The sequence below is a fragment of the Antarctobacter sp. genome (assembly GCF_048262615.1).
GTDB lineage: Bacteria > Pseudomonadota > Alphaproteobacteria > Rhodobacterales > Rhodobacteraceae > Antarctobacter.
Map to the genome: position 1 here is coordinate 55594 of NZ_JBLXFB010000014.1, position 54799 is coordinate 110392.

The 54799-nt window shown below is 64.8% G+C and carries 53 protein-coding genes and 1 other RNA gene (2 of these 54 running past the window's edge); 21 read left to right on the forward strand and 33 right to left on the reverse strand.

Translation table 11 applies throughout. The annotated features are described in order from the left end of the window. The 7 genes from pqqE to glyA all read right to left on the reverse strand — a co-directional run. Positions 1 to 232: the 5' end (the start) of a pyrroloquinoline quinone biosynthesis protein PqqE gene (pqqE, locus tag ACN0S5_RS15480; protein WP_417209629.1), read on the reverse strand. Its footprint begins 872 nt before the window's first position; the window shows 232 of its 1104 coding nt (coding positions 1–232); it begins with the start codon at positions 230 to 232; the stop codon falls past the left edge of the window. Next, positions 229 to 513, reverse strand: a complete 285-nt coding sequence (pqqD, locus tag ACN0S5_RS15485) for a pyrroloquinoline quinone biosynthesis peptide chaperone PqqD (RefSeq protein ID WP_417209630.1) — start codon at positions 511 to 513, stop codon at positions 229 to 231. The genes pqqE and pqqD overlap by 4 nt, the downstream gene beginning before the upstream one ends. Then, positions 513 to 1262, reverse strand: coding sequence for a pyrroloquinoline-quinone synthase PqqC (gene pqqC / locus ACN0S5_RS15490; RefSeq protein WP_323766777.1), 750 nt, complete (start codon positions 1260 to 1262; stop codon positions 513 to 515). The genes pqqD and pqqC overlap by 1 nt, the downstream gene beginning before the upstream one ends. Then, positions 1259 to 2155: a pyrroloquinoline quinone biosynthesis protein PqqB gene (gene pqqB, locus ACN0S5_RS15495; RefSeq protein WP_417209631.1), complete on the reverse strand. Its 897-nt coding sequence runs from the start codon at positions 2153 to 2155 to the stop codon at positions 1259 to 1261. The genes pqqC and pqqB overlap by 4 nt, the downstream gene beginning before the upstream one ends. A gap of 28 nt (positions 2156 to 2183) precedes the next feature. After that, positions 2184 to 2285 (reverse strand): pyrroloquinoline quinone precursor peptide PqqA, encoded by a 102-nt coding sequence (gene pqqA, locus ACN0S5_RS15500; protein ID WP_323766773.1) that lies wholly within the window; start codon positions 2283 to 2285, stop codon positions 2184 to 2186. Positions 2286 to 2397: 112 nt separating this feature from the next. Next, a complete protein-coding gene (locus tag ACN0S5_RS15505) occupies positions 2398 to 3081 on the reverse strand; it encodes a fumarylacetoacetate hydrolase family protein (RefSeq protein WP_417209632.1) in 684 nt (227 codons plus the stop codon). A 269-nt stretch (positions 3082 to 3350) separates the two neighbouring features. Next, positions 3351 to 4646, reverse strand: a complete 1296-nt coding sequence (gene glyA, locus ACN0S5_RS15510) for a serine hydroxymethyltransferase (protein WP_417209633.1) — start codon at positions 4644 to 4646, stop codon at positions 3351 to 3353. Positions 4647 to 4820: 174 nt separating this feature from the next. Here glyA and ACN0S5_RS15515 point away from each other — a divergent pair, with 174 nt between their 5' ends. Both ACN0S5_RS15515 and ACN0S5_RS15520 read left to right on the forward strand, forming a co-directional pair. Next, complete coding sequence (locus tag ACN0S5_RS15515; protein ID WP_417209635.1) at positions 4821 to 5582, forward strand: NAD kinase; 762 nt, start codon at positions 4821 to 4823, stop codon at positions 5580 to 5582. A gap of 83 nt (positions 5583 to 5665) precedes the next feature. Beyond that, entirely contained in the window at positions 5666 to 6517 is an 852-nt protein-coding gene (locus tag ACN0S5_RS15520; RefSeq protein WP_417209636.1) for a 2-keto-4-pentenoate hydratase, read from the forward strand. Positions 6518 to 6560: 43 nt separating this feature from the next. Here the strand turns inward: ACN0S5_RS15520 and ACN0S5_RS15525 are convergent, their stop codons facing one another. Further along, positions 6561 to 7475: a hypothetical protein gene (locus ACN0S5_RS15525; protein ID WP_417209637.1), complete on the reverse strand. Its 915-nt coding sequence runs from the start codon at positions 7473 to 7475 to the stop codon at positions 6561 to 6563. Between the two features lie 318 nt (positions 7476 to 7793). On the opposite strand from ACN0S5_RS15525, the gene prpE reads away from it, so the two are divergent. After that, a complete protein-coding gene (gene prpE, locus ACN0S5_RS15530) occupies positions 7794 to 9686 on the forward strand; it encodes a propionate-CoA ligase PrpE (RefSeq protein WP_417209638.1) in 1893 nt (630 codons plus the stop codon). Between the two features lie 274 nt (positions 9687 to 9960). On the opposite strand, the gene ACN0S5_RS15535 is transcribed toward prpE, so the two are convergent. Both ACN0S5_RS15535 and ACN0S5_RS15540 read right to left on the reverse strand, forming a co-directional pair. Further along, the gene (locus tag ACN0S5_RS15535) at positions 9961 to 10938 is read right to left on the reverse strand and encodes a hypothetical protein (RefSeq protein ID WP_417209639.1); all 978 of its coding nucleotides are present in this window, start codon (positions 10936 to 10938) and stop codon (positions 9961 to 9963) included. A 276-nt stretch (positions 10939 to 11214) separates the two neighbouring features. Continuing rightward, entirely contained in the window at positions 11215 to 13494 is a 2280-nt protein-coding gene (locus ACN0S5_RS15540; protein WP_417209640.1) for an NADP-dependent malic enzyme, read from the reverse strand. A 225-nt stretch (positions 13495 to 13719) separates the two neighbouring features. Here ACN0S5_RS15540 and ACN0S5_RS15545 point away from each other — a divergent pair, with 225 nt between their 5' ends. The 6 genes from ACN0S5_RS15545 (at position 13720) to ACN0S5_RS15570 (ending at position 19702) form a co-directional block, all read left to right on the forward strand. Further along, the gene (locus ACN0S5_RS15545) at positions 13720 to 14136 is read left to right on the forward strand and encodes a cytidine deaminase (RefSeq protein WP_417209642.1); all 417 of its coding nucleotides are present in this window, start codon (positions 13720 to 13722) and stop codon (positions 14134 to 14136) included. Next, positions 14136 to 15428: a thymidine phosphorylase gene (locus ACN0S5_RS15550; protein WP_417209643.1), complete on the forward strand. Its 1293-nt coding sequence runs from the start codon at positions 14136 to 14138 to the stop codon at positions 15426 to 15428. The genes ACN0S5_RS15545 and ACN0S5_RS15550 overlap by 1 nt, the downstream gene beginning before the upstream one ends. Continuing rightward, positions 15428 to 16630, forward strand: coding sequence for a phosphopentomutase (locus ACN0S5_RS15555; protein ID WP_417209644.1), 1203 nt, complete (start codon positions 15428 to 15430; stop codon positions 16628 to 16630). Before ACN0S5_RS15550 ends, ACN0S5_RS15555 begins: the two co-directional genes overlap by 1 nt. Next, positions 16627 to 17655 (forward strand): adenosine deaminase, encoded by a 1029-nt coding sequence (locus tag ACN0S5_RS15560; protein WP_417209645.1) that lies wholly within the window; start codon positions 16627 to 16629, stop codon positions 17653 to 17655. The genes ACN0S5_RS15555 and ACN0S5_RS15560 overlap by 4 nt, the downstream gene beginning before the upstream one ends. Next, entirely contained in the window at positions 17652 to 18284 is a 633-nt protein-coding gene (gene upp / locus ACN0S5_RS15565) for a uracil phosphoribosyltransferase (RefSeq protein ID WP_417209646.1), read from the forward strand. Before ACN0S5_RS15560 ends, upp begins: the two co-directional genes overlap by 4 nt. 185 nt (positions 18285 to 18469) lie before the next feature. Then, positions 18470 to 19702, forward strand: a complete 1233-nt coding sequence (locus ACN0S5_RS15570) for an SPOR domain-containing protein (protein ID WP_417209647.1) — start codon at positions 18470 to 18472, stop codon at positions 19700 to 19702. A 73-nt stretch (positions 19703 to 19775) separates the two neighbouring features. Here ACN0S5_RS15570 and ACN0S5_RS15575 read toward each other — a convergent pair whose 3' ends face one another. Next, positions 19776 to 20795: a hypothetical protein gene (locus ACN0S5_RS15575; protein WP_417209649.1), complete on the reverse strand. Its 1020-nt coding sequence runs from the start codon at positions 20793 to 20795 to the stop codon at positions 19776 to 19778. Between the two features lie 114 nt (positions 20796 to 20909). Further along, positions 20910 to 22538 (reverse strand): AMP-binding protein, encoded by a 1629-nt coding sequence (locus ACN0S5_RS15580; protein ID WP_417209650.1) that lies wholly within the window; start codon positions 22536 to 22538, stop codon positions 20910 to 20912. Between the two features lie 108 nt (positions 22539 to 22646). On the opposite strand from ACN0S5_RS15580, the gene ACN0S5_RS15585 reads away from it, so the two are divergent. Then, positions 22647 to 23294, forward strand: coding sequence for a sulfotransferase family 2 domain-containing protein (locus ACN0S5_RS15585; RefSeq protein WP_417209652.1), 648 nt, complete (start codon positions 22647 to 22649; stop codon positions 23292 to 23294). 108 nt (positions 23295 to 23402) lie between these two features. On the opposite strand, the gene ACN0S5_RS15590 is transcribed toward ACN0S5_RS15585, so the two are convergent. Both ACN0S5_RS15590 and ACN0S5_RS15595 read right to left on the reverse strand, forming a co-directional pair. Next, positions 23403 to 23747 (reverse strand): SH3 domain-containing protein, encoded by a 345-nt coding sequence (locus tag ACN0S5_RS15590; RefSeq protein ID WP_417209653.1) that lies wholly within the window; start codon positions 23745 to 23747, stop codon positions 23403 to 23405. A gap of 241 nt (positions 23748 to 23988) precedes the next feature. Then, positions 23989 to 24624, reverse strand: a complete 636-nt coding sequence (locus ACN0S5_RS15595) for a ribonuclease T2 family protein (RefSeq protein ID WP_417209655.1) — start codon at positions 24622 to 24624, stop codon at positions 23989 to 23991. Positions 24625 to 24782: 158 nt separating this feature from the next. Between ACN0S5_RS15595 and ACN0S5_RS15600 the strand changes: the two genes are divergently transcribed. Both ACN0S5_RS15600 and ACN0S5_RS15605 read left to right on the forward strand, forming a co-directional pair. Further along, positions 24783 to 25556 carry a DUF1013 domain-containing protein gene (locus tag ACN0S5_RS15600; RefSeq protein ID WP_417209657.1) on the forward strand — a complete coding sequence of 258 codons (774 nt, stop codon included), beginning with the start codon at positions 24783 to 24785 and terminating at the stop codon, positions 25554 to 25556. A gap of 374 nt (positions 25557 to 25930) precedes the next feature. Further along, complete coding sequence (locus tag ACN0S5_RS15605) at positions 25931 to 26398, forward strand: AAA family ATPase (protein WP_417209658.1); 468 nt, start codon at positions 25931 to 25933, stop codon at positions 26396 to 26398. Between the two features lie 67 nt (positions 26399 to 26465). Here the strand turns inward: ACN0S5_RS15605 and ACN0S5_RS15610 are convergent, their stop codons facing one another. From ACN0S5_RS15610 to ACN0S5_RS15635, 6 genes are all read right to left on the reverse strand, one after another. After that, complete coding sequence (locus ACN0S5_RS15610; protein ID WP_417209660.1) at positions 26466 to 27401, reverse strand: hypothetical protein; 936 nt, start codon at positions 27399 to 27401, stop codon at positions 26466 to 26468. A gap of 106 nt (positions 27402 to 27507) precedes the next feature. Further along, complete coding sequence (gene recR, locus ACN0S5_RS15615) at positions 27508 to 28107, reverse strand: recombination mediator RecR (RefSeq protein WP_417209661.1); 600 nt, start codon at positions 28105 to 28107, stop codon at positions 27508 to 27510. A gap of 1 nt (position 28108) precedes the next feature. Continuing rightward, complete coding sequence (locus ACN0S5_RS15620) at positions 28109 to 29176, reverse strand: TraB/GumN family protein (RefSeq protein WP_417209662.1); 1068 nt, start codon at positions 29174 to 29176, stop codon at positions 28109 to 28111. Positions 29177 to 29179: 3 nt separating this feature from the next. Continuing rightward, positions 29180 to 29524, reverse strand: a complete 345-nt coding sequence (locus ACN0S5_RS15625; RefSeq protein WP_323766707.1) for a YbaB/EbfC family nucleoid-associated protein — start codon at positions 29522 to 29524, stop codon at positions 29180 to 29182. A gap of 11 nt (positions 29525 to 29535) precedes the next feature. Further along, positions 29536 to 29946: a hypothetical protein gene (locus ACN0S5_RS15630; RefSeq protein ID WP_417209663.1), complete on the reverse strand. Its 411-nt coding sequence runs from the start codon at positions 29944 to 29946 to the stop codon at positions 29536 to 29538. Further along, complete coding sequence (locus ACN0S5_RS15635) at positions 29943 to 31682, reverse strand: DNA polymerase III subunit gamma/tau (RefSeq protein ID WP_417209664.1); 1740 nt, start codon at positions 31680 to 31682, stop codon at positions 29943 to 29945. The genes ACN0S5_RS15630 and ACN0S5_RS15635 overlap by 4 nt, the downstream gene beginning before the upstream one ends. A 134-nt stretch (positions 31683 to 31816) precedes the next feature. Here ACN0S5_RS15635 and ACN0S5_RS15640 point away from each other — a divergent pair, with 134 nt between their 5' ends. From ACN0S5_RS15640 to ACN0S5_RS15650, 3 genes are all read left to right on the forward strand, one after another. Continuing rightward, positions 31817 to 32665, forward strand: coding sequence for a neutral zinc metallopeptidase (locus tag ACN0S5_RS15640; protein WP_417209665.1), 849 nt, complete (start codon positions 31817 to 31819; stop codon positions 32663 to 32665). Between the two features lie 185 nt (positions 32666 to 32850). Further along, positions 32851 to 34389, forward strand: a complete 1539-nt coding sequence (locus tag ACN0S5_RS15645; RefSeq protein ID WP_417209666.1) for an ankyrin repeat domain-containing protein — start codon at positions 32851 to 32853, stop codon at positions 34387 to 34389. Between the two features lie 215 nt (positions 34390 to 34604). Continuing rightward, a complete protein-coding gene (locus tag ACN0S5_RS15650) occupies positions 34605 to 35162 on the forward strand; it encodes a protein phosphatase (protein WP_417209667.1) in 558 nt (185 codons plus the stop codon). A gap of 57 nt (positions 35163 to 35219) precedes the next feature. Here ACN0S5_RS15650 and ffs read toward each other — a convergent pair. Next, positions 35220 to 35319: signal recognition particle sRNA small type (gene ffs / locus ACN0S5_RS15655), an RNA gene on the reverse strand. Between the two features lie 83 nt (positions 35320 to 35402). On the opposite strand from ffs, the gene ACN0S5_RS15660 reads away from it, so the two are divergent. Further along, on the forward strand, positions 35403 to 36497 hold the full coding sequence (locus ACN0S5_RS15660; RefSeq protein WP_417209668.1) for a THUMP domain-containing class I SAM-dependent RNA methyltransferase: 1095 nt from the start codon (positions 35403 to 35405) through the stop codon (positions 36495 to 36497). A gap of 186 nt (positions 36498 to 36683) precedes the next feature. Here ACN0S5_RS15660 and ACN0S5_RS15665 read toward each other — a convergent pair whose 3' ends face one another. The 3 genes from ACN0S5_RS15665 to ACN0S5_RS15675 form a co-directional block, all read right to left on the reverse strand. Continuing rightward, positions 36684 to 37022, reverse strand: coding sequence for a hypothetical protein (locus tag ACN0S5_RS15665; protein ID WP_417209669.1), 339 nt, complete (start codon positions 37020 to 37022; stop codon positions 36684 to 36686). A 63-nt stretch (positions 37023 to 37085) separates the two neighbouring features. Then, positions 37086 to 37730, reverse strand: a complete 645-nt coding sequence (locus ACN0S5_RS15670; protein ID WP_417209670.1) for an HAD family hydrolase — start codon at positions 37728 to 37730, stop codon at positions 37086 to 37088. Between the two features lie 87 nt (positions 37731 to 37817). After that, the gene (locus tag ACN0S5_RS15675; RefSeq protein WP_417209671.1) at positions 37818 to 39794 is read right to left on the reverse strand and encodes a bifunctional 2',3'-cyclic-nucleotide 2'-phosphodiesterase/3'-nucleotidase; all 1977 of its coding nucleotides are present in this window, start codon (positions 39792 to 39794) and stop codon (positions 37818 to 37820) included. Positions 39795 to 39980: 186 nt separating this feature from the next. Between ACN0S5_RS15675 and nudC the strand changes: the two genes are divergently transcribed. The 4 genes from nudC to ACN0S5_RS15695 all read left to right on the forward strand — a co-directional run bounded on the left by nudC (position 39981) and on the right by ACN0S5_RS15695 (position 43791). After that, positions 39981 to 40946: an NAD(+) diphosphatase gene (gene nudC, locus ACN0S5_RS15680; protein ID WP_417209672.1), complete on the forward strand. Its 966-nt coding sequence runs from the start codon at positions 39981 to 39983 to the stop codon at positions 40944 to 40946. Between the two features lie 80 nt (positions 40947 to 41026). Continuing rightward, entirely contained in the window at positions 41027 to 41488 is a 462-nt protein-coding gene (locus ACN0S5_RS15685) for an SRPBCC family protein (RefSeq protein WP_417209673.1), read from the forward strand. Positions 41489 to 41575: 87 nt separating this feature from the next. Continuing rightward, positions 41576 to 42391 carry a DUF4198 domain-containing protein gene (locus ACN0S5_RS15690; RefSeq protein ID WP_417209674.1) on the forward strand — a complete coding sequence of 272 codons (816 nt, stop codon included), beginning with the start codon at positions 41576 to 41578 and terminating at the stop codon, positions 42389 to 42391. After that, positions 42388 to 43791 carry an FAD-binding oxidoreductase gene (locus tag ACN0S5_RS15695; RefSeq protein ID WP_417209675.1) on the forward strand — a complete coding sequence of 468 codons (1404 nt, stop codon included), beginning with the start codon at positions 42388 to 42390 and terminating at the stop codon, positions 43789 to 43791. The genes ACN0S5_RS15690 and ACN0S5_RS15695 overlap by 4 nt, the downstream gene beginning before the upstream one ends. 182 nt (positions 43792 to 43973) lie before the next feature. Here ACN0S5_RS15695 and iolB read toward each other — a convergent pair whose 3' ends face one another. From iolB to ACN0S5_RS15730, 7 genes are all read right to left on the reverse strand, one after another. After that, positions 43974 to 44798: a 5-deoxy-glucuronate isomerase gene (gene iolB / locus ACN0S5_RS15700; RefSeq protein WP_417209676.1), complete on the reverse strand. Its 825-nt coding sequence runs from the start codon at positions 44796 to 44798 to the stop codon at positions 43974 to 43976. A 13-nt stretch (positions 44799 to 44811) separates the two neighbouring features. Beyond that, the gene (locus tag ACN0S5_RS15705; RefSeq protein WP_417209677.1) at positions 44812 to 45978 is read right to left on the reverse strand and encodes a phytanoyl-CoA dioxygenase family protein; all 1167 of its coding nucleotides are present in this window, start codon (positions 45976 to 45978) and stop codon (positions 44812 to 44814) included. Then, positions 45975 to 46205 carry a hypothetical protein gene (locus tag ACN0S5_RS15710; RefSeq protein ID WP_417209678.1) on the reverse strand — a complete coding sequence of 77 codons (231 nt, stop codon included), beginning with the start codon at positions 46203 to 46205 and terminating at the stop codon, positions 45975 to 45977. The genes ACN0S5_RS15705 and ACN0S5_RS15710 overlap by 4 nt, the downstream gene beginning before the upstream one ends. A 4-nt stretch (positions 46206 to 46209) precedes the next feature. Beyond that, entirely contained in the window at positions 46210 to 47109 is a 900-nt protein-coding gene (gene iolE / locus ACN0S5_RS15715) for a myo-inosose-2 dehydratase (protein WP_417209679.1), read from the reverse strand. A gap of 73 nt (positions 47110 to 47182) precedes the next feature. Then, positions 47183 to 49006, reverse strand: a complete 1824-nt coding sequence (iolD, locus tag ACN0S5_RS15720; protein WP_417209680.1) for a 3D-(3,5/4)-trihydroxycyclohexane-1,2-dione acylhydrolase (decyclizing) — start codon at positions 49004 to 49006, stop codon at positions 47183 to 47185. A 3-nt stretch (positions 49007 to 49009) separates the two neighbouring features. After that, a complete protein-coding gene (locus tag ACN0S5_RS15725; RefSeq protein WP_417209681.1) occupies positions 49010 to 50908 on the reverse strand; it encodes a bifunctional 5-dehydro-2-deoxygluconokinase/5-dehydro-2-deoxyphosphogluconate aldolase in 1899 nt (632 codons plus the stop codon). A 333-nt stretch (positions 50909 to 51241) separates the two neighbouring features. Continuing rightward, positions 51242 to 52273: a LacI family DNA-binding transcriptional regulator gene (locus ACN0S5_RS15730; protein ID WP_417209682.1), complete on the reverse strand. Its 1032-nt coding sequence runs from the start codon at positions 52271 to 52273 to the stop codon at positions 51242 to 51244. 136 nt (positions 52274 to 52409) lie between these two features. On the opposite strand from ACN0S5_RS15730, the gene ACN0S5_RS15735 reads away from it, so the two are divergent. Beyond that, on the forward strand, positions 52410 to 53534 hold the full coding sequence (locus ACN0S5_RS15735) for a Gfo/Idh/MocA family protein (RefSeq protein ID WP_417209683.1): 1125 nt from the start codon (positions 52410 to 52412) through the stop codon (positions 53532 to 53534). On the opposite strand, the gene ACN0S5_RS15740 is transcribed toward ACN0S5_RS15735, so the two are convergent. Further along, complete coding sequence (locus ACN0S5_RS15740) at positions 53524 to 54417, reverse strand: hypothetical protein (RefSeq protein ID WP_417209684.1); 894 nt, start codon at positions 54415 to 54417, stop codon at positions 53524 to 53526. The genes ACN0S5_RS15735 and ACN0S5_RS15740 overlap by 11 nt on opposite strands. Positions 54418 to 54492: 75 nt before the next feature. Further along, positions 54493 to 54799, reverse strand: partial view of a MarR family winged helix-turn-helix transcriptional regulator gene (locus ACN0S5_RS15745; RefSeq protein WP_417209685.1) — the 3' portion only. The gene runs 164 nt beyond the window's last position; 307 of the gene's 471 nt are visible here — the last part of the coding sequence; its start codon lies off the right edge, out of view; the stop codon is at positions 54493 to 54495.

Genomic DNA, 54799 nt, shown 5'->3' on the forward strand with positions numbered 1-54799 from the left:
CCGCCTTTACCAGTTCTACCAGATCGCGGCGCGAGGCAGGCTCGCCGCCCGACAGGTGAAGCTGAAGCACCCCCAGATCCGCCGCCTGCCGAAAGACGTCGACCCATATATCGGTCGACAGTTCGCGCTCCTGAAGGGTCAGTTCCAGCGGGTTTGAGCAATAGGGGCACGACAGCGGGCAGCGGTGCGTCAATTCCGCAAGCATGGCGATCGGCGGGCGCGTGTCCGTCATGTGGCGGCCTCCCGCGTGTCGAGAAAGCGGCGATTGCTGAGACCGCGCAAAAAGCCGGCGCTGTCCTCGGCGATCTGGGCCTCTGGCGCGTCGTATTTGGCGGCAAGGGTGGCGGTTATCTGGCCAAAGCTGCGGGTGCCGTCGATCTCTGACAGGACCGCGTGGCCGACCGCGTCCAGAACGATGGTCCGTTCGGGGGCCAGCAGCACCCAGCATTCGCGCACCCGGTCAAAATGCAGGCGGACGCCCCGTGGCAGAACCGGAACCGCGTCGCTGTCCATCACTGCACCGCCCGCAGCGTCACGCCTTCGGTCGGCACCCAAGCGCCGGGGGGGATCCGCGCCGGGGACACATAGGCCGACCACAGCGCGTCAAGCTGCGACCACAACACATCTGTCTTGAAGATCAGCGCCTTGGCGGCCATGTCCTGCTTTTCCTGCGTGTCCGCATGGTCCAGCACCCACGACAGGCCAAAGGCCACGTCCTTGGGCGCCTCTTTGAGCCGGTTGCGGAAGTAGCTGAGCGCGCTGTCATCGGCGAAGGCGTAGTTCTTCAGCAGTCCTTCGATCCGGTTGGCATGGATCTTGGGCGCAAAGAGTTCCGTCAGCGAGGCGGCGACCGCCTCCAGCAATGTCTTTTCGCGCACAAAGCGCACATAGGCGTCGACGGCGAATTTGGTGGCGGGCAGAACGCCCTCGCAACTGGCGACATAATCGGGGTCGAGGCCCACCGCCTCTGCCAGCCGCAGCCAGCGCCGGATGCCGCCCTCATTCTCGGCGGTGCCGTCGTGATCCTCTATCCGCGAGCGCCATGCGCGGCGCAGGTCCGGGCTTTCGACGCGGGACATGAAGGCCGCGTCCTTCATCGGGATAGAGTGCTGATAGTAGTAGCGGTTGATGACCCAGGCGCGGACCTCATCAATGGTGCATGTGCCGCCGTGCAGCCGGTCATGGAAGGGGTGCAGGTCGTGATACCGCTCTGCCCCGATCTGGCGCAGCCGGGCCTCGAACGCCTGTTTGCTGTCGGTCATAGGGTTATCTCCATTCCGTCCTGTCCGATGGTCCAGCCCGCCGCCTCGGCCTGTGCCTTTTCAGAGGACCGGGGGTCCAGCACCGGATTGGTGTTGTTCATGTGGACATAGACCTTGCGCCCTGCGTCCAGCCCGGCAAAGCCCGCAATCGACCCGTCCGGGCCGCTCATCGACATGTGGCCCATCCGGGCGCCGGTCTTTGATCCCAGCCCGGCGCGGACCATTTCGTCATCGCGCCACAGCGTCCCGTCAAAGAACACGCCCGCCGCGCCCGCAAGCCGCGCCCGCAGGTCGTCGGTCAGCTTGGCGCAGCCGGGAATGTAATGCGCGACGGTGTCCCCCGATTCGAGCCGGACGCCCACGGTCTGTTCTCCGATCAGGTCGGTCTGGACCGTCTCGCCCTCCATATACAGCGGCACCTTGCCCGGCACCGGATAAAGCGTGGCGGTGAGACCGGGGGCGAGTTCAAACGGCACATCAAGCTGGATCGCGGTGCGCGGCACAACGGAGTCGCGCAGGGCGTCAAAGATCGGGTTGGCGGACAGGACGTTGTGGATGTCGCGCGTCGCGAACAGCGCAAAGGGCTGGACCTCGCGCAGGGTCAGCAGACCGGCCACATGGTCGATGTCGCCGTTGGTGACCAGAACCGACGACAGCGGCAGGTCACGCAGGCCGGTGGGGTGCAATTCGGGGGTGCGCGCCATTTGCACGCGAATGTCCGGAGAGGCGTTCAGGATCGACCAGTGCAAGCCATCGCCGCTGACCGCCAGTGAGGACTGTGTCTGCGCGGGAATCTCACCCTTGCGGGCGGCGACGCAGTTGGGGCAGCCGCAGTTCCATTGGGGCAATCCGCCCCCCGCCGCAGCACCAAGGATACGCGCGTGAATAGTCATATCAGCCTAACCACGCGCGCAAGGTTTTTCAGAACAGAACGCCGCCGGCATCTTCTTCGCCGTCGGGACCATACATGTTGATCTCCATACCGCACTCGATCTCACGCAACTTGGGCTTCGTCCAGGCCATGATGTTTCTCCTCCGTTTCAGATGACCCAAAGGTGATCTGCCGGGGTCATTCTGGCAATTCTTATATTCTAAGAAGGGTCGGGGGGCTGCGCCCCAGTGGGGTCACGTGGGGTCAGACGACCTTGACGGTCAGCGTCCCCAGACCCTCGATCGTGGCCTCCATCACGTCGCCCCGCGTGACCGCGTTCACGCCGGAGGGGGTGCCGGACAGGATGACGTCGCCGGCCCGCAGCTCAAAGTATTCCGACAGGTACGAAATCATCTCGGGGACTTTCCAGATCATCTGGTTGAGGTCGCCCTGCTGCCGCGTCTCGCCGTTGACGGCAAGGGCGATGTGGCCCTGATCGGGGTGGCCGATCCGGGATGCGGGGCGGAGCGGGCCGACCGGGCCGGAGCGTTCGAAGGCCTTTGCGATTTCCCACGGGCGGCCCGCCTTCTTGGCCTCGGCCTGAAGATCGCGGCGGGTCATGTCCAGCGAGACGGCGTAGCCCCAGACGTGATCCAGCGCCGTGTCCAGCGGGATGTTGGTGCCGCCGGATTTCAGCGCGACCAGCAATTCCACCTCATGATGGACGTCGGTGCTGTGCGGCGGATAGGGAAAGGTCCCCGACGGATCGAGGTTGTCGGGGTTTTTTTGAAAGAAAAACGGCGCTTCGCGGTTCGGATCATGACCCATCTCGACGGCATGGGCGGCAAAGTTCCGGCCGATGCAATAGACCCGACGGACAGGGAAGGTGCGGCCATCGTCGGTTGGGATGACATGCACCTGCGGGGCGGGAATGACGGTGGTGGACATTGGCTTTCTCCTGAACACGGGCCGTCCTAGACCTGTAGGTGCCGGGGGCCTTGAAATCAATCTGATGCGGGCCGGACCGCGACGGGGGGTACAGGCATTTTCCCGTTCCTGTGCGCGCATAGCGGGCGCGAGAGGCTGTCTGGACATCGGGAAACCGGGCCTTGCCGGGGCCAGCCTGTGCGCGGACATGAAAAAAACCGCCGTGGAGAGGTCCACGGCGGTTTCATTGTTGCGGGGGGACGGCGGGGTGAACCCCGCCCTACGCAGGTTCAGAGTTCGGAGTAGATCGGGAAGCGGGCGCAGAGGGCTGCGACCTCGGCCTTTACCTTGGCCTCGACCTCGGCGTTGCCGTCTTCGCCATTGGCGGCCAGACCATCGACGACCTCGATGATCCAGTCGGCGATCTGGCGGAATTCGGCCTCACCGAAACCGCGTGTGGTGCCCGCGGGCGAGCCCAAGCGGATGCCGCTGGTCACGGTCGGCTTTTCAGGGTCAAACGGCACGCCGTTCTTGTTACAGGTGATATGGGCGCGGCCCAATGCCTTTTCGGTGGCGTTGCCCTTGACGTTCTTGGGGCGCAGATCGACCAGCACCACATGGGTGTCGGTGCCGTGGGTCACGGTGTCCAGCCCGCCCTTGATCAGTTGATCGCTGAGCGCCTGCGCGTTCTTGATCACCTGCTGCTGGTAGGTCTTGAACTCTGGCCGCAGCGCCTCGCCAAAGGCGACGGCCTTGGCGGCGATAACGTGCATCAGGGGGCCGCCCTGAATGCCGGGGAAGATGGCCGAGTTGAACTTTTTCGCCAGCGCCTCATCGTTGGTGAGGATCATGCCGCCGCGCGGACCGCGCAGGGTCTTGTGCGTGGTGGTGGTGGCCACATGGGCGTGCGGGAAGGGCGAGGGGTGCTCACCCGCGGCGACCAGACCGGCGAAATGCGCCATGTCGACGTGCAGATACGCGCCGACCATATCGGCAATCTCACGCATCTTGGCAAAGTCGATCTGGCGCGGGATGGCAGAGCCACCGGCGATGATCATCTTGGGCAGATGTTCCTTGGCCAGCGCCTCGACCTGATCGTAGTCCAGCAGGTTGTCCTGTTGGCGCACGCCGTACTGGATGGCGTTGAACCACTTGCCGGACTGGTTGGGTTTGGCCCCGTGGGTCAGGTGGCCGCCAGCGTCGAGGCTCATGCCAAGGATGGTGTCACCGGGTTTCAGCAGCGCCTGAAAGACACCCTGATTGGCCTGTGAGCCGGAATTGGGCTGCACATTGGCAAAACCGCAGTCAAACAGCTGCTTGGCACGCTCAATCGCGAGGTTTTCGGCCACGTCGACGTAATCACAGCCACCGTAATACCGCCGCCCCGGATAGCCCTCGGCGTATTTGTTGGTCATGACAGAGCCTTGCGCCTCCATCACCGCCTTGGAGACGATGTTTTCGGAGGCGATCAGCTCTATCTCGTCGCGCTGGCGGCCAAGTTCGCCGGTGATCGAGGCATAGAGTTCTGGGTCGCGGGAGGAGAGCGACTCGGTAAAGAAACCGGTGTCGCGGTGGGGGGCGTTCATGGCGCTGCTCCTTGTGGAATCCTAATGGCGCGTTTCGTATCGGAAACGCTGCTGTCTTCAAAGAACCTAAAGCGACGCAGCACACTATTCCAGCGGCAGCGGCGGTCGAACACTGGTCCTGCCGGATTACATGTGCTTCCATCCGACCCGAATGCAGACGACAGGAAACCCCCGATGACCTTAAGGATCGCCTTTTGCGCCTCGCGCGCGCCGATTGCGCAGGCGGCCCTTGCCGGGTTGACCCGGCGCTATGGCGACCATGCCGAGCAGGGGGCCGAGGCGATTGTGGCGCTGGGCGGCGACGGGTTCATGCTGCACACGTTGCACCGGACGCAGGCGCTGGAGGTGCCGGTTTACGGGATGAACCGGGGCACGGTCGGGTTCCTGATGAACGAATATTCGGAACACGGGCTGGTCGAGCGGTTGCGGGCGGCCGAAGAGGCGGTGATCAACCCGCTGATGATGCGCGCCACCTGTGTGGATGGGCACGACCATCATGCGTTGGCGATCAACGAGGTGTCGCTGCATCGGTCGGGATCACAGGCGGCGCGGTTGCGGATCAGCGTCGACGGGCAGGTGCGCATGGCGGAACTGGTCTGTGACGGCGCGCTGGTGTCCACGCCCGCCGGGTCCACCGCCTACAACTATTCGGCGCATGGTCCGATCCTGCCGATTGGCGCGGATGTGCTGGCGCTTACCCCGGTTGCGGCCTTTCGCCCGCGTCGCTGGCGCGGGGCCTTGCTGCCGAAATCGGCGGAGGTGACGTTTGAGGTGCTGGAGGCCGAGAAACGCCCGGTTATGGCCGAGGCGGACGGCGAGGCGGTGCGCGACGTCCTGCGGGTGCATATCCGGTCGGAACCGGATGTAGAGCACCGGGTGCTGTTCGACCCCGGTCACGGGTTGGAGGAACGTCTGATCCGGGAACAGTTCGTGTAGCAGGCGGGGGCGGCAAGTCTTGCCGATTGCCAGACTCGGGGCGCTGCGGCAGTCTGGGCGCAGGCGACATTCGGGAGGTTTTCATGTCCAGATCTATTGCTCTGCCCGCGATGGCAGGGGTTTTTGCTGTGGCCGCCGGGATGGCCTTTGCCGACTGCGCCGACGACGCGGCCATCGCTGCCTATGTGGTCGATTACATGGCAAAGACCCCCACCGCCGCGCTGATCCCCGACGGCACGATGGAGGATGCACGCTGCACGCAGGACAAGCTGGTCGCCGCGCTGGTTCCGCTGCTGGGTCCGGTGATTGGCTACAAGGCGGGATTGACCAGCACACCCGCGCAAGAGCGGTTCGGCGCGACAGAGCCGGTGGCGGGCGTTCTGTACCGCGACATGATGCTGGCGGACGGGGCAGAGGTGTCGGCGCAGTTCGGAGCGCGGTCGCTGTTCGAGGCGGATCTGATCCTTGTCGTGGGCGATGCGGCGATCAACGATGCGACCACCGCCGAAGAGGCGATTGCCCATATCTCGGCGGTGCATCCGTTCATCGAGTTGCCGGACATCGTCTATGCCGAGGGGCAGCCGATCAACGCGGTGACGCTGACCGCTAACGGGGTTGCGGCGCGTCTGGGGGTGTTGGGAACGGCGGTGCCGGTCGGGGACGGCATGTTGGCGGCGCTGGCAGAGATGACCGTAACGGTGCGCGACGCCGAGGGCGCTGTGCTGTCGCAAGCGCCCGGCGCGGCGGTGCTGGGCAACCCGGTCAACGCCGCGCTGTGGTTGATGTCAAAGGGCTATGTGCTGAAAGAGGGCGACCTGATCTCTGTCGGGTCCATCGGGCCGTTGCTTGCCCCGCCGCAGGCCAAGGGGGCTGCCAGTGTCAGCTATGACGGATTGCCCGGAAACCCGGTGCTTTCGGTGACGTTTACGGACTGACAGTCTTGCCGGGGCCACGGATTATCGGCCCCGGCGCACCGTGTCACTGTTGCTGCGGTTTCAGTTCAAACCCGTCCAGTTCATAGCGCCGCCCGCAGGGGCCGGCGTCATCGCCGTCACCGCAGCGCGCACCCTGAAGGCTGAGGGTCAGAACGCCCGGTTGCCCGGTCAGCGCCGCGTCCTGAATGGCATCCAGAAAGACCCGGCGATAACGCCCGTCCTCTAGCCCCAGCCAGAAAGAGGTGAGGCAGCCCGCCGGGCCGCAGACCATGTCGGGGGTGCTGTCGCAGACCATCGCGCCATGGTTCACCCGCAGGTCCATCGGCGGTTTGCCGTCGATGTCGATGGCGACGTCGAAATTCTCGCCAACGGTCAACTGGCCGTCCAGCACGGTGCAGGCCTCGCGCATGTCGCCAAGGATCTTCGTGGCCGGATCGCCAAGCGTCCGCCGCTCAACCTCGCGCGCGGCGAAATCCGGTTGCGGGCAGTATTGTTCCACCGCCGAAATCGCGTTCTGGCTGCCGATGAGGGTAAAGCGATGCACCTCTGGCGCGGCGTCGCTGCTGTACCAGACATGCAGTTGCGCCCGAATTCCGGCCTTCAGACGCTGGATGCCGCGCAGGTGGGTTTCCTCCAGCGGGGCGTGAAAGCTTTCCAGCCCGCTCTGGCTGAAATCCAGCGATCCGGCCAGCTGCGAGCCGACGAAAAGCAGCGTGTCCAGCCGCGCCGCCGCCACCATTCCGGCCATGTTCTGCGAGGTCAGGCGAAAGGCCAGCGGGTCACCCTGCGTGCAGCCAAGTTCCAGGCACAGCACCTCGTCGGTCCCGTTGCAGACGCGGGCGGTGTGGACCGCCGCCCCTTCGCCGCCGATGAATTCCCAATCCGCGCGGGCGGCGCTGCTCCAGACGCAGGCGGCCAGTATGGCCAGGATCAGCGTCTTGAAGGCATTGCTTTGCATGGGGAATCTCCTTTGGACCGTTCGGGGGATGAGTCCACGTGCCCGCCGTGAGGTCAAGCCATGTGACCGATCACATCTGCGCAAGTGGCATGACCCCGGTCAGGCCTGCGGTTGGCGGCAGAGTTGCCGGAGGCCATTTGCAGTTTTGCAAATGGCGCTCTACGTCAAAGAAGACAGCAATAATCGGAGGGGTTTGCAAATCTTTGCAGAGAGATTCCGCAAATCTTCTGCGGTATTCTGTCCTGTCCGTCGGTAACAGACTTGCTTGCCAAGCAGGCCAGCGCCTAAGCCGCTGGCAGGGAAAAGAGGAGGCACTCCATGGGGTATCAAGACGTTTACGACAGCTGTCAGGCTGATCCGGAAGGGTTCTGGATGACGGCAGCCGAGGCAATCGATTGGGACCGGAAGCCTTCGAAGGCGCTCTTCGACAAAGGCGACCACATGTATGAGTGGTTTGCCGACGGGATGGTCAACACCTGCTGGAACGCCGTCGACCGCCATGTCGAAGGCGGACGGGGAGAACAGACGGCGATCATCTACGACAGCCCGATCACCCATACCAAGCGCGAGATTTCCTTTGTCGAGTTGCGCAACCGCGTCGCCAATCTGGCCGGAGCCCTGCGCGCCAAAGGTGTCGAAAAGGGCGACCGCGTCATCATCTACATGCCGATGATCCCCGAGGCGCTGGAGGCGATGCTGGCCTGTGCTCGGCTGGGCGCGGTGCATTCGGTTGTTTTCGGCGGTTTTGCCTCAAACGAACTGGCGGTGCGGATCGACGACGCCAAACCCAAGGCGATCATCGCCGCCTCCTGCGGGATGGAGCCGGGCCGCGTCATCCATTACAAGCCGCTGCTGGACGGCGCGATTGATCTGGCCACGCACAAGCCCGAGTTTTGCGTGATCTTTCAGCGTGAGCAGGAAGTGGCGAAGCTGATCCCCGGCCGCGACTATAACTGGCATGGCTTCCAGTATGGTGTAGAGCCCGCCGAATGCGTGCCGGTCGAGGGCAACCACCCGGCCTATATTCTGTATACCTCTGGCACCACCGGCCAGCCCAAAGGCGTGGTGCGCCACACCGGCGGGCATCTGGTGGCGCTGAACTGGAGCATGAAGAACCTCTACAACGTCGATCCCGGCGATGTGTTCTGGGCGGCGTCTGACGTGGGCTGGGTCGTGGGGCACAGCTATATCACCTACGCCCCGCTGGTGCATGGCAACACCACCATCGTGTTCGAGGGCAAGCCGGTGGGCACACCCGACGCGGGCACCTTCTGGCGGGTGATTCAGGAGCACAAGGTCAAGTCGTTCTTCACCGCGCCCACGGCCTTTCGTGCGGTCAAACGTGAGGACCCCAAGGGCGCGTTTGTCGGCAAATACGACCTCAGCGGGCTGAAAGCGGTCTATCTGGCGGGTGAACGGGCGGACCCGGACACCATCGTCTGGGCGCAGGACATGCTGAAGGTGCCGGTGATCGACCACTGGTGGCAGACAGAGACCGGCTGGTGCATCGCGGGCAACCCGTTGGGGATCGAGGAACTGCCGACCAAGCTGGGCAGCCCGGCCAAGCCGATGCCGGGCTATGACGTGCAGATTCTGGACGAGGCGGGCCACCCGGTTGGTCCTGATACGCTGGGGGCCATCGCGATCAAGCTGCCGCTGCCGCCGGGGACGCTGCCGACGCTGTGGCATGCCGAGGATCGCTTTCGCAAATCCTACCTCAACACCTTTCCCGGCTACTATGAGACCGGCGATGCGGGGATGAAGGACGAAGAGGGCTATCTGTACATCATGGCGCGCACCGATGATGTGATCAACGTCGCGGGGCATCGGCTGTCGACGGGGGGCATGGAAGAGGTTCTGGCGGGCCACCCGGATGTGGCGGAATGTGCGGTGATCGGCGTGACGGACCAGTTGAAAGGCCAGTTGCCGATGGGATTCCTCTGTCTGAATGCGGGCACGAACCGCCCCCATGAGGAGATCGTCAAGGAATGCGTCAAGCTTGTGCGGGAGAAAATCGGCCCGGTGGCGGCGTTCAAGCTGGCCTGCGTGGTGGATCGTCTGCCGAAAACTCGGTCGGGAAAAATCCTGCGCGCGACCATGGTGAAAATCGCCGACAGTGAGGAATTCAAGATGCCCGCGACGATTGATGATCCGGCGATTCTGGATGAGATCCGCGTGGCCTTGCAGGGGCTGGGCTACGCCAAGGGGTGAGCGTGTCCACATGTGGACAGCATTGCGCCTGTTGTAAATCAAGGGCTTACAGAGACGAATTTACTTTTCGTCAAGGAATGGCGGCCGCAAGGTCCGCCGTTTTGCCGTAAGGGGGGGCACGTCAGCGGGAGTGAGGATTGACGCGCAATGTCTGCTTCGAGTCCAAACTACCCACGACCGTGCCGAAGCTTCGCTGCGGTTGAATTCGTCCGCTCCCAGCCCGGAGCGGACGTGTAGTTTCAGAAGTTAAGCATGTCACAAAGCGCGTGTAACTTTATTGCGAACCACGAATTTTTACGTATTTTGCGATAGTTTTCACCCCTGAGTAAGCATACGTCGCTTGAGCTAAATTTATTGCTCTCCTGTCGTTGGAAATAAATACATCGCAGCGCGCAGCATTCTCAATGTGCCGACAATCACGGAATTGGGATTGAAATCTCTTTCTTCGGTTTGACTGGCCACCGCTCTTGACTTTGCGGTCGCGACCAACACCCTGAGTGAACAGAAAAAATGCTAAGCCAGTCAATGTGCCATTTTCTACGTAAACTCCATCTGGCCAGATTTTACTTGGGAACAAGCCGCGTAAGTGTTGAGCCGCATCAGAGCCGATTTCCCCAAAAATGAAATTGGCAACGTCCTCTGTCGGAAGCTCGTCAATTCGACTAAATCTCTTGTTCCATTCGCTATCGGTCTGAGGCTGTTGTGCCAAGCCTTCTTTTTTCAATGCTTTTACATCCAGAGAGAGTAAAGAGGCGAGAAGCTGTTGACGGATGGGCGCCGTGTCACACAGCCCATAGGTTTCGCGACTGAGCTCTTCTATCCAAAGATCGAGTTCAACCTCCAGTTCACGCATTAACTCTTCTGCTTCCAGTTCGCCTAGCCACCCCAAGGCGAATTGTGAGACTGTCATTAAAGAGCTCAGAAAGGTTAGACTCTTGCTGGCAAAGTCAGGTTCGCACTTAATTAAGTCACCGGCCATATTAGACTTGATGGCAAAGTGCTTTTCTAATCTCTCTGTTGGCTGGATGTAACAGGCATCAATCTCATCGAGAACCCTTATATACTTTTCTGGCCGGAAGAATGCCTGACATTCTTCCACGTGAACATCTGAGTAGACAAATGCGGCCCCACGCTCTCGAAACTGCTCTAGCACCCGTAATAAATCCTCCTTAGCAGATTCCCCCTCAAAAAGATGACCTAAAATGTTCTGATCCAAATAAACGGTAAATTTTACAGCGCCTTCCAAAATCACAAATCAACTCCTTAAGAAGGATCTCTAGCTGACCAGTTGCGATCAAAATGTGATCCCATTCGTGTAATCTATTGCACATCCCATCTTGGGTTTATGCAAGCCCGGATTTTGGCCAGACTTTGCAAAGTCCACTCCCTGCACAGAGCCGTCACTCCGCACGTTCCAGGCTGCGCGTGCAGCAAATGGCAGCAAAGTCCGCACAGCCGAACTTCAGGCGCAAACGGCCCCACCCCCTCCAAACGGCGGGCCGCAAAGCCCGCCGTTCTGCCTGCCGGCTCAGCCGTAGTGCGCCACCGGTGTGCCCGCGATGGCGGCCATGTTGAGCAACCCGCGCGCGGTGATTGAGGGGGTCACGATATGGGCGCGGTTGCCCATGCCCATCAGGATCGGGCCGACCTCCAGCCCGCCGGACTTCATCTTGAGGATATTGCGCGTGGCCGAGGCCGCGTCGGCGTGGCCGAAGATCAGCACGTTGGCCGCCCCCTGCATCCGGTTGCCGGGGAACTGGCGTTCGCGCAGATCGACGTCCAGCGCGCTGTCGACGTTCATCTCCCCCTCGTAGCAGAAGTCGCAATCGCGGGCGTCGAGGATCTGCATGGCGTCGCGCAGGCGCAGCCCGCTGTCGGATTGCTGGTTGCCGAACTGCGATTGTGAGCAGAGCGCGATCTTTGGTTCGATCCCGAACCGGCGGACGTGGCGCGCCGCGCCGATGGCGGTTTCGGCCAGTTGCTCGGCGGTGGGCTGCTGGTGGACGTGGGTGTCGGCGATGAACAGCGGCCCGTCTTCGAGGATCATCAGCGACAGCGCCGCCTGCGGGTGGTGTTTGGCGTCGCCCAGCACCTGCCGGATGTAGTTCAGGTGCCAGAGATATTCGCCGAAGGTGCCGCAGATCAGGCTGTCGGCCTCTTCGCGGTGGACCATGATTGCGCCGATGGCGGTGGTGTTGGTGCGCATGATCGCGCGGGCCAGATCCGGCGTCACACCGCGCCGGGCCATGATCTCATGGTAGCTGTTCCAGTAATCGCGGTAGCGCGGATCGTTCTCCGGGTTGACGATGTTGAAGTCCCGCTCGGGCCGGATTTCCAGCCCCATACGCTCACACCGGGTGGCGATGACCTCGGGGCGGCCAATCAGGATCGGCTGTTCGGTGGTTTCCTCAAGGATCGCCTGCGCGGCGCGCAGCACGCGCTCATCCTCACCCTCGGCAAAGACGATCTTGCGCGAGGCGGTGGCGGCGGCCTGAAACACCGGGCGCATCAGCAGTGCGGATTTGTAGACCGAGGCGTCCAGCTTTTGCTTGTAGGCCTTCAGGTCGTCCAGCGGGCGCAGGGCGACGCCGGACTCCATCGCGGCGCGGGCCACGGCGGAGGAGACGATGCCCGACAGGCGCGGGTCAAAGGGTTTGGGGATCAGGTAATCGGCCCCGAAGGTCAGTTGCTCGCCGCGATAGGCGGCGGCGGCCTCGGCGCTGGTGGTGGCGCGGGCCAGCGCGGCGATGCCCTCGACACAGGCGACCTGCATGGCGTCGTTGATCTCTGTTGCGCCCACATCCAGCGCGCCCCGGAAGATGAAGGGGAAGCAGAGCACGTTGTTGACTTGGTTCGGGAAATCGCTGCGCCCGGTGGCGATGATGGCATCCGGCGCGGCCTCGCGCGCGAGGTCCGGCATGATTTCCGGCGTCGGGTTGGCCAGCGCAAAGATGATCGGGCGCTTGGCCATGCGGCTGACCTGTTCGGGCTTCAGCACGCCGGGACCGGAGAGGCCAAGAAAGAGGTCCGCGCCGTCGATCACATCGTCCAGCGTGCGCAGGTCGGATTTCTGGGCAAAGGCGGCCTTTTGCGGGTTCATGTCCTCGGCCCGGCCCTCAAAGACCAGCCCGTGAACGTCGCACAGCCAGATGTTTTCGCGTTTGACCCCCAGTTTCAGCAGCATGTTGAGGCAGGCGATGCCAGCGGCGCCCCCGCCGGTGCTGACCACCTTGATGTCGCCCCAGTCCTTGCCCGCCACATGCAGCGCGTTGGTGGCCGCCGCGCCGACGACGATGGCGGTGCCGTGCTGGTCGTCGTGGAAAACGGGGATGTTCATCCGCTCGCGGCAGATCTTTTCGACGATGAAACAATCGGGGGCCTTGATGTCCTCAAGGTTGATGGCGCCAAAGGTGGGTTCCAGCGCGCAGACAATCTCGGCCAGCTTTTCCGGATCGGGTTCGTTCACTTCGATGTCGAAACAGTCGATGTTGGCGAATTTCTTGAACAGGACGGCCTTGCCCTCCATCACCGGCTTGGAGGCCAGCGCGCCGATGTTGCCAAGGCCCAGAACGGCGGTGCCGTTTGTCACCACGGCCACAAGGTTGCCGCGGGTGGTGTAGCGGGCGGCATTGGCCGGGTCTGCCTTGATCTCAAGGCAGGCTTCGGCGACGCCGGGGGAATAGGCGCGGCTGAGGTCGCGGCCATTGGCCAGCGGTTTGGTGGCGCGGATCTCCAGCTTACCGGGGCGCGGGTTTTCGTGGTAGAACAGGGCCGCCTGTCGCAGCGAGTCATTGGTGGTGTCGGTCATAAAGAACCCCTCCCGAAGAATTTGTTTAGTGCTAAACGACCCCGGTGTCCCACGGCAAGAGTCGCGCGTCCGATAGCAGTTTCAGGATACGATTGAAAACGAAATCCCGATGCCCGCCCCGGCGGATCGTCGCTGTTTCGCGCTAACATTCGGGCCGCTGCGCCCCTTGCATTCCGCAGGCCGCCTCCGCAACATGGGGCGCGGTCATCGAGAAAGCCCCACCCTATGTCCAATCCCCCTTCTGAAGTCGCCGAGCTTGCCGCCGCCGCCCGCGCGGTGCGCGAGAACGCCTATGTACCCTATTCGCATTTCAAGGTCGGCGCAGCCCTGCGCGCGCCCTCTGGCGCGGTTTACGTCGGCTGCAACGTGGAAAACGTCGCCTATCCCGAGGGCACCTGCGCCGAGGCGGGGGCGATTGCGGCAATGGTCGCGGCGGGCGAGACAGAGATTGTTGCCGCCTATGTCATTGCTGACAGCGCGCATCCGGTGCCGCCCTGCGGCGGCTGTCGGCAGAAATTGTTCGAATTTGCGCGCGGTGACGTGTTGGTGACGATGGCCACGGTGGATGGCGGCGAAGAAACGGTGCGTGTGGCGGATCTGCTGCCCGGTGCCTTTGCCAGCACGCATATGGACCGCGCCTGATGGATGCGCGCGGGATCATCGGCGAGCTGCGCCGTGGCGAGGACCCCGCGCCACGGGAACTGGCATGGTTCGCACAGGGGTTGGCCGATGGCACGGTGAGCGCGGCGCAGGCCGGGGCCTTTGCCATGGGCGTGTGTCTGCGCGGGTTGTCAGAGGCGGGGCGCGTGGCGCTGACGCTGGCGATGCGGGATTCGGGGCATGTGCTGGATTGGGACATGGACGCGCCGGTGGTGGACAAACATTCCACCGGCGGCGTGGGCGATTGCGCGTCGCTGGTATTGGCCCCCGCGCTGGCGGCCTGCGGGGTCTACGTGCCGATGATCTCTGGCCGGGGGCTGGGCCATACCGGCGGCACATTGGACAAGCTGGAGGCGATCCCCGGCTATTCGGTTGGCGTGGACGAGGCGTTGCTGCGGCATGTGGTGGCGGATGTGGGCTGCGCCATCGTCAGTGCCTCGGCCGATATCGCGCCGGCGGACAAGCGGCTGTACGCGATCCGCGACGTGACCGGCACGGTCGAGAGCCTTGACCTGATCACCGCGTCGATCCTGTCCAAAAAGCTGGCCGCCGGGCTGCAGTCACTGGTGCTGGACGTCAAGACCGGCTCTGGGGCGTTTATGAAAACGGTCGCAGAGTCGCGGGCCCTGGCGGGGGCGCTGGTGAGCACGGCAAACGCCGCTGGCTGCCCGACAACCGCGCTGATCACCGATATGTCACAGCCGCTGGCCCCGGCGTTGGGCAACGCGCTGGAGGTCGACGTCTCGATGGCGGTGCTGACCGGGCAGGCCAAGGGGCCGCTGCTGGACCTGAGCATCGCGCTGGGGGCGGAACTGCTGGCGACGGCGGGGATTCCCGATGGCGAGACCAAGCTGACCAAGGCGATCACCTCTGGCGCGGCCGCCGAACGGTTCGGCAGGATGGTTTATGCGCTGGGCGGGCCGCTGTCCTTTGTCGACGACTGGCGGCGCTTTCTGCCGGAGGCGACGGTGATCCTTGAGGTGCCCGCGCTGGAGGATGGCTATGTGACGCAGATCGACGGCGAGGCTTTGGGGCTGGCGGTGATCGACCTTGGCGGCGGGCGGCGGGTCGAGACCGATGTGGTGGACCCGGCGGTGGGCTTTTCCGACGTGGTGCGACTGGGCGACAAGGTGGTCAAGGGCCAGCCCTTGCTGCGGGTCCATGCGGCGCGCGAGGAGCAGGCCGCCGCTGCCGCGCAGGCGGTGCTGGGCGCGATCAGGATCGGTGACACGGCCCCGGCGGATGTGCCTTTGGTTCTGGAAAGGATCAGTTGATGCGCGCCTTTCTGGTGGTGATGGATTCGGTCGGGATTGGCGGCGCGCCGGATGCAGCGCGCTTTTTCAACGATGGGGTTCCGGACAGCGGGGCCGACACGCTGGGCCATATCCTTGATGCCTGCGCACGGGGGGAGGCCGAGGCGGGCCGCAGCGGCCCGTTGCACCTGCCGACACTCGACGCGCTCGGCCTGTTTCATGCCGCTGACCTTGCCTCTGGCGGGGCGCGCGCCGGGGCTGCCGCGCCGTGTGGCCTGTGGGGGGCGGCGACGGAGGTGTCCAAGGGCAAGGACACGCCCTCGGGCCATTGGGAACTGGCCGGGCTGCCGGTGCCGTGGGACTGGCACTATTTCCCGAACACCAGCCCCGCCTTTCCCGAGGATGTAACCGCCGAGGTCTGCCGGATTGCCGGTGTCGACGGTATCCTTGCCAATTGCCACGGCTCCGGCACGGTGATGCTGGACCGCTTTGGCGCAGAGCATATCCGCACCGGCCAGCCGATCTGCTACACTTCTGCCGACAGCGTGTTCCAGATCGCCGCGCATGAGGAGCACTTTGGCCTGCAACGGCTGCTGGATCTGTGTGAGGCGCTGGCCCTGACCCTGCACAAGATGAAGGTAGGCCGGGTGATTGCGCGCCCCTTTGTGGGCGAGCCGGGCAACTTCACCCGCACCGGCAACCGGCATGACTATGCCATTCAGCCGCCCGAACCTGTGCTGACCAACTGGGTGCAGGACGCCGGTCGCCGGGTCTATGCGGTGGGCAAGATCGGCGACATCTTTTCCATGACGGGCATCGACGAGGTGCGCAAAGGCGACGATGCCACGCTGATGGGGCATTTGTCCGACCTGATCGACGGGGCCGAGGACGGCAGCCTGACATTCGCCAATTTTGTCGAGTTCGACAGCCTGTATGGCCACCGCCGCGATGTGTCGGGCTATGCGCGGCATCTGGAATGGTTCGACGCGCAACTGGCGGCGCTGCTGCCGCGCCTGCGCGACGACGACATGCTGGTGCTGACCGCCGATCACGGCAATGACCCGACATGGATCGGCACCGACCACACCCGCGAGAGGGTGCCCGTGCTGGTCGCGGGCAAAGGCGCGGGCCGTCTGGGGCAGATTGCGTTTACCGATGTCGCCGCCTCGATCGCCGCGCATCTTGGGGTGCCCGCGCAGGGCCCCGGAAGGAGTTTCCTGTGAGAGACCGTGACCCGATCACCGACGAAGACGAATTGCACCGCATCGCCAACCTGCCCAAGGTCGAATTGCACCTGCATTTCGAAGGCGCGGCACCGCCTGCTTTTATCCGCGGTTTGGCGAAGGAAAAGAAGGTCGATATCAGCGGGATCTTCAACGAGGACGGCTCTTACGCGTACCGCGATTTCTGGCACTTCCTTGAGGTTTATGAGGCGGCCACGTCGGTTCTGAAGACGCCCGAGGATTTCGCGCGGCTTTGCACGGCGTTGCTGGAGGAAAGCGCGCGCAACGGGGTGGTTTATTGTGAGACCTTTCTGAGCCCGGATTTCTGCGGCGGCGGCGATGTGACGGCGTGGCGCGAGTACCTGCACGCCATCCGCGAGGCGGCGGATGCGGCAGAGCGCGACATGGGCATCACCCTGCGCGGGATCGTCACGCCGATCCGCCACTTTGGCCCGGAAAAGGCCAAGCGCGCCGCGCGCTGCGCCGCCGAGACGGCGGGCGACTGGATTGTTGGCCTTGGCATGGGTGGGGACGAGAAACAGGGCCGCCAGCGCGACTTTGCCTATAGTTTCGACATGGCGCGCGAGGCCGGTTTGCGGCTGACCAGCCATGCGGGCGAATGGCAGGGGCCGCAGGAGGTGCGCGAGGCGGTCGAGGATCTGGGCGTCGAACGCATCGGCCATGGCGTCCGTGCCATTGGCGATCTGGCGGTGGTCGACATGCTGATCGAACGCGAGATCACGCTGGAGGTCTGCCCCGGATCCAACGTCTTTCTGGGGGTGTTCCCCTCGTTGAAAGAGCATCCGATCGAGCGGCTGCGCGAGCGCGGCGTCCGGGTGACGGTGTCCACCGATGACCCGCCGTTCTTTCACACCACCATGAAGGACGAGTACCTCGGCCTTGCCAAGGCGCATCGATGGGACGAAGAGGTGTTCGCACAGATCAACCGCACCGCCCTCGACGCCGCGTTTTGCGATGTGGCCACCCGTGAGGCGGTCCTGAAAAAACTGGAGCCCCGCGCATGAGCCAGCATCTGACCGTCGTCGATCACCCGCTTGTCCAGCACAAGCTGACCCTGATGCGGGAAAAGGACACCTCGACCGCGAGTTTCCGGCGGCTGCTGCGGGAAATCAGCCTGCTACTGGCCTATGAGGTCACGCGTGAGATGCAGATGACCACCAAGCGGATCGAAACGCCCCTGTGCGAGATGGACGCCCCGGTGATCGAGGGCAAAAAGCTGGCGCTGGTGTCGATTCTGCGGGCGGGCAACGGGCTGATGGATGGCATTCTGGAACTGATCCCGGCGGCGCGGGTCGGCTTTATCGGGTTGTACCGGGACGAGGCGACGCTGAAGCCGGTTCAGTATTACAACAAACTGCCGGAACAGATGGGCGACCGCCTGACCATCGTGGTCGACCCGATGCTGGCGACCGGCAATTCCTCGGCCGCCGCAATTGATCTGGTCAAGGCCTCCGGGGCCAAGGACATCCGCTTTCTGTGCCTGCTGGCCGCGCCCGAAGGCGTCGCGCGGATGGCAGAGGCGCACCCGGATGTTCCGGTTATCACCGCGTCGCTGGATGAACGTCTGAATGAAAAGGGCTACATCGTTCCGGGGCTGGGCGATGCGGGCGACCGGATGTTCGGCACCAAATAAGGGGGGCGGGGGCGGTCGCGATGCCACCCATAGCGCGTGTGTTTCGCGGCCCGCGACAATCCTGGGGTTACGGTCCGATTTTCCGCGGCCCCTCTTGTGGACATCTCAAAGCCATTAACAATTTCAAGGCTTTACAGGACGCTTTCCGAAAGGGTATTCTACAGGTCACATCTGTGGGGGCAGACATGACCTTGAAAACGTTCTCTTTTTTTGCACTTCTCGTTTCCGGATTCGGAATTTCCTCTCTGCCAGTGGATGCGCAATCCTCGGGTAGGGACGTTCCGGTCAACTTTCCACCGGCCTCTTATACCGGCACCCAGTTCGTCGATAATCGCGGCTGCGTCTATGTGCGCGCGGGCTTTGACGGGGCGGTGACATGGGTGCCGCGCGTGTCGCGCCAGCGCCAGCAACTCTGCGGTCAGACGCCGACCTTTGGCAGCAAAACCGTCGCCGCGCCTGCCGCGCCGGTGCCGACCACAACAAAACCGGTGCAGATCACCGCGACGCCGCCGGTTCAGACGGTGGCCCCCGCACGGGTTCAGGTCACCACCACCGCACCCGCGCCGAAGAAGACCGTCAAGCGCACCGTGGTGCGCGCGTCCAAACCCGTCACCGCGCAAACCCCGCGCGTTGTGCGCCGGGTGCCCGCCGCCGCCGCCCCGGTGGCAAAGGCCCCGGTCAAGGTGGTGCCCAAGACGGTGGTGCAGGGCGGCTACGCCTGCGTCAACGGTGAGACGTTCCGCGTCGTGAACGGGATGAAGCTGCGCGCCAGTTGCGGCCCGCAGACCGCGCCGCATGCGACCGTCATTCGCCGTGGCGAAGCGCCCGCTCCGGGCAAGAACGTCTATTACAACAAGAACAGCTGGGAGGGCAGCAGCCTGACCCTGCCGCCCGAAACCCGCATCGTGCCGAAACACGTGCTGGAACAGCATGATCCGCAACTCGCCTATGTGCCCGAGGGCTATAGCCCGGCGTGGAAAGACGACCGGCTGAACTCTTACCGCGCATGGCAGACCGTGAAGGGCCATCAGGACACCCAGAAGGTCTGGACCAACACCGTGCCGCGCAAGCTGGTCACACAGGTCCGCCGACATGAGGTCAAGCCGCCGGTGATCGTCGGACAGGTCAAATCGCCGCTGCCGCTGACGCCGGTTGTGACCACCCGTGGCCATGCCCCCAAGGCCGCGAGCCAGCCCAAGGTCGCGACGGGCCGCTGGATCGAGATCGGGGCCTTTACCACCGCCGACAAGGCGCGCACCGCTGCGCATCGCCTGCAATCGGCGGGGCTGACGGTCCGCATGGGCAGCCACAAGAACCTGTCGCTGCTGCGGGTCGGGCCCTATGCGTCGCATGACCAGTTGAAGATGGCGCTGCGCCGGGTCCACATCACCGGCTATACACAGGCCTACATCCGCTAAGCACAAGGCCCCCGAAACAGCCCCCGAAACAACAACCCCGCCCGTGCGCCCCCGCGTGCGGGCGTTTTGCGATCTATCCGCCGCAGATGCCTTGCAGGCGGACCCAATCGGCATCGCTGAGAACCTGACGGCTGTCCTGACCGCTGCGCGGGTCCGCCTCGATCAGGGCCAGCGTGCGTTCTCCGGTGATGTCCAGCGCATAGGCAAAGGGCGTGCTGCGGATCTCGGCTCGCGCAAAGGCGGCGATCAGCGCGTCCGGGGCGGGCAGGTCCGGCTCTATCGCCATCAGGTGTTCGGCATAGGCCGCCAGCGCGCTGTCGGGCAGGGCCCCGGTTGTCAGCAGCCGCAGGCTGGCCACCAGCCCGGCATGGTCCAGCAGGGCGGCGAGCGGATCGGTATTGCGGGCGCGCACGGTTTCCGACAGCACAAACCCGGCGGCGACGTCGGGGTCCTCGTAATCCTCGACCACGGTGCGGCTGAGCAGAACGATCCTGCCGGGCAAATGGGCGCTGCGCCGGGCCCCGCCCGACAGCACCACAACGCGCCCGCCGCCTTCCAGCAGCCGCGCGGACAACCGGTCCAGCGGGCCGCGCGCATCCCGTGATGCGCAGGGTTTGCCCGCAACCCGTTCGATATGGCGCAGAAGATGCCCGCCGATTTCTGTCCGCTTGACCGGCGGCACCACCGTCACCGCATAGCGTTCCAGCGCGCCGGGCAGCCAGAAGACCGCGCCCGCGACCAGCGCCGCGAACAGCCCGCCGGTCAGCAGAAACCGCAGCTTGCCGGGGCGGGGGCGGCGGCGGTCGATCGCCCGCAACAGCCGGTCCACGCCTTCGATCATCTGGGACTCAGACGCGGCCAGTTCCAGCGTCTCGCCCGGCGCGTTGTCGGGGTGATAGATCGCCGGGATTTCCTTGCCATTGGCGCGGTTGACCGCGCCGAGGGACCAATGCGCCAGCGCGGTGCCATTGATGTCCGACAGGGTCAGCGTCGCCTCGCCCAGCGAGACGATCACCTCGCGGCGCTGATCCTCCGGCGAGGCCCGCCAGAGGCCGGTCGCTTCGAGACGTGCGAACTGTTTCAGGGCGGTCATCGGGGGCTGCTCTGCCTCACATTTTGGCAACGCTATCATGCGGGACAGGGCGGGGCAATCGAGCGCGCACAGCCCCGATTGACGCCGCCGTGCCGATAAAGCGCCGCGCCCGCGTCACTCCAGCCGCTTGGCCTGTTCGCGCAGGGCGAACTTCTGGATCTTGCCGGTCGAGGTTTTGGGCAATTCCTGAAACACCACCTTTTTGGGGGTCTTGAACCCGGCCAGCCGCGCGCGGGCAAAGGCGATCATCTCGGCCTCTGTAGCCTCATGCCCGTCCTTGAGTTCGACAAAGGCGCAAGGCACCTCTCCCCATTTCTCGTCCGGTTTGGCGACCACCGCACAGAGCAGCACCGCGTCGTGCGCCATCAGGCAGCTTTCGACCTCGACGGACGAGATGTTCTCGCCGCCAGAGATGATGATGTCCTTGGCGCGGTCGGCGATCTGGACGTAGCCGTCGGGGTGCTGCACCGCGATGTCGCCGGAGTGGAAATAGCCCCGCGCAAACGCCTCTGTCGTGGCCTTGGGGTTCTTGTAATAGCCTTTCATGACGCCGTTGCCCCGGAACATGATTTCGCCCTTGGTGTCGCTGTCGCGGGGGATGTCATGGCCTTCGTCGTCATGCACGGCGACCTCTTCCATAAAGGGCATGGCGACCCCTTGGCGGGCCTTGATCGCGGCGCGGGCGTCGCCCTGAAGCGGCTCCCACTCGGGTTTCCATGTGCATTCGGTGGCGGGGCCGTAGACCTCTGTCAGGCCGTAGACCTGGGTGACGTTGAACCCCATCGGCTCGATTTTCGCCAGCGTCGCCGGGGCCGGGGGCGCGCCAGCGGTGAACACCTCGACCACATGGTCGAAGGGGCGTTTCTGGTCGGCGGGGGCGTTCACCAGCATGTTCAGCACGATGGGCGCGCCGCCGAAATGGGTCGCGCCCTCATCGGCGATGGCGTCAAAGATGGCGGGGGCGGTGATGTCGCGGCAGCAGACGATCGTGCCGCCCAGCGCGGGCATCATCCATGTGTGGCACCAGCCGTTGCAATGAAACAGCGGCACGATGGTCAGATACTTGGGGTGCAGGGTCATGCGCCAGCTGACGATCTGGCCCATGGCGTTCAGATAGGCCCCCCGGTGGTGATAGACGACGCCCTTGGGCCGCCCGGTGGTGCCGGAGGTGTAGTTGAGCGCGATGCTTTCCCACTCATCCTCAGGCATGATCCACGGGAAGTCGGGGTCGCCGGTTTCCAGAAACGCCTCGTAGTCGGTGTAATGGCCGTGGGCGTGGACGCCTGCGTGATCGTCGGCGACCTCCACGATCATCGGCGGTTCGCCCTCCATCAGGTCCAGCGCCTCTGCCAGCACGGGCAGGAACTGCGGATCGCAGAGCACCACCTTGGCGCCGCCGTGGTCGAGGATATAGGCCACGGTGGTCACATCCAGCCGGGTGTTGATGGCGTTCAGGATCGCGCCGCAGGCGGGCACGGCGAAATGCGCCTCTGCATGGGCGGGGATGTTCGGCAGGATCGTCGCGACCACGTCGCCGGGCATGACGCCAGCGCGGGCGAGGGCCGAGGCCAGCCGCGTCACCCGTTCGAAATACTGGGCATAGGTCTTGCGGTGCGGACCGTAGACCACGGCCAGCTGATCGGGCCAGATCCCGGCAGCACGGCGCAGAAAGCTGAGGGGTGTCAGGGGCGTGTAATTCGCTGTTGTCTTGCCCAGTCCGGTTTCATCTGCCAGCCAGCCCATGAGGTCCTCCCTGTCCGCGTGTTGCGGCGACTATGCGCAAGAGTATTGCGCAAGAAAAGCCCCGCAAGAGGGTTTCATTTCGCCGCATGTCGCCGCTACCCTGCGGGCATGATCCTGTCCCCCGGTCGCCGTTTCATCTTTGTCCATATTCCCAAGACCGGCGGCACCTCGATGGCGCTGGCGCTGGAGGCGCGGGCGCATCGCGACGACATCCCCATCGGCGACACCCCCAAGGCAAAACGCCGAAAGGCGCGGGCCAAGCGGCTGGCAGACACCGCGCGGGGGCGGATCTGGAAGCATTCGTCGCTGGCGGATCTGGACGGGGCGCTGAGCGCCGAGGACATTGGCGCGATGTTTTGTTTCTGCCTCGTGCGCAATCCGTGGGACCGGCTGGTCAGCTATTACCACTGGCTGCGCGATCAGGGGTTTGACCACCCCGCCGTCCGCCATGCCAAGGCGCATGATTTCGCCGGGTTCCTGCGGCATCCGCACACGCAGGCCACCCTGCGCGCATGGCCCTATGCGCGCTACATGCGCGATGCGGCGGGTCAGGAACACGGGCATTTCCTGCGGCTGGAGCATCTGGAAAAGGACATCGCGCCGCTGGTGGATCATCTTGGCTTTGCCCCAGATCTGCCGCATGAAAACAGATCGCAGCGGGCGGCGGATTACCGGGGGTATTACGATCCCGAGACACAGGAGATTGTCGCCCAGACCTGCGCCGAGGATATCGCGCGGTTCAGCTATGCCTTTTGACCGATTCGCACGGATCGACCCGGAATCGCAGCTTGCAGACTGGGGATCACGGGCCGACCGGATCGACCAGCCCCGCCGCAAGGCGGACCCGGCCAGCTAGGGCGCGGGTTACGGGCAGACGCCGCCGATATTGAGATATTTGCCATAGACCCAGCCATTGGGGTTGGCGGCCCCCCAAAGCGGGTTCTGGCAACGTCCCGTCATGCACTGCACCTGATACCAGCCGCCTGAGCGGTTCCAGACGGCGATCTCATCGCCCAGATACAGCTCTCCGATTTGCTGGTGGTTGGAGCTTGGCCCCGTGCGGACCGCCAGAAACCCGTTCCCGGAATAGTGGTTGTACTGGCTGATCGGGCGCACGCCGACCACCCAGCCGGTACAATCGCCGGCCTGAACCTGCGGGGCGGCGACGGCCAGAAGGGCGGCGGCGGCGAGGGCCAAAATGCGTGTCATCTCTCTCTCCCTTGTCAAACGGTGCGCGCCGGTCCCCCGACGGGGTATGGGCGCACCAAAGAGGATCGCATTCAAACCACCGCATGTCTTTGACATGGGTCAGCGCAGCCGCCTGCCGAATGCGCGCGGGTGTCGGTATCTGCCGGCTCCAAATCCCCGAACCTGCGGCACGGACATCACGGCGCGCGACCGGGGCGGGGCGGGAGTCATGCTCGCAAGTTCTTGATTTTACGAAACGGATTTACCGCACCGGTTCAAACCGGGCATCCTTCATCTTGCAATCGCGCACCACGTCCTGACCGCAGGGCACCGGGTCCAGATCCCGCGACAGGCAGATGCGGACCTCCTGGATATGGCCATCCTTGCAGGTGATCGTGATCATGTCCGGCTCCAGCGCCGGGTTCGCCTTGATAAAGGCCTCTTCGACCAGTTCGGCGGGCAATGTGACCGTCTTGTCCAGCTTGCGAAAGACCTCCGGGCGCGTTACCGCGCCATAGGCCGCGCGCGACAGGTCAAAGTATCGGGAGGCCGACAGCCCTGAACAGACGCCGTGTTTCTTCCACTGGTGCCACGCCAGCCCGCCGGACCCCATGATGTCCTCCATCGCTGAGGTCATCTGGCGCGAGGGGGCGCGTTCGACGGTGTTGCAGAAGGCCGGCCAGCCGCGATGGTACTGCGGCCAGAGCCCGTGCAGCAGCCATCCGGCATCGGTCTCACACTGGTCGGCGTTGCGGGCGTCACCCTCCAGCGCGCACCAGTTTGGCGACCAGCTGAGCGCCATCACGTAATAGTCAAACACTCCGGCGCGTTCACCATCGGCCCGCAGCATTCCGCCAAACAGACCCATTCCCAGCACCAGAACACGCAGCAACCGCATTTTTACTTCCCCTTTGGACACGGCGTCACTATATAGACGCCGAGTTCCCCGACAACGGTAACCCGCTCCGCCCGCCGGAGCCGCCCTTGGCCCCGACTGGCTCTGGGTCTGGCAAGAGGCATGGAAGCGGCCCGCAAGACCAAGGAGATGATGACGAGATGTCCAAGCTGCTGCACCCCAAGGCGACCGCCGTCTGGCTGGTGGACAACACCACGCTGACCTTCAAGCAGATCGCCGATTTCACCGAATTCCACGAGTTGGAAATTCAGGGCATCGCCGACGGCGATGTGGCGGTCGGGGTCAAGGGCTTTGACCCGATCACCAACAACCAGCTGGATCAGGTTGAGATCGACAAGGCCGAGAAAGACCCGTTCTACCGGCTGAAGGTCAAGCACAACCCGGCGGCACGCGACGAGGACAAGCGGCGCGGCCCGCGCTATACCCCGCTGTCGAAACGTCAGGACCGGCCCAACGCGATTCTTTGGCTGGTGAAATTCCACCCGGAACTGGCGGACAGCCAGATTGCCAAGCTGGTCGGCACCACCAAGCCGACCATTCAGACCATCCGTGAGCGGACCCACTGGAACATTCAGGCGATGCAGCCGATTGACCCGGTGGCGCTGGGCCTGTGCAAACAGTCCGAACTGGATGCTGCCGTTGCCAAGGCCGCCAAAGCCATGGCCGCCGTGATGACCGACGATGAACGGCGCAAGCTGGTCTCGACCGAGCAGAGCCTTGGGATGGAGCCGGAACCGCGTCTGCCGTCCGCGATCGAGGGGCTGGAAACCTTCAGCCTGTCCGATCCGCGCGGCGAGGACGACGACGAAGAAGACCGCCGCAGCGACAGCGAGTTTCTGGACGCCGACAGCTTTTTCAACCTGCCCGAAGGCGGCAAGGACGACGAAGACGAGGACGACGACAAACAAAGCTGATCCGCGCCACGTGGCTGTGCCTGCCATGCCCCCCCCTGCGGGATAAGAGGCACAGGTCAACTGAGCGGGCCGCGCCCATTGCACCAAACGCCCTCGCGGATATCCGCGGGGGCGTTTCTTTTGGTAAGTCTGCGGGACTTTGCGGCCGCTGTCGCGCAGGGCTGACCACCGCTCTTGCAATGGACACCTGAAAATTCGCGTGCCATTTACACAGAATGAGAAACAACGTTCAGAACAGCGGCGGTCCGCGCCTTATTCGAATTACCATCCCGGTCTGAAACCGGGCCGGGAAATTCTTACCTGAACGTCATTCACGAAAATTGCGCCGAACACTTGGGTTACTCATGTCCTCAACGCTTCCTGTCTTGCACTTGATGTGTGGAAAAATCGCATCCGGAAAGTCCACGTTATCCGCCGAACTCGGTCGCGCCGACGGCACGATTGCAATGGCCGAAGACGAATGGCTGAACGCTCTGTACCCAGACCAGATGTCAACGATTGCGGACTACGTCCGGTGTACATCAAGGCTGCGGGGCGTCGTGGGGCCGCATGTGGCGTCATTGCTCAATGCGGGAATTTCGGTGGTTCTGGATTTTCAGGCGAACACCCTTGAAGCGCGCCAATGGATGCGCGGCATCCTGCAGCAGACAAACGCGCGGCACGTCCTTTATGTGCTGGATGTGCCGGATGACGTCTGTCTGGCCAGATTGCATGAACGCAATGCGGCAGGGGATCATCCGTTTGCCGCGACGGAACAGCAGTTCCGCCAGATTTCCAAACATTTTGTCGCCCCGACTGCGTCAGAGGGGTTCAACATCGTGGTGCATAACGTCGCCACATAGTCCAAGCGGCGCGGCTGTGCATTGTCGGCCCGGCGGATGACGAATGGGGCTGTTGGCCTTTGCGGGCTCAGAACGCCATGCCCAGACGCAGGCCCCAAAGGGTCTCTCCCTCGGCATCGCGCGACAGTTCCACCCGGCCTTTCAGGCCGTTGCCGCCGGTGACAAAGCTGGTGCCAAGGGACAGCGCGCCGCCGCCGCTGACGTCCGCCGCGTCAAAGCTGGTGCTGGTGCCGCCGACTGAAAAGGTAATGTCATCCGGGGTGCCGCCAAAGGCCGACAGCGCAAGGTAGGGCCGGATGGACGCGCCGTTGCGCTCCATCGGGAGGCCCATTTCAAACCGCAAAGCAGAGCTTGTCGTGGTGCGTTCGGACACACGCCCGCCGGGGACGCCGGTGATTGGGTGGCTTTCGGTTGTGTGGCGCACAAAGTCGCCCTGAACCACCAGATCCACGCTGTAGTTCGCTGTCGGGTTTTGCCAGAGCAGGCTGCCGCCCCGCAGGCTGAGGCCCAAGAGCCGGCCGTCAAAGTCCGCGGCACCCGTCAGCGCCACCGGGCTTTCGATCTTGTTGTGGGTCCGCCCGGCATAAAGGGCGGCGTCATAGCTAAAGCGCCCGCGCTCACCGCTGAGGCCAAGGCCGATGAAATAGGACCGGATGCGGGTCTGCGTCACGCCATCGTCCAGATCGCTTTGTCCCTGCGCGTAGCCGATGAAGGGCGACAGGCCGTGCCAGCCCAGTCCATAGCCGATCGACAGGCCACGGGTTGCGTAATCGGCCCCCTGCGCGCTGTCCGGCGCAATGGTGCCGCCATTGGCATAGGTGCCCAGCCACGGGCCGCGGTCGGTCTGGAAATCCAGCACGGTGCCACCGACACCCATTCCGATCTCACGAGACAAACGGTCGGGTGAGGAAATCGGCGCTTCGTCGATGGGCGCGGCATGGGCGCTGAGGGTCGAGAGGCTGACAAGCAGCGCAGCAAGGGCAAGCGGGGATGTCCGGGGCATGGCACTATTCCATCGGGGAGAGATGCGCGTCAGGTAGGAATGCCCAAAAGATTAAACCAGACCATGCCCCCCACAAACGCCGAAAATGCGGCAGGCTGGCAACGGGTCAGAGCGGTTTGCGGGCGTTCAGCGCGGCGGTGATGGTGCCATCGTCGAGGTAATCCAATTCGCCGCCAATGGGCACGCCCTGCGCCAGCGAGCTAAGCGTGATGCCCAGCGGTTCCAGCTGGTCGGCGATGTAATGCGCGGTGGTCTGGCCGTCGATGGTGGCGTTCAGCGCAAGGATGACCTCGGTCACATTCTCTGCCCCGATCCGGCGCATCAGTTGCGGGATGCGCAGGTCCTCGGGGCCGACGCCGTCCAGCGCCGACAGGGTGCCGCCCAGCACATGATAGCGCCCCTTGAAGGTGCCGCTGCGTTCCATCGCCCACAGGTCGGCGACCTCTTCGACCACACAGAGCAGCCCGTTGGCGCGCGCCTCGTTGGCGCAGATCGTGCAGATGTCGGAGGTGCCGACATTGCCGCAGTTCAGGCATTCGCGGGCGGTGCGGGCGACCTCTGTCATGGCCTCGGCCAAGGGGGCCAGCAGCAGCGCGCGTTTGCGGATCAGGTGCAGGACCGCCCGGCGGGCCGAGCGTGGCCCAAGACCGGGCAGCCGCGCCATGAGATCGATCAGCGTTTCGATGGGGTTGGAATTGCGGATCATGTCAGCGGGCCTCGCCGGGCAGGGGGATGCGGCTGACCTCAAACCCCTCGGCGCGCAGCAGTTCGATCATGCCCTTGTCGCCGGGCAGGTGGAAATTGCCGACAGCGACAAACAGGCCGCCCTGCGTCAGCGCATCGCGCGCGGCGGTCACAAAATCGGCGTTGCGTTCATCCACCAGATAATCGGTCATCCGGGCGTATAACGCGGGCCCCTCATTGCCCAGTGCGGCGCTGACCTGCGCATGGTCCCAGACCATCATCATCCCGACCCGGCCTTCGGCGTACAGGCCAAGGGCGGTGGCGCGCGCCTCTGGTGTGGCGCCGGGCGTCAGGTAGATGGCGTAGGTGCCGATGATTGCGCGGGCCAACCCCTCATTGCCGGGGGTGTTCAGCTTTTGCGAGAGGCGGTCGCTGTCTTCCAGCGGCAGGATCGGGATGCCCTCGATATGGGCGAGCGTCTGGATATAGCTGTCTTGCGTGGGCAGCACCCCGGCGGCGAAATCCTCGCAGGGGTCAAACAGCAGCAATTCGGCGAGGGTACCGAATTTCAGCAGGTCGAGCGACTCGCGCGGCCAGCCCAGCGATTCCAGCCGAATGCCAAGATTGTTTTCGATGTCCCCCGGCAGGCCGAGGTCGGCAAAGCGGAAATTCGATTGCGTGGGACGGTAGACGTCGTTGCTGCGGATGAAATTTTCATGGCTGGCGCGGTCGGGAAAGGTCGGGTCGATTTCCAGCGCGACCTGTGATGCGCCGTGCAGCGCGTCCAGCACCGGCTGCGGCAGGTCCAGCACGCTGCGGTGGCTGCTGTGCATGGTGCCCCACAGGTAGGACGTGCCGCCACTGGGTGCGGTGATGCGCCAGAACCGCCCGGTGGCATTGGGGATCAGGGCCGCGCGCCGGGCCAGTTCCGCTGCCCCCTCGGGGGCAAAGACCTCATCATGGATGGCGATCCGGGGCGGCTCGCAGACCTCACGCGTGGCCCATGCCTGCGCCTGCGCAGCGGGTGCGGCGACAAGCAAGACAAAAGAGGCGAGTGCCGCGCGCGCGAAACCCCGGATCGGTTTTGGCATGGGTCAGAAGGGCAGTTTCATGTCGGCGGGCAGGCCCATCTGTTCGGTCAGGGCGCGCATCTCGGCCTGAGCGCGCTCGCTTGCGCGGGCCTGCGCGTCCTTGATGGCGGCCAAGATCAGATCCTCGGCCACTTCTTTTTCCGAAGGCACAAAGATGCTGGGGTCAATTTCCAGCCCGGTCAGCTCGCCCTTGGCGGTGGCGGTGGCCTTGACCAGCCCGGCACCGGATTCGCCGGTGACGGTCATATTGGCCAGATCTTCCTGCATCTGGGCCATCTTGCCCTGCATTTCCTGCGCCTGTTTCATCATCTTGGCCATGTCGCCAAGCCCGCCCAAACCTTTCAGCATCGTCAGTTCTCCTAGTCGTTGGTCCGCCGATCCATCGGGGCGGTATACAGGATTGTTGCTATACATATCGCAGTCACAAGGCCGATGAACAAGGTGGGCGACCCGATGCAGCCCTCTATTGTCGCCATTTGCCGGATGCCGGTCGGGTCCGTGTCAAACACCCGCAGAGAGATCAGGATTGACCAGCCACTGACGACGGCCAGCCCGCCCCATTTGCTGCGCAAGCGCACGGCAAGGGCGGTGGCGACGATCAATGCGGCGGCAGGCAGGGAAGAGGCAAGAAACAGCGCCTCGCTGATGGCATTGGCAGGCGTGCCGTCCCAGCCGGGGCGTTCGGTGTCGCAGACCCCGGCCAGCGCAGGTGAGGGCCAGAGCAGCGCCAGCGCGGGCAAGGGGGCCGGTGCGCGCGGGCCTGCCCTCATTCCTCGAACGGGTCCCATTCGTCCTCGACCTCTGGCAGCGCCTCTTCCAGCGCCTCGGTCGCGGCCTCCTGCGAGGTGCGGATATTGGTGATTGTCGCCTTGGGAAAGGCGGCGATGGCGGCCTGCACCAATGGGTGCTCGCGGGCCTCTGCCCGCAGCGCCAGTTCCGCCGCGTCGCGGGTTTCCACCACGGTTGGCGTGTCGCAGCCGTTCACCAGCGTCACCGCCCAGCGGTTGCCGGTCCAGCGTTGCAGCGCGCTGCCAAGCCGCTGCGCAAGGTCGTTTGCGGCGTCGGTGGCGGGCGTGAACTCGATCCGTCCGGGTTGATAGGCGGCAAGGCGGACGCCGGCCTCGACCTCGACCAGCAGTTTGACGTCGCGGTTGGAGCGGATCAGTTCCAGCACATGATCGAAAGAAGGGTAGCGGGCCAGTGCCTCGACCGCGTCCGGGGCGGCGGCGGTGACTGCGCCGCCAGAGGCACCTCGCGCCGAGGGCGCGCGCGGTGCCATCGCTTGCGGTCCTGCGCCGGACGCAGGTCCGCCGCCTTGCGGGCCGCCGGTGGGCGCGGGCGGCGGCGGGCTGTCGGCCAGCTTGCGCATCAACTCATCCGGGGTGGGGCCCTCTGCCACATGGGTCAGCCGGATCACCGCCATCTCTGCGGCCATCATGGCCGAGGGCGCGTTGGAGACCTCTTCGATGGCCTTCAGCAACATCTGCCATGCCCGCGCCAAGGCCCGCATGCCCAGCCCGTCGGCAAAGGATTGCCCGCGCCCGCGCTCATCCGGGGAGACGGTGGGGTCTTCGGCCGCTTCGGGGGTGATCTTGACCACGGAAATCCAGTGGGTGAGTTCCGCCAGATCGCGCAGCACCGCCAGCGGATCGGCCCCGTCGGCATATTGCGCCGACAGTTCCTCCAAAGCGCCCGCCGCATCGCCGCGCATGATACGCTCAAACAGGTCCATGACCCGGCCCCGGTCGGCCAGACCCAGCATGGCGCGCACCTGATCGGCGGTGGTCTCGCCCGCCCCGTGTGAGATGGACTGGTCCAGCAAGGATGTCGCATCGCGGGCCGATCCCTCGGCGGCGCGGGTGATCAGCGCCAGCGCGTCGTCGGTGATCTCTGCCCCCTCGGCGGCGGCGATCTTGCGCATCAGGGCGATCATGTCCTCGGGTTCGATCCGGCGCAGGTCGAACCGCTGGCAACGGGACAGAACCGTCACCGGTACTTGCCGGATCTCTGTCGTGGCGAAGATGAATTTCACATGGGCGGGCGGTTCTTCCAGCGTCTTCAGCAGCGCGTTGAACGCGCTTTTGGACAGCATGTGAACCTCGTCGATGATGTAGATCTTGTAGCGCGCGCTGGCCGCCCGGTAATGCACGCTGTCGATGATTTCACGGATGTCGTTGACGCCGGTGCGCGACGCGGCGTCCATTTCCATCACGTCGACATGGCGGCCTTCCATGATCGCCACGCAGTGTTCGCACTGGCCGCAGGGGTCGGTCGTCGGGCCGCCCTCACCATCCGGGCCGATGCAGTTCATGCCCTTGGCAATGATCCGGGCGGTGGTGGTTTTCCCCGTGCCGCGGATGCCGGTCATGATAAAGGCTTGGGCGATGCGGTCCGCCGCGAAGGCGTTCTTCAGGGTGCGCACCATGGCGTCCTGACCGACTAGGTCGGCAAAGGTCTCGGGGCGGTACTTGCGGGCGAGCACCTGATAGGCGGGCGAGTCGGTCATGGGGTGTCCTTATGGCGACGCGGCGAAGGTATCGGGTCGGCGGGGCAAACCGCAAGGCGTTGGGGGCGCATTCGGGGAACCGGGGCGCATCTTGCGGCGTTTGAAACGGAACGGGGACAGGGCGGAGACGCGATATGCGCCTGAGAAATGTAAAACGCAGCCGGAACATCGAGGATCGTCGCGGGCGCGGCGGCAAGGGTGTGGCCGGGGTCGGCGGGCTGGGCATCGGCGGCGTGCTGTTTGTGCTGGCGGTGGGCTATTTCACCGGCATCGACGTGACCCCGCTGCTCAATGGCGGTGCGCAGCCGCAGCAGACCAGTGCCCCGCGCGCGTTGACAGAGGCCGAACAGCAGGCCGGTGAGTTCAGCGCCCGCGTGCTGGCCACGACAGAAGAGGTCTGGACCGGGATTTTCCCGCAGGCCTTCGGCAAACCCTACGACCCGCCGGTGATGGTGCTGTTTTCGCAAGTCACCTCCAGCCCCTGTGGCAATGCCTCTGGCGCGACCGGGCCGTTCTACTGCCCGGCGGATGAAAAGGCCTATCTGGACACCGATTTCTTTGCCACCATGCGACAGCAACTGGGCGCGGGGGGAGATTTCGCCGCGGCCTATGTGATCGCGCATGAGGTCGCGCACCATGTCCAGAATGAATTGGGTATTCTGGGGCAGGTCAACGCCGCCCGCCAGAAGGTAGGCGAACGCGAGGCCAACGCCCTGACCGTGCGGCTGGAATTGCAGGCCGATTGCCTGAGCGGCGTCTGGGCGCGCAATGTCGCGGGCCTGATGGAAAAGGGCGACCTTGAAGAGGCGTTGAACGCGGCGCGCAAGATCGGCGACGACCATTTGCAGAAGCGCGCCGGGCGGGTGCCGCAGCCGCATACCTTTACCCACGGCACCTCAGAGCAGCGGCAACGCTGGTTTGTGACCGGGTACGAGCAGGGCGATCCGAACCAGTGCAACACCTTCGACACCGACCGTTTGTAAGGTTTTCTGCGCGGCGGGGCTTGATTTGCCGCGCCCCGCACGGCAGAAAACGGGCAGGGCCGATCGCCGGGGGCCTCCTGATCCGCGGAAAGCGCCTGCGCCGGCCATAGACGAATTTTCACTGAAAATTCGGTTCTCTCTTGCCCGACCAGCGGATCACGGGCGTTGATGGAGGAAACCGACCGATGTCACCCGACGTCCCCCTTGTGCTTGATGACCTGCGGATAGAGGCCAAGCGCCTGCACCGCGCCTATGCCGCCCGCGAAGTCTGGGCCGTTCAGCGCCTGAAACAGCACCCACCCCGACACGCCACAGTTGATCTCAAACGCGCCGATTTCCTGCATGTGATCGCGCAGGAGACCGGCTTTGCCAGTTGGCCCAAGCTGAAGCTGGCGGCAGAAACCGTGGGGCTGGACCGGGCCGCCAAACAACAACGCCTGAAGATTGCGTTGTTTCACGGCCAGACGGCGCTGGTGGAAACCCTGCTGGCCGATACCCCGGACCTTGCCGATGGACTGTTTGGCCTCGAATGCGCGCTTTACCGGCGAGAGGCAGTCGCGGCGGCGCTGGCGCGTGACCCCGGCCTTGCGACCCGCCTTGCCGGGCCGCGCCGCCCTATCCTGCACCTTGCCTTTTCGCGCTGGATCAAGGTGCATTCGGAACTGGAGTCCGACATGCTGGCGGTGGCCGAAATGCTGCTGGCACATGGGGCGGACATGAACGACGGCTATGCTTTTGCAGAGGGCGACGATCACCTTTTGTCGGCGCTGTACGGGGCCATCGGGCACGCGGACAACATGGTGCTGGGCCGCTGGCTGCTGGACCACGGGGCCGATCCGAACGATGGCGAGTCGCTCTATCACGCGACCGAACTGGGCCATCATGAGGGGCTGTCGATGCTGTTGCAGGCCGGGGCCGATCCCAAGGGGACCAACGCGCTGCTGCGGGCGATGGATTTCCACGATCATACGGCGGTCGAGATGCTGTTGGCGCACGGGGCCAAGGCGGACGACTACAACGACGCCGAGGTCGGCGGTGAACAGCCTTGGGTGGTGCCCGCCCTGCATCAGGCGGCGCGACGGGGCTGTGATCGCCGGATGGTCGAACTGTTGCTGGACGCGGGGGCCGACCCCGCCCGCAGCTATCAGGGGGCCAGCGCCTACGCCTATGCCCGCGTCTACGGCAACCCGGCGGTCTGGCAGGCGATCGAGGCGCGTGGCGCGCAGCACGCGCTATCGCCCGAAGAAACGCTGCTGGCCCGCGCGGCAGAGGGGCACGACAGCCCCGGCCAGTACATCGACCCGGACAAACTGCCGAAAGCTTATCGGCTGATCGTCAACGAGATCCTGCACCTGCCGGACCGCCTGCCGCATCTGCGCAGGCTGATGGCGTTGGGTCTGCCGTGGGATGCGCCCAACGGTGAGGGTGTGACGCCGGTGCAACTGGCCGGTTGGGAAGGACTGCCAGAGGTCATGGCGTATGTCCTCAGCCTGCGCCCCGACCTCAGCCATGTGAACCGCTACGGCGGCACATTGCTGTCGACCATCCTGCACGGGGCCGAGAACGCACCCGACCGCGACAGCCGCGATCACATCGCCTGTCTGGAGCTTGCGCTGCACCACGGTGTCGCACTTCCCCGGCACGCCATCGCGCAGGCGGCGCGCGAAGACATCCGGGCCGTTCTGGAGGATTGGGCCGACCGTCACCCCGGTCAGGTCGTCTAGGTCTATCGCGTTCACGAACCGGCGGTTCCGTTGCATTCTGAACGCAGTACGTGAAAAACCGACCGCAACCCCCGCGAATCCGGCCCGGAATGGCCGGATTCGCGGGATCGAATCGCTAGGACATCGGTCCGGGGCGTGTATGCTTTTGGTCGGCGGAATTCCGCGGCCGTGGGGGCGGTCCGGTGCCGTTGCTGCTGTTTCGGGGAGTATGGGACATGGTCGAGGAGGATCAGGCAAGCGCGGATGCGTCCGGCTCGGTTGTTCTGCATGTCCTGCCGACAGGGGGCGGGATTCTGGCGCTGTCGCCTTTGCCGGGCGCGCGCGGCGACTATCGCGGCGACCTTGATCACCTGTCCAGTTTTCGCCCCGCCTTTGTGATCTCGCTGGTGTCGCACGTCGAACTGCTGGAGGCGGGGGCCAAGGCGCTGGGGCAGGATATTCAGGACAAGGGCACGCGCTGGGTGCATCTGCCGATCAAACGCGGTGAGGCCCCCAATGCCAATGTCGAAGAGGACTGGCCGCGGATCAGCACGCAGGTCCGCAAGGCGCTGCTGGGCGGTGGCCGGGTGATGATCAACAGCCGCGACGGGCGCGGCCGGGCAGGCATGGTGGCCCTGCGCCTGATGATCGAGGCCGGAGAGGCCCCGGACGAGGCCGAAGAGCGGCTGGAAGCGGTGCAGGGGGCGGCCCGTCTGGAACCGTGGCAGCGCAACTGGTCGCTGCGCGCAGAGCGCGAGCCGGTGCCGTTTGTGCGCCACGCGCGGTCAGGCTAGGGCAGTTCAGCGATCTTCAGAAACGACATCGGCCCGGCGCTTGCGCACCGGGCCGCTGATGGTGAGAGATTGCAACGACCCAAGCGGGTCCCGTTACGGCTGCTTCCTTCCGGATCTGACCGGGTTGGCGAGGCGCTTGCCCGCACAACCTCTCGACGCTCTATTTAGGGCCCTTGGATCGAATATGCAATGGGTGCGATGGCCTCTCCCGTTCGGGCTTGCGGGGCGCTATGAAGCGGGATGGATCAGACGTTCGAGATATTCGCAAGCGCCCCTCCGGGGCTGGAACCCTATCTGCTGGCAGAGGTGCAGGCGGCGGGGTTTGGCACGCCCGTGCAGGTGCCGGGCGGCGTGACTTTTCAAGGGGACTGGGCCGAGGTGGCGCGGGCCAATCGTGAGTTGCGCGGGGCGGGGCGGGTGCTGGCGCGGTTCGCGGCGTTCCGGGTCATGCATCTGGCGCAGCTGGACAAGCGCGCGCGCAAGCTGGACTGGGCAGCGCTGTTGCGGGCGGATGTTCCGGTGCGGGTCGAGGTGACGTGCCGCAACTCGAAAATCTATCACGACCGCGCCGCGCGGCAGCGGGTGGAGACGGCCATCGCCGAGACGGTTGGCGCGCCGGTCCTGAAGGAAGCCTCGGATGAGGCCCTGAAGATCATGGTGCGGATCGAGGATGATCTGGCGGTCTTTTCCGTCGATACCTCGGGTGAGCCGCTGCATCGGCGCGGGTACAAGCAGCAGGTGGGCAAGGCCCCGATGCGGGAGACGCTGGCCTCACTGTTCTTGCGGGCCTGTGGCTATGACGGGACAGAAACGGTGGTCGATCCGATGTGCGGGTCGGGCACGTTTGTGATCGAGGCGGCAGAGATTGCGGCGGGGTTGGCACCGGGGCGGGCGCGGGGCTTTGCCTTTGAGAAACTCGCGCTGGAGCTGCCCGCGACCGCGCTGGGCGAGCGGCGCGACGTGGCGCAGCGGTTTTATGGGTCTGATCGGGATGATGGGGCGATCCGCAGCAGCGTGGCCAATGCCGAGCGGGCCGGGGTTGGGGATTTGTGCAGCTTCACCCGTGCCGCCGTCAGTGATTTGATACGTCCGGAGGGGCCGCCGGGGTTGGTCATGGTGAACCCGCCGTATGGGGCGCGGATTGGCAATCGAAAGCTGTTGTTTGCCCTCTATGGCAGCCTTGGGGCCGTGCTGAAGGAGCGTTTTGGTGGCTGGCGGCTGGGGATGGTGACCTCTGACGGGGGGCTGGCCAAGGCGACGGGATTGAACCTGACGGCGGGGCCGCCGGTGTCTTTTGGAGGGCTTCAGGTGAAGCTGTATCAGGCGCGGATTTAGGGCTGTCCACGCGTGGACAGCCGGGGGGCTGTGTAAGATCAATGGGTTACAGAGGCGTTTTTACCTGGCGTTAAGGATTTTGCCGGGTTGAGAGGGTGCCGGTGGTGCCGTGTCGCGGTGACGGTTGTGCCGGGCTTAAGCCCGGCCTACGGGCGGCCTACGGGCGGCCTACGGCGTCACGCGAGGTTACTCCCGGACCAGTCCGCCGGGGCAGAAGAGCTGGGTGTAGGCACCGTAGCAGGTGGCGGTCATCTTGTAGCCGTTCAGATCCACGCGGGCGTAAAGGTGGCGGTCCTCGTAGGTCATCTCGATGCCCGAGACCAGAAGATCGGTGCAGGCCTTGGGGTCCACCCGGCAGAGCAACAGCGCCGCCGCGTCGAGACCGGAGCGGCTGTCCAGTTTTTCGTTGGCCACCGCCAGTTGGATCTGGTCGCGCAGCGCGTCCTGTGCCGCCTCTGGCCCCGGTTTGGTGAAAAACGCGGCGATCAGCGCCATGGCAATCATACCGAGAAGAAAGCGAAACATGGCGCACCCCTAGTCACCCAACAGTGTCCTGTGGCGTAGGCGAGGCGCGCGATTTGCGCAACATTACTTTCTGAGCAATCCGGCCATTTCCGCCCCGCTCAACAGGTCATCAGCAAGGTGATGGGCGTGCTGGCCCGTGGGCCGCACCAGATCCGCGACCTGCACCACGGTCATTCCGGCGGCAAAGGCGGCCTTGGCCCCTGTATTGCTGTCCTCAAAGGCAAGGCAGCGGCGCGGATCGACGCCAAGGCGTTGCGCGGCCAGAAGGAACGGCTCTGGCGCGGGTTTCGCGCGGGTGACGCAATCGCGCGTGACCACCACGTCAAAATGCACCGCAAGCGCCGATTTCGCCAGCTTGTGTTCCGCGCCGGTGCGGCGGGATGAGGTGGCGATGGCCTTGGGCGTCCCTTGTGCCGCCAGTTGGGTCAACAGCGCCACGGCCCCCGGTTTGTGAGGAATGCCCGCCTCTGCCAACTGGCGATCCTCTGCCTGCCAGTCGGCGTCGATGGCGTCAAAGTCGTGATCGCCGAAATGGTCCTTCAGCATGGCGCGGTTGGTAACGGCGTCGTTCCCGACAAGGCGCAAGAACAGCGGTTCGGTCAGGGCCAGCCCGTGCCGCGCAAGGGCGCGCTGGCCAGAGACAAAGGCCATCCTTTCGGTATCCAGCAGCGTGCCATCAAGGTCAAAGATCACGGCGTCATAGGGCATGGGTGGTCCTGCTTTGGGTCTGGCTGTGGCGTACAACGGCAACGGGCGGCCCGAAAGCCGCCCGCCGTCACAAGATATGTCGCGATCTTACAGGTTGATGCGGAACAGGGCGAAACCGTCTGCGCCCTCGCCTGCGTCCTCGATGGTCACGGCCTTGACGTCGCTGATAAAGTCGCGCGCCTTGGGGCCGGTTTCGAACAGCACGCTGGTGCCCTCCATCGGTTTGAACGACCAGTTGGCATCTGCCGAGGGGTTGATGGTGCCCTGTTCGACGATATAGCGCACGATCACGTCGCGGTTGGTGTCGGGGGCCTCGAAGATGATGGTGTCGCCCTTGGCACCGGGGAAATCGCCGCCGCCCGAGGCGCGATAATTGTTGGTGGCGATGATGAATTCCATGTCATCGGTCACCGGCGCGCCATTGTAGGCCAGATCGACGATGCGGTTGGCCTCGGGGTTTTCCAGCTCTCCCTTGGGACCGAATTTAGACGGCTGGCTGAGGTCGATCTGGTAGGTCACCCCGTCGATCACGTCGAAGTTGTAGGACGGGAAGGACGGGTTCAGCAGAACCGCGTCCTGCGCACCCGGAGCGACCTGATTGAACATCCCGGCAGAGCGTTCCAGCCAGTCCTTGACCTGCGCGCCGGTCACCTTCACCGCGCGGACGGTGTTGGGGTACAGGTACAGGTCGGCGACGTTCTTGATCGCCACCGCGCCGGGGGCGACATCGGTGTAATACTCTGGCCCGCCGCGGCCACCGGCCTTGAACGGGGCGGCGGCGGAAAGGATGGGCAGGCCCTCATATTCGGTGCCCTGCATCATCTGTTCGATGTACCATTTCTGGGCAATCGACACGATCTGGACAGAGGGATCATCGGCCACCAGCGCAAAGTAACTGTGCAGCGGGGCCGAGGTCTGTCCCACGGCGCGCCGCACATAGGCCAGCGTTTCGTCGTGGTCCTGCTGGGTGGCCTCGATCACCGGCTGATAGTCCTCGACCAGCGCGGTATAGCTGCGGTCCTCATTGCGCTTGGAAATGGGCCGCGCCTCGGACGTGGTGGAGACCACGCGCCATGTATTGCCGTCGCGTTCCAGAAGCAGGTCGATCAGCCCCATGTGCGAGCCCCAGAAGCCGCCCATGACGGCGGGTTTGCCGTGGATCGTGCCCGCGTCCACGTCGACAGCGGCGTAATCCGCATAGGTGGGCGAGGGGAAGACAAGGTGCGAATGCCCGGTCATCATGGCGTCGATGCCCTCAACCGCCGCCAGCGGGACGCTTGCGTTTTCCATGCCGTCGCTGTGGTCGGCCGCGCCGATGCCCGAGTGCGACAGGGCAACGATGATTTCCGCGCCCTGTTCCAGCATTTCCGGCACGTATGCGCGAGCGGTCTCGACGATGTCGCGGGCGCTCACGTTGCCCTCAAGGTGCTTGCGGTCCCAGTTCATGACCTGCGGCGGGGTAAAGCCGATCACGCCGATCTTGATGGCATGGGTTTCGCCCGCGCCATCGGTCAGCATCCGGTCAAGGATGACATAGGGCGTGAACAGGGTCTCATCCTCACGCGCGGTCGCGCCCTTCGTCTTGGCGATGTTGGCCAGAACCACCGGGAAATCGGCCCCGGCCATGGATTTGGTCAGGAAGTCGAGGCCGTAGTTGAACTCATGGTTGCCGATGGTCGCGGCGTCAAAGCCCAGCGTGTTCATCGCGGTGATGACCGGGTGCATGTCGCCCTCTTTCATGCCGCGCTCATAGGCGATGTAGTCGCCCATCGGGTTGCCCTGAAGAAAGTCGCCGTTGTCCACCAGCAGGGTGTTGGTCGCCTCGGCGCGGATGCCGTCGATGATCGAGGCGGTGCGCGACAGGCCGAGGGTGTCGACGGGGCGGTCGGCGTAATAGTCGTAAGGGTGGACGTGGACGTGAATGTCCGTCGTCTCCATGATCCGGAGATGGGCCTGATTGGTCGCCGCGTTTGCGGAAAAGGGGTGCAGCGTGATCAAGGCGGCTCCGGCCGTGGTGCCAGCCAGAAACTGGCGGCGCGAAAGGGGGGCGTTGGGCAAGGACATGGGAAACCTTTCGTGTTGCGGTCTGGCGACCCCCATGCACCTCTTTTCCTACAGTCGCATGACAGTCACGCATATCAGAAGTCAACACTAGCGAGGCCGTGGCATTGTACCAAAGATAATCGTGCCGCCGGTTTGCATTTCAGACGCGCAATGGGCAGGTTGCGGCCAGCAACAGCGGGGACGGGCATGAGACACGCGGAAGAGGTGACGTTCGGCGGTTCGGGGCTGGACCGGGCGGCAGAAATCCGGGGCGACGTCGGCGCGCTGGCGGCGGCGATGCAGGACCCGGCGGCGCGGACGGTGCTGATCTGGTGGGGCAAGCCGCTGGTGGCCGGGGATGAGTCGTTGTCCGCGATGCGCCTGCCGCTGGATCACCCGATCCTGTCAGAGGCGGGCAGCCCGCCGATCCTGTTGGGGCGTGAGGACGGGGCGGCGGTCTTTGCGCACGATATCTCTGGCTGGGTGCCGGAGGATTTCGACGCCGAGGCGCAGGCCTCTTTCCTTGATCCCAGCGAATACCGCCATGCCACCTGCCCCGAAGGCCGCTTTGCCGAGCTGCGGCGGATCATGACGCAACTGACCCCGCGCGACGCGGAACTGGTGGCGACGGCGAAGGCGGTGTTCGGCTGGCACGCCAGCCACGCCTATTGCTCGCGCTGCGGGGCCGCGTCCGAGATGCATCAGGCCGGATGGCAGCGGATCTGCCCGGCCTGCGGCGGGCAACATTTCCCGCGCACCGATCCGGTGGTGATCATGCTGATCACCCGTGGCAACCGCGCGCTGCTGGGCCGCTCTCCGGGGTGGCCGCAGGGGATGTATTCCTGCCTTGCCGGGTTTGTCGAACCGGGTGAGACGATAGAGGCCGCCGTGCGCCGCGAGGTCTGGGAAGAGGCGGGCATCCGCGTCGGTGCCGTCCGCTATCTTGCCAGCCAGCCCTGGGCCTTTCCGGCCTCGCTGATGTTCGGCTGTCACGGCGAGGCGCTGAGCGAGGACATCACCATCGATCCGGCGGAACTGGAAGATGCGATCTGGGTCACGCGGGAGGACGTCGCAGAGGCGGCGGCGGGGCGGCGGCCCGATCTGCTGCCCGCCCGAAAAGGGGCAATTGCGCATTTCATGTTGCGCCGCTGGATGGCGGATAGATTGGACTGATACCGCTGTTGGGGTAGAGTGCCGGAAATCGGCCCGGAAACTGAACCGCACAGGCCGGAAAAAGAGGCGAGAGCAAGCACATGGAACTGACCGCACGCGAAGATATCGAAGCCCCGCAGGACCGGGTCTTTGCCATGTTGTCGGATTTCGACAAGATCGAACGGCAGGCGATGCGGCGCGGGACAGAGATCACCCGCACCCACGATGGCCCCGGCGCGGGCATGGCCTGGCGGGCGACGTTTCAGTTTCGGGGCAAACGGCGCGCCGCGGAGGTGACGCTGTCGACCTACGACCCGCCAGAGCGCATGGTCTTTGACAGCGTGTCGGGCGGCCTGGCGATGGTGTTGACGCTGGATGTGGTGGCGCTGTCGCCCAGCCGCACGCGGATCAACGTCAGCACGGTGCTGAGCGCACGGACCCTGTCGGCACGGCTGTTCCTGCAATCCATAAAACTGGCGCGCGGCGGCCTCGACAAGCGGTTCCGTCGGCGGGTCGGGGAACTGGCGGGCGACATGGAAAACCGGCTGCGCGGCATGGCATGAAAACCGGCTGCGCCGCATGGCGTGACCCGTTGCGGCGGCCGCAAGGGGCACTAGATTGACGCCAACGGCAGCCAAAAGGAACGCCACATGAGACGCCACCTGACCCACCTGAACCATCTGACATGGGCGCTGGCCGTGCTGGCCTCACCGCTTTCTGCGCATGAGTTCTGGATCGAACCGCAGGATTTCGAACTGGCGGAGGGCGCGCCGGTGATGGCGCAAACCCTTGTCGGGACAGAACTCAAGGGCGCAACCTACAGCTATAACCCGCAGAACTTCACCCGGTTCGAGATTGTCACCGACGCGGGCGTGCAGCCGGTCGAGGGGCGGCTGGGCGACAAACCGGCGCTGAACATGGTGCCCGAAGGCAGCGGGCTGGCGACCATCGTGCATGTCACCCGCGACTACAGCCTGACCTACCGAGAGTGGGAAAAGTTCACAAACTTCTGCGAACACAAGGATTTTACCTGGGCTATCGACCGGCATCTGGAACGCGGTCTGGGGCAGGAACGGGTGTACGAACGCTATTCGCGCCACGCCAAAAGCCTTGTCGCGCTGGGCGACGGTGCCGGGTCGGACCGCGAGGTGGGTCTGTTGACCGAAATCGTGGCCGAGGCGAACCCCTATACCGATGACCTGTCCGGCGGGTTTCCGGTGCGCGTGCTGTATCAGGGCGCACCGCGCGCCGATGTGCAGGTGGAACTGTTCGAACGCGACGCAGACGGCGTCGTCACGATCCGCCTGTACCGCACCGACGATCAGGGACGGACGACGGTCGAGGTCAAACCGGGTCATTTCTACCTTGTCGACGCGGTTGTGATGCGCGAACTGGAGGTCAGCGGCGACACGGACCCGGCATGGGAAAGCCTGTGGGCCTCGCTGACCTTTGAGGTGCCTGAATGAGCCTGCTGGACCGGTTGCACGGAATTCTGGACGCGGCCGGTGTCCTGATCGGCGACGATATGGCCGCATGGTCGCACGACTGGACCGGGCAATTCGCCTGGACGCCGCTCTGCGTGGCCCGACCCCGCAGCACCGCCGAAGTTTCGGCCGTCGTCAAGGCCGCCTCCGAGGCGCGGGTGCCGGTGGTGCCGGTCTCTGGTCTGACCGGGCTGGCCGGGGGCAGCTACGGCGAAGGCGCGGTCATGCTGTCGCTGGACCGGATGAACGCCGTCGAGGACATCCGTGCCCCCGCCCGGCTGGCGGTGGTGCAGGCCGGGGTGATCCTGAGCGATCTGCACAAAGCAGTCGAGGCAGAGGGGCTGAGCTTTCCGATGACCTTCGGCGCGCGCGGCTCTGCCCGGATCGGCGGGCTGCTGGCGACCAATGCGGGTGGGTCCAACGTGCTGCGCTATGGCAACACCCGCGATCTGGTGCTGGGGGTCGAGGCGGTGCTGGCGGATGGCCGCGTCGTCGACCTGATGTCCGAATTGCACAAGAACAACACCGGCTATGACCTGCGCCACCTGCTGATCGGCTCTGAGGGGACGCTGGGGATCATCACCCGCGCGGTGCTGAAACTGGTGCCGCACCCGCGCGCCTATGCGACGGCGATGGTGGCGACCGAAACGCTGTCCGGCGCGCTGGAGGTGCTGAACCGCTTGCAGGATCTGACCGGCGGGGCGGTCGAGGCCTTTGAATACATGCCGCGCCGCTACATGCAGGCGCATGCGCGGATGTTTCCCGACGCGCCGCAGGTCTTTGGCACCGACCATGAGGTCAACATCCTTGTCGAACTGGGGGCGACCGCGCCGCGCGACGTGACACCGGGCGCGGACGGACAGGTGCCGCTGTCGGGCTACCTCGAAGAGGTGCTGGGCGATCTGCTGGAGGCGGGCGCGGTGCTGGATGCGGTGGTGGCCCAGAACGACACCCAGCGCGGCGCGATGTGGGCCCTGCGTGAGGCGGCGGCAGAGGTCTCTTTGTCCCACAAGCCGCTGGTCAACAACGATGTCTCTGTGCCGCTGGACAAGGTCGAGGCCTTTCTGGCGCAGGCCGACGCGCGGGTGGCGGCCATCGACCCGCAGGCGCAGGCCATGGTTGTCGCGCATCTTGGCGATGGCAATGTGCACTACACGGTCTGGATCGGCGACGCGGCGGTCAAGGATGCGGTGATGGAGGCGGTCGAGGATGTGGTGCTGTCGCTGGGCGGCTCGTTTTCCGCCGAACACGGCATCGGACTGCTCAAGCGCCCCTCGATGGCGCGGCGCAAGGATCCGGTCGCGCTGGACATGATGCGCGCGGTCAAGGCGGCGCTGGACCCGCAGAACATCCTGAACCCCGGCAAGTTGCTGCCGGAGTAAGCGGGGCGCCTGCGGCGCGCTGGATGTCTCGTGCCCCGCCTTTGGCCGGGCACTCGGGCGGCGGTGCGCTCATTATTAGGGATATCGCCGGAGGCGGCGGCGTTTTGGGGTATTTTTACAAAGAAGAAGCTGGGGCGCGCGCCTGTGGTTTCTTCTCTGTCCAAATACCCCAAAGCAACCTGTCAGGCGTCGCGCCGGGCGATCCAGTCGTGGTCCGGGTGGTTCTGGAAGCGCCATTTGCGCCGCGGTCCGGCCATGACGTTGAGGTAGTACATCTCATAGCCGTAGGGGGCGCCGCAGGGGTGGTGGCCTTTGGGCACCAGAACCACGTCGTGATCGGAGACCGAGAGGGTGACGTCGAGGCTGCCATCTTCGGTGAAGACGCGCTGGTGGCCGTAGCCTTGGGCGGGGTTGAGGCGGTGGTAGTAGGTTTCCTCCAAGTAGGTCATGTTCGGGAAGTTGTCCTCGTCATGACGGTGCGGCGGGTAGGAGGACCAGTTGCCGGCGGGGGTGTAGACCTCTGTCACCAGCAGCGAGGAGGCGACGTCGCGTTCCTCCATCGCGATGGGGTGGATGTGGCGGGTGTTGGTGCCTTTGCCACGGTCCACCATCTCGATCCCCTCGGGGCCGATTTGCGCCGCCGGGTAGTCGGCGATGGCCGGGGCGGAGCAGACCGCCAGCGTGCAATCGGTGGTGGCGGTTGCGGTCCAGTCTGCGCCTGCGGGCAGGTAGATCGCGTGGGGCGCGCGTTTGTCGAAGACGGTCATGCGGTCGCCCAGTTCGCCGAAGTCATGCCCGCCGCCGCTGATGTGGGCCTTGCCTTCGACAAGGACAAGGATCACCTCGCGGTCGCCGGTCTGGCCTTCGGCGCGCTGGTCGGCGGTCAGGCGCCAGAGGTCAAAGCCGACGTAACCCCAGTCGGGGCTGTCGGGTGTGCGGGCATTGGTGACGGTCACTTCATGGACCTTGCCGGTGGTGGCGTTGGGTTTGCGGTGCAGCAGGCTCATGGCGGGTCTCCGGTCAGGGCTGTCGGCGGGCGTTCTGGGCGTCCAGCGCGGCGGCGAAGTCCTCTGTCGAGAGGCCCTCGGCCAGCGCGCGGTGGAACAGGGCGTTCTGGGTTTCGGGGGCAAGTCCGCCCAAGGGTGGGTCATTGTCGAGGTTGGTGGGGAAGGAATAGCCCTCGGCGGCAGAGGCGATGGCGGCATTGAGGCCGGTGTCATCCAGCGCGCCCTGCGCCCTGAGCGATTGAACCGCCGGGTAGAGGGCGCGGCACATGGCCGTGCGGTCGATGGTTTCCATCGCCCGTCCCAGCGCCGAGGAGATCTGGAGCAGGTTGGCCATGCGCTGGATGCCGCTGCTGCGGTTCTCTCCGGCGGCGTGGAACAGCGCCGGGTTGAAGAACACCGCGTCGCCTTTGGCCAGCGGCAGTTGAATGCAGTTCTCTTCAAAATACTCGCGGAAATCGTCGCGCCGGTAGGCCATGTAGCCGGGGCGGAACAGCTGCGAGAACGGCAGCAGCTTGGTCGGGCCGCTTTCGATCGGCATGTCGCAATGGGCCACGGCGCCTTGCAGCGTCATCACCGAGGACAGGTCATGCACATGGGCCGGGAACCGCGCCGCGACCTCCGCCGTCTGGAACCCTAGGTGATAGTCCCGGTGCGCGCTTTGCGCCTGACCGCCGGGGCGGACAAGGTTCACCTGCGCGGTCATCTGGTAGAAGGGGCCAAGCCATGCCTCGCAGACGGCGGCGATGGCCGTGTTGGCGTAATACAGCGCAAAGGCCTGCGGGTCCTCGATGCAGTGCTTTTGCAGCGCGTTCCAGATCCGCGCATTGCTGCCCGCCTTGGCGAAATGGTCGCCCGCGCCTTTGCCGGCCTCTTGTTCGCGGGCTATGATCCGCTCAAAGATCGCGGTGGCGGCGTCGATGGGCGCGGTGTCGGCATAGGCCCCCTTCAGCGCCAGAACCCCGGACGAGCGGCCCAGCACAAAGCCCCATTCGGCCAGCAGTTCGGCCCGTTGCACCGGGTCGGACAGCACCCCCTGTAGGGCCGCCATGTCGTAGACCGGCACGTTCTTGTCCACCGCCGACGCAAAGCGCAGGTCCGAGGGCGACAGGCTTTGCCCTGTCAGGCGCGCGAATTCGGCAAGGTCACAGCTGGTGACGTCGAAATAGGCTATGTCTTTCATGACGATCCTCCTTCGTCGGGGTGCTTTTTGCGGATCGCCTCTGGGTCGAAGGCGATAAAGAACTGATGCGCGCAATAGACGCCGACGGCGGCAAAGAGCGTGGCCCAGAGCGGGTTGCCCCAGCTGAGTTCCAGCCCCGCCCAGCCAAGGCACAGCGCCACGGTTGCGATCCGCCGCCAGAGCGGCAGGAAAAACGGGTGCTGGACGTCCATTGCGCGGTTTTTCATGGCTCTACCCGTCGATGTCCAGGCCGGCCTTGGCGCAGACCTGCAAGATGTGCTGATAGCCCTTTTGCGAGTAGTCATAGGGCGGGGCCTTGGCCGGGTCCTGTTCCGCCTCGACCACGATCCAGCCGTTGTAGTCCATTGCCTTCAGCTTGTCCGCGACGGCCTGAAAGTCGATGCAGCCATCACCGGGCACGGTGAAGGCACCGGCGATCACCGCGTCGAGGAACGAGCGGTTGTTGGCCCGCACATCCGCGACCACATCCGGGCGGATGTCTTTGAAATGCACATGTCTGACGCGGTGCGACCAGCGATCCAGCGTGCGCATCACATCGCCGCCGCCGAACAGCAGGTGGCCGGTGTCAAAGCACAGCTGGACCGCGTCCGTGGACCCTTCCATCAGCCAGTTCACATCGTCTTCGTCCTCGCAGAACGAGCCCATGTGGTGATGGTAGGCCATCGGCATGCCCTGATCCGCCATCCATTTGGCCAGTTCGGACAGTTTGGCGGCATAGGCCAGCACCTCGTCTCTGGACAGTTTGGGGCGGTTGTTGACCGGGGTGCCGATCTGGCCCTGCACGGTGGTCGAGCATTCCGCGTAGACGATGCAGGGGCTGTTCAGGGCGACAAACTGGTCGACCTGCTGGCGCACCGCCTCGATTTCCTGCGCCACGTCGTTGACCAGCAGGTTGCCCGAGCACCAGCCGCCGCAGAGCGCGATGTCATATTTGTCGAGGTAGGCGCGCAGGCCTTCGGTGTCATGCGGCATCCGCTGGCCGCGTTCGACGCCGGTATAGCCGATCTCGCGGCTTTCCTTCAGCGCCTGTTCCATCGTGTAGGCGGCGGTGAGGTCGGGCAGGTCGTCGTTCTGCCAGGCAATGGGAGAGATCCCGATCTTGACGCTCATGGTGGTGTCTTTCCAGTTTTGGGCCAGTATTGAGGGGGGTAAGCCGGGCTTAAGCCCGGCCTACGGATCCGGATCAGCCGCGCTCTTTCAACGCTGCCTCATATCCCTTGCGGGCGTCTTGGACTTCGGCGCGGGTCGAGACCTCGGGAACGGCCACCTCCCACCACGATCCGCCATGCGGGGTGGACGGGTAGGGGTCGGTGTCGATGACCACGACAAAGGGGCCGGTCGCCTCTTTGGCACGGGCCAGCGCGTCCTCCAGTTCGGCGATGGACGAGACTTGGACAGAGGCCGCGCCCATGCTGGCGGCATGTGCGGCAAAGTCGATGTTGCTGGGGGTCTCGTGCACGCTGTGGTCCAGCAGGTTGTTGAACTCGGCCCCGCCGGTGCCCATTTGCAGCCGGTTGATGCAGCCATAGCCGCGGTTGTCGGTCACGACGACGGTGAACTTGATCCCCATCATGACGGCGGTGGCCATCTCGGAATTGGCCATCATATAGGTGCCGTCCCCGGCAAAGCAGATCACGTCGCGGTCCGGTTGGGCCATCTTGATGCCCATGGCGCCGGCGATCTCATAGCCCATGCAGGAGAATCCGTATTCCATGTGATAGGCACCGGGGCGCGGGGCCTTCCACAGTTTGTGCAACTCACCGGGCATGGTGCCCGCCGCGCACATCACCACCGTGTCGGGGCCGCTGGTCCGCTGGACCGCGCCGATCACCTGCATGTCGGTGGGCAGGGCGTTGCCATCCGTGGGCGCGTCGGTGAGCGGATCGACAGCGGCGAACCAGTCGGTTTTCAGGGCGCTGTCCACATCCTCGGCCCGGTAGTCGGCCAGTTCCAGCGCCAGGTCCGTCAGGCCGGTCTTTGCGTCCGATTGCAGCGGCAGCGCGCCGTGTTTCTCCGCGTCATAGGCGTTGACGTTCAGGCTGATCAGGGTCCGGCCGGGGGTCTTGAACAGCGACCATGACCCGGTTGTGAAATCCTGAAACCGGGTGCCGACGCCCAGCACCAGATCGGCCTCGCCGCAGGCGGTGTTGGCCGAAGCCGCGCCGGTGACGCCCACGGGGCCAAGGTTCAGCGGATGATCCCATGCCAGCGCCGATTTGCCCGCCTGCGTTTCGACCACGGGGATGTTGTGCGTCTCGGCAAAGTCCTGCAACTGGGCGCAGGCGTCCGCGTAATGCACGCCGCCCCCGGCGATGATCACCGGGCGTTTGGCGGCGCGGATCTTGTCCACGACGCGGTGCAGTTCGTGATGATCCGGGCGGATGCGGCGCTGATACCATGTTTTCGGCTCAAAGAATGCCTGCGGATAATCATAGGCCTCGGCCTGCACGTCCTGACAGAAGGCAAGGCAGACCGGCCCGCAGGCGGCCGGATCGGTCAGCACGGCCATCGCGCGGGGCAGGGCGGTGAGCAGGTGCTCGGGTCGGGAGATGCGGTCAAAGTAGCGCGTCACCGGACGGAAACAGTCGTTTGCAGAGACCGTGCCGTCGCCGAAATCCTCGACCTGTTGCAGGACCGGGTCCGGGCCACGGTTGGCGAAGACGTCACCGGGCACCAGCAGGACCGGCAGGCGGTTCACATGCGCCAGCGCGGCGGCGGTGACCATATTGGTGGCTCCGGGGCCGATGGACGACGTCACCATCATCGCGCGCTTGCGCTGGGACTGTTTGGCAAAGGCGATGGCGGCATGCGCCATGGTCTGTTCGTTGTGGCCGCGCCATGTGGGGAAGTCGTCCTTGGCCCCGTGCAGCGCCTCGCCCAGCCCGGCGACGTTGCCATGGCCGAAGATGGCCCAGCACCCGGCCAGAAACCGGTCGCCGTCCTCGTTCATCTGCGCCGATAGGTAGCGCACCATCGCCTGAGCGGCGGTCAGTCGGATCGTCGTCATGGTTCAGTCCTCCCCGCGTGCGGCATCCCAGAAGCCGCAGAGACGTGCATAAGTGTCTTTCATCTGCGCCACGGCCTCTGCGTCCGTGATCGCGCCGGTCATCCAGGCCTTGGCCGCGTCGGCAAAGATCGTGCGGCCCACGGCAAAGCCTTTGACCAGCGGATATTGCGCGGCGACCTCAAAGCTTTGCTTCAGCGCCGCTTCCTCTGCCCCCAGACCCAGCACCACGATACCACGGGTGTTGGGGTCGTTCTCTTCGATGGCGGCGATGGATTTTTCCCACGCGGCTTTGGTGGTCATCGGCTCCAGCTTCCACCAGTCGGGGTAGACGCCCAGATTGTAGAAATGGCGGATCACCTGCGCCGTGGTGTCGTCACTCACCGGCCCGGCCTTGGAGGGGATCACCTCCAGCAGGAATTCCAGACGGTTGCGGCGGCAGGCGTGGAACAGACGGGTGACGGTGGCCTCTTGCTCGGCCTTCATGTCTGCGGTGTCGTCGGGGTGGTAGAAACACAGCACCTTGACGACGTGTTCCAGCGGCCATTCGTTCAGCCCGCCGAAATCGGGGCCGATCTCCGGCTCCAACGTCAGGGGGCGCGAGCCGGGCCATTCCACCGGGCGGCCGATCCACAGACCGGTGCCCGCCGCCTTGTACAGCGCATCGCGGCCAAGGCGCGAGTCGCAGAGCAACCCGTAGCCGGGCTGGCCGTCGGCCACCTGCGCGCAGGCCTCAAGGCAGAGTGTCTTGAACGCGCCGATCTTGTCCGCAGTCGCGCCCTCCAGATCCTCCAGCTGCATCCGGTGGTCAAAGGCAAAGACCCGCATTGTGGACCAATCGCCCTTGCGGTTGGTGGCCCAGTGCACCTGTTCCAGTTCCGCGTCCTTGCGCAGCGCGCGCTCCTTGATGCCGCGATTCAGGAAGAACTCCAGTTCCGCCCAAGACGGGTAGGCCGGGGTGCAGCCGTGACGCGAGACCGCAAAGGCCCCGCAGGCGTTGGCGTATTTCAGCGCGGTGGGCCAGTCCTGATCGGTCAGCCAGCCCTTGAGCAGGCCGGACATGAACCCATCGCCCGCGCCCAGCACGTTGAACACCTCGATCGGGAAGCCGGGGCCGCTTTGGCCCTCGTCCAGCGTGTCGGGAATGTCGCCGGTGAAGGCGACGGCACCCATTGCGCCGCGCTTGCAGACCAGCGTCGCGCCGGACACCTTGCGCACCGCGCGCAGCGCCTCGACCGTGTCGGTCGAGCCGCCCGCGATGTGAAATTCCTCTTCGGTGCCGACGATCAGGTCGAACAGATGCAGCGTCGATTGCAGCTTGGCCGTGACCTTGTCCGAGGCGATAAAGCGGCTTTCGCCATCGCCATGCCCGGCCAGCCCCCAGAGGTTCGGGCGATAGTCGATGTCCAGCGCGGTCTGCATCCCGTCGGCGCGCGCGATGGTCAGCGCCTTGAGCACGGCGGCTTCTGTGCGCGGATGGCTGAGATGGGTGCCGGTGGCGACAACCGCGCGCGCCTGAGTGACAAAGCCCTCGTCGATGTCATCCTCGCAAAGCGCCATGTCGGCACAGTTGTCGCGGTAGAAGATCAGTGGAAACTGTTCCTGATCGCGAATGCCCAGCAGGACCAGCGCGGTCAGGCGCTCCGGGTCGGTGACGACCCCACGGGTGTCGACGCCCTCTTTTTGCAGTTCCTCGGTAATGAAGCGGCCCATGTGTTCATTGCCCACACGGGTGATCAGCGCCGATTTCAGGCCCAGCCGCGCGGTCCCGGCGGCAATGTTGGTGGGCGAGCCGCCGATGTATTTGTTGAAGCTGGCCATGTCTTCCAGCCGCCCGCCGATCTGCGCGCCATAGAGATCGACCGAGGATCGGCCAATAGTGATCACATCCAGGGTCTTGCCCATAGGTTCTACCTTTTCAAATCGTCGAGGGGACGCCCCGCTCTCCTCAGCGCGGTCCGTGTTGCCGCAGGGTGGTCCGACAGAGGCGGTTGGGTCAATTCCCTCCTGCGCGCTTTGCCTCATTCATGAAAGTTTTTGAAAGCGGCGTGAAAGATACTTTGTCTCATTGCTGGCTGGCCCCGGCCTATGGTTCCGGCCCCTTGTTGCGGGCCGAACGGTTGTGCGTGGCCTCTGCCAACACCGCGCAGAGCGCCCCGGACCCAGACCGAGACACTGGCAGGGACCGGCGGCGCGCGCCCACCGGCGGCGGACGGCAATCCGGCCCGTGCCGGCACCTCAGACCGACTCCGGCAGGTACAGGTCGGGGTTCAGAAAATGTTGACCGGGGGTGGGGGCGTCTGCCTTTTGCACGGCGTCGATCATCAGCGCGACCGTATCGGTGCACAGCCGTTCCAGTGGCGTGGCGATGGACATTTCGGCGTAACGGTCCGCCAGTGCGGACCGCGATTCGGGGATCAGTTCGTGCAGGATCAGCGCCACCTGACCCGGTGCGCGCGCCTCGCGCAGCGCCGCGATGGCCCCCTCCATCCCGCCCCCGGAGCAATACAGCCCCTTGAGATCGGGATGCCGCTGCAAGAGTTCCAGCGTGGTTTCATAGGTCAACTGCCGGGTTTCGAGGTTCACCATGGTATCGAGAATGGTGAAGTCCGGCGCGTATTCGCGGAAATAGCTGCGAAATCCGGTCTCGCGCAGTTCATGCCCGTGCCAGCGATAACCCCCTACAAATACGGCAAGTTTTCCCGGTCTCGCCACCACCTTGGACATCATGTGCGCCGCGACGCGGCCCACCTTCATGTTGTTGAGCCCGATATAGCCCTGCCGGATGCCCTGCGCATAATCGTTGAGCAGGGCAAAGCAGGGGATGCCGCGATCCTGCAACTGGCTTACCGTGTCGGTGATCTGCATGTGGTTCACCGCAGAGGCCGCGATCGCGTCACACCGATCCGCCAGCCCGGCCATCAGCCCGGCGATGTCACCGGGGCTTTGCGAGGGCGCGAACTCCAGCACGATCTGGCCACGGATGCCGGGGGCGCGGGCCACGGCGGCCTCCATTTCACGCGCGACGCTTTGCCAGAAGGGTTGCCGCGCCTTGGGAAAGACAAAGCCAAAGCGGATCTCCGGCAGGTCGGCAAACATCCGTTGTCCGATCAGCGCCGCCGCGTGGTAGCCGATGCGCTGCGCCGCCTCATAGACCCGCCGCGCGGTTTCTTCGCGCACCTTGGCGCGTCCGTTCAGGACCCGATCTACCGTGGCCACACTGACACCCGATTCGCGGGCGAGATCGGTGATGGTTGGACGTTTTGCCATGAAGCCCTCGGAGATCTGAGATGGGATGGCCGCACACTATGATGGTTTTTGAAAGAAATCCAATCCCCAACTCGCATGGGCGCTGGGAATGTCGGCGGCGTTTGTCTAGGGCTGGTGCACCGAGATGGAGGATAGGATGGCAGAACTGGGAATCGGTCTGATTGGCACCGGCTTCATGGGCAAGACCCATGCGCTGGCCTTTCGTATGGCGCGGGCGGTGATGGGGGGCGATCTGCCCGAGGTGCGGCTGGAACTGCTGTGCGATGCGCCGCGCGCCAAGGCGGACAGTATGGCGGCGCAGTTCGGCTTTGCCCGCGCGACGGATGACTGGCGCGCCGTGGTGCACGATCCGCGCGTCGATGTGGTGTCGATCACCACGCCCAACGGGTTGCATCACCAGATGGCTTGCGCGGCGCTGAAGGCGGGCAAACACGTCTGGTGCGAAAAGCCGATGGCGCTGACGCTGGCCGAGGCCGAAGAGATGGCCGAGGTGGCGCGCGCGGCGGGCACAGTCACGATGGTGGGCTATAACTACATCCGCAACCCGGCGTTTCGCCATGCGCAAAAGCTGATCAACGAGGGGCGGATCGGGCGCGTGGTGCATGTGCGCGGCTGGGTCGACGAGGATTATCAGGCCGACCCGGATCTGCCATGGACATGGCGCGCACGGCTGGCGGAGGCCGGGCTGGGCACGCTGGGGGATCTGGGCTGTCATCTGGTGTCGCTGATGGTGGGTCTGTGCGGCCCGATCCAAAGCCTTGTGGCGGACATGCAGATCATCCACGAGACCCGGCCGCTGCCCGATGGCACCGGGCGCGGCGCGGTCGAGAATGAGGATACCGCGACGGCGCTGCTGCGCTTTGCCAGTGGCGCGCATGGGTCGCTGTCGACCTCGCGGTCGGCATGGGGGCGCAAGAACAGGCTGGACTGGGAGGTGCATGGCACCAAGGGCATGATCTGTTTCGCGCAGGAGCGGATGAACGAGCTAAAGTTGTACCTGAACGAAGGACCGAAATCCGAACAGGGGTTCCGCACAATCCTGACCGGCCCGGATCACCCGCCGTTCGGTGCCTTTGTCCCGGCTCCGGGGCATCAACTGGGGTTTGTCGATCTCAAGACCATCGAGGCGGCAGAGATGCTGACGGCAATCCGCGACAGCGAACAGGCCTATCCGTCGATGCAGGACGCGCTGGGGTTTGAGCGGGTGATCCACGCCGTTGCCGACAGCGCGCGGCGGGACGGTGCGCGGATCACTTTGTAACGGTGCCGTCCTCGGGTTGGGGAATGCCCTGCCACAGGGCCTTTTCCACCCGGGGCGGGTAAAACAGCGCGTTTGCGCCCAGCCCCGGCGCGACGCAGATGAAATCCAGATAGGGGCACATCATCGGCCCCGAAATCAGCGCGTTGCGGTGGGTGTCCAGCATCAGGTCCAGCGCGCTGGCGCTGCTGCCGACGGTGCCCACCGGATAGCCGGTGTTGGTCAGCATGTGGATACGATAGCCCAGCTGTTGCAGCCGGTGCAGCGCGTGGCGGTGGGTCTGCGTCTCACCTTTTTCGGTCTGCCTGCGGGTCGGCCCCTCAAAGGCGACGATGGCGGGGCGGACCTTGTGCTGGGCCATGAACTCGGCCACGACGCCGATGATGCGGCCGTCGAAACCATCGGTGTCGGATTTGAGCACGGTTTCCGGCGTCAGCGCCGCAGCGATCTCTTGCGGAGAGACGCGGGTGCCGTCAAAGATCTCACCGCCGTCCGCCTCCAGCGACGAGCCGCCGGTGCCGTGATTGATCGACAGGCGCACGCGGTCCTGCGCCGCATCCGGCACGACGATGGCATGGCTGAGGCGTACATCCGAGAACTGCGCCATGTTGCGTTCAAGGTAGTCGAAATAGCCCGCGTGCGGTTCGATCCCCCAGACCGGACCGTTTGAGAACCGGCGAAAATGGCCGATCGTGTCACCGATATTGGCCCCGATGTCGATCAGCGGGCCATCGGTGATCGCATTGTCCGCCAGAAGGGCGCGGATCAGGTTCCAATAGAGGTAATCGTACTGCGGATGCTCGCGCATGATGCGGGGCAAGTGGTGGTCCGGGGGCAGGTCAAACCGGGCGGTGCCGATTGTCAGTGTCTGGTCGTCCTGCGTCATGCCTTGTCCCTGTCTGCGGCTGTTGTCATCCCGCTTAGGCGGTGGCGTACCCACGCGGTCCCTGAAAGACAAGATTTAGATCGCAGGGTCTTCGGCCGCTTTTTCCAGCTTTTCACAGGCGGTCATGAACGTGGCGAATTCCGCATCGTCAAGATAGGCCCGCAAAGCGCGCTGGCGGTCCCGCATGCGCGGAATGGTGTGATCGAATGTCTTGCGTCCCTTGTCGGTCAGGTCGAGATGAAGGGCGCGATGGTCCACCGTGTCGCGGGTGATGGTGATCATCCCCTCGACGGCCAGCGTCTTGACGTTCCGGCTGATCAGGCCCTTGTCCATGGCGGTCAGGCGCGACAACTGGGCCGACGTGCAGCGCCCGGTGTCGCCC

Bases quoted from the DNA above. Each gene is read 5' to 3' on its own strand.
- iolE (WP_417209679.1), bottom strand. From the start codon at position 47,109: ATGAGCGTCAAGATCGGGATCTCTCCCATTGCCTGGCAGAACGACGAC.
- ACN0S5_RS15660 (WP_417209668.1), top strand. From the start codon at position 35,403: ATGGATCAGACGTTCGAGATATTCGCAAGCGCCCCTCCGGGGCTGGAA.
- ACN0S5_RS15685 (WP_417209673.1), top strand. From the start codon at position 41,027: ATGGAACTGACCGCACGCGAAGATATCGAAGCCCCGCAGGACCGGGTC.
- iolD (WP_417209680.1), bottom strand. From the start codon at position 49,006: ATGACGACGATCCGACTGACCGCCGCTCAGGCGATGGTGCGCTACCTA.
- ACN0S5_RS15585 (WP_417209652.1), top strand. From the start codon at position 22,647: ATGATCCTGTCCCCCGGTCGCCGTTTCATCTTTGTCCATATTCCCAAG.
- ACN0S5_RS15635 (WP_417209664.1), bottom strand. From the start codon at position 31,682: ATGACCGACTCGCCCGCCTATCAGGTGCTCGCCCGCAAGTACCGCCCC.
- pqqA (WP_323766773.1), bottom strand. From the start codon at position 2,285: ATGGCCTGGACGAAGCCCAAGTTGCGTGAGATCGAGTGCGGTATGGAG.
- ACN0S5_RS15670 (WP_417209670.1), bottom strand. From the start codon at position 37,730: ATGCCCTATGACGCCGTGATCTTTGACCTTGATGGCACGCTGCTGGAT.
- pqqD (WP_417209630.1), bottom strand. From the start codon at position 513: ATGGACAGCGACGCGGTTCCGGTTCTGCCACGGGGCGTCCGCCTGCAT.
- ACN0S5_RS15570 (WP_417209647.1), top strand. From the start codon at position 18,470: ATGACCTTGAAAACGTTCTCTTTTTTTGCACTTCTCGTTTCCGGATTC.
- ACN0S5_RS15605 (WP_417209658.1), top strand. From the start codon at position 25,931: ATGTGTGGAAAAATCGCATCCGGAAAGTCCACGTTATCCGCCGAACTC.
- ACN0S5_RS15705 (WP_417209677.1), bottom strand. From the start codon at position 45,978: ATGAAAGACATAGCCTATTTCGACGTCACCAGCTGTGACCTTGCCGAA.
- ACN0S5_RS15650 (WP_417209667.1), top strand. From the start codon at position 34,605: ATGGTCGAGGAGGATCAGGCAAGCGCGGATGCGTCCGGCTCGGTTGTT.
- recR (WP_417209661.1), bottom strand. From the start codon at position 28,107: ATGATCCGCAATTCCAACCCCATCGAAACGCTGATCGATCTCATGGCG.
- upp (WP_417209646.1), top strand. From the start codon at position 17,652: ATGAGCCAGCATCTGACCGTCGTCGATCACCCGCTTGTCCAGCACAAG.
- ACN0S5_RS15540 (WP_417209640.1), bottom strand. From the start codon at position 13,494: ATGACCGACACCACCAATGACTCGCTGCGACAGGCGGCCCTGTTCTAC.
- ACN0S5_RS15735 (WP_417209683.1), top strand. From the start codon at position 52,410: ATGGCAGAACTGGGAATCGGTCTGATTGGCACCGGCTTCATGGGCAAG.
- ACN0S5_RS15555 (WP_417209644.1), top strand. From the start codon at position 15,428: ATGCGCGCCTTTCTGGTGGTGATGGATTCGGTCGGGATTGGCGGCGCG.
- ACN0S5_RS15580 (WP_417209650.1), bottom strand. From the start codon at position 22,538: ATGGGCTGGCTGGCAGATGAAACCGGACTGGGCAAGACAACAGCGAAT.
- ACN0S5_RS15630 (WP_417209663.1), bottom strand. From the start codon at position 29,946: ATGAGGGCAGGCCCGCGCGCACCGGCCCCCTTGCCCGCGCTGGCGCTG.
- pqqB (WP_417209631.1), bottom strand. From the start codon at position 2,155: ATGACTATTCACGCGCGTATCCTTGGTGCTGCGGCGGGGGGCGGATTG.
- ACN0S5_RS15595 (WP_417209655.1), bottom strand. From the start codon at position 24,624: ATGCGGTTGCTGCGTGTTCTGGTGCTGGGAATGGGTCTGTTTGGCGGA.
- ACN0S5_RS15525 (WP_417209637.1), bottom strand. From the start codon at position 7,475: ATGCAAAGCAATGCCTTCAAGACGCTGATCCTGGCCATACTGGCCGCC.
- ACN0S5_RS15665 (WP_417209669.1), bottom strand. From the start codon at position 37,022: ATGTTTCGCTTTCTTCTCGGTATGATTGCCATGGCGCTGATCGCCGCG.
- ACN0S5_RS15695 (WP_417209675.1), top strand. From the start codon at position 42,388: ATGAGCCTGCTGGACCGGTTGCACGGAATTCTGGACGCGGCCGGTGTC.
- ACN0S5_RS15645 (WP_417209666.1), top strand. From the start codon at position 32,851: ATGTCACCCGACGTCCCCCTTGTGCTTGATGACCTGCGGATAGAGGCC.
- ACN0S5_RS15640 (WP_417209665.1), top strand. From the start codon at position 31,817: ATGCGCCTGAGAAATGTAAAACGCAGCCGGAACATCGAGGATCGTCGC.
- ACN0S5_RS15725 (WP_417209681.1), bottom strand. From the start codon at position 50,908: ATGGGCAAGACCCTGGATGTGATCACTATTGGCCGATCCTCGGTCGAT.
- prpE (WP_417209638.1), top strand. From the start codon at position 7,794: ATGGGGTATCAAGACGTTTACGACAGCTGTCAGGCTGATCCGGAAGGG.
- ACN0S5_RS15620 (WP_417209662.1), bottom strand. From the start codon at position 29,176: ATGCCAAAACCGATCCGGGGTTTCGCGCGCGCGGCACTCGCCTCTTTT.
- pqqC (WP_323766777.1), bottom strand. From the start codon at position 1,262: ATGACCGACAGCAAACAGGCGTTCGAGGCCCGGCTGCGCCAGATCGGG.
- ACN0S5_RS15545 (WP_417209642.1), top strand. From the start codon at position 13,720: ATGTCCAATCCCCCTTCTGAAGTCGCCGAGCTTGCCGCCGCCGCCCGC.
- ACN0S5_RS15710 (WP_417209678.1), bottom strand. From the start codon at position 46,205: ATGAAAAACCGCGCAATGGACGTCCAGCACCCGTTTTTCCTGCCGCTC.
- ACN0S5_RS15575 (WP_417209649.1), bottom strand. From the start codon at position 20,795: ATGACCGCCCTGAAACAGTTCGCACGTCTCGAAGCGACCGGCCTCTGG.
- glyA (WP_417209633.1), bottom strand. From the start codon at position 4,646: ATGAACGCCCCCCACCGCGACACCGGTTTCTTTACCGAGTCGCTCTCC.
- ACN0S5_RS15600 (WP_417209657.1), top strand. From the start codon at position 24,783: ATGTCCAAGCTGCTGCACCCCAAGGCGACCGCCGTCTGGCTGGTGGAC.
- ACN0S5_RS15520 (WP_417209636.1), top strand. From the start codon at position 5,666: ATGTCCAGATCTATTGCTCTGCCCGCGATGGCAGGGGTTTTTGCTGTG.
- ACN0S5_RS15740 (WP_417209684.1), bottom strand. From the start codon at position 54,417: ATGACGCAGGACGACCAGACACTGACAATCGGCACCGCCCGGTTTGAC.
- ACN0S5_RS15730 (WP_417209682.1), bottom strand. From the start codon at position 52,273: ATGGCAAAACGTCCAACCATCACCGATCTCGCCCGCGAATCGGGTGTC.
- nudC (WP_417209672.1), top strand. From the start codon at position 39,981: ATGAGACACGCGGAAGAGGTGACGTTCGGCGGTTCGGGGCTGGACCGG.
- ACN0S5_RS15625 (WP_323766707.1), bottom strand. From the start codon at position 29,524: ATGCTGAAAGGTTTGGGCGGGCTTGGCGACATGGCCAAGATGATGAAA.
- ACN0S5_RS15515 (WP_417209635.1), top strand. From the start codon at position 4,821: ATGACCTTAAGGATCGCCTTTTGCGCCTCGCGCGCGCCGATTGCGCAG.
- ACN0S5_RS15690 (WP_417209674.1), top strand. From the start codon at position 41,576: ATGAGACGCCACCTGACCCACCTGAACCATCTGACATGGGCGCTGGCC.
- ACN0S5_RS15550 (WP_417209643.1), top strand. From the start codon at position 14,136: ATGGATGCGCGCGGGATCATCGGCGAGCTGCGCCGTGGCGAGGACCCC.
- iolB (WP_417209676.1), bottom strand. From the start codon at position 44,798: ATGAGCCTGCTGCACCGCAAACCCAACGCCACCACCGGCAAGGTCCAT.
- ACN0S5_RS15590 (WP_417209653.1), bottom strand. From the start codon at position 23,747: ATGACACGCATTTTGGCCCTCGCCGCCGCCGCCCTTCTGGCCGTCGCC.
- ACN0S5_RS15675 (WP_417209671.1), bottom strand. From the start codon at position 39,794: ATGTCCTTGCCCAACGCCCCCCTTTCGCGCCGCCAGTTTCTGGCTGGC.
- ACN0S5_RS15505 (WP_417209632.1), bottom strand. From the start codon at position 3,081: ATGTCCACCACCGTCATTCCCGCCCCGCAGGTGCATGTCATCCCAACC.
- ACN0S5_RS15610 (WP_417209660.1), bottom strand. From the start codon at position 27,401: ATGCCCCGGACATCCCCGCTTGCCCTTGCTGCGCTGCTTGTCAGCCTC.